The sequence below is a fragment of the Mucilaginibacter phenanthrenivorans genome (assembly GCF_024721155.1).
Lineage (GTDB): Bacteria > Bacteroidota > Bacteroidia > Sphingobacteriales > Sphingobacteriaceae > Mucilaginibacter > Mucilaginibacter phenanthrenivorans.
Genome location: NZ_JAHVAP010000023.1, coordinates 1 through 57,671, shown reverse-complemented (window position 1 = coordinate 57,671; position 57,671 = coordinate 1). Strand labels below are relative to the sequence as shown.

Sequence of the window (57,671 nt, the reverse complement as noted above, 5' to 3'; positions counted from 1 at the left end):
TATCATAATATATGTAATTATCGCCATTACCCTTTACTTTTGGGTAAAACGCACTGATGCGCTGAATGATGCAAAAAACTGACCTGTCATTATACAATAACGCACCGTTTCATCCCGGGGGCAATGCTTTTAAAAGGCTGCTTTGGTTTTATGTAAACGCTGTGTTTTTAAAGACAAGCTTAGTGCCATCCAGTACTTTCAAGGTGTTTTTGCTGCGTTTATTCGGGGCGAGGATCGGCAAAGCGGTTACCATAAAACCCGGGGTAAATGTTAAATATCCCTGGCATCTCACTGTTGGCAACCAAACCTGGATAGGCGAAAATGTTTGGATTGATTGCCTTGTTCCAATTAGCGTCGGCAGTAATGTCTGCCTGTCACAGGGGGCAGTTTTACTCACCGGCAGCCACGATTATAAAAAAACAACATTCAATATAACCGCCGGCGTGACACTGGAAGATGGTGTTTGGATCGGTGCGGGTGCAATGATCAACCTTGGTGTAACCGTGGCATCACACGCCGTGCTCACCAGTGGTTCGGTGGCTACTAAAAACCTTGATGCCTATTCTGTTTACCAGGGAAACCCAGCGGTGAAGATCCGCGACAGGGTCATCTCCTGATTCTTTTGAAAATACGTATTTTAACATCGTTTTGAACCTGTTTATCAATTATTAATGCCATTTACACAAACTAGATTCTATAAGATCATCCTTTGGGCCACAGGGATAACTGTGATAACTTTAGGGATTATCCTTTTCTTCATCCCACCGGCACTTTTCCCGGACGCAGCCAACGGTTTGCATGTACTGCGTTGTATGAATTTAGGCGGCCCGTTTAACGTTTTTACAGCTCCTGATCAAAGTGATATTACTCAAAACTACGATGAATATATGGTCTGGTGGTCGCCCGGTCAATATTTAGTGCCCTACTTTTTTAAGCTAAGTTCAAGTGTTAACACAGGGCAGGCACTTTCAATAACGGTTGCGCTCGCTCAAATCTGCGGGCTCGCAGGTTTTTATACGTTCTTTAAAAAGATCGGCTTTACGCCATTTGTTTCTGTGTTGAGTCTTTTATTTATCATTTGCCAGCTGGCCTTTGCCTTCTTTGTTCCTTATGTGTTTTACAGCGGCGGCGAGGTACTGATTTTTGCTTTTGAGGGCTGGTTCTTATATGGCTGCGTCGTACTGCGAAAAACAGACTGGAAGCTTTTACTTTTTGTTCTCCTATCGGGATGGATTGGTTTCTTCTGCAAATCGTCGTTCCTGTGGATGTATGCCGCAGGGCTTTGCTGTTTGTGGATCAGGCTATCATCAGGCGGCGCCGGTGTTATCGAATGGATAAAAAAAGGATTATGGATAGGTATTTCTGCCGCACTATCGGTGGGCAGCATTTATATATTTTTCCTCTCCAAAGGACAGAGCCCTGCCAGTGTTTCAAAAGGGATCAAGTTTGCTGCTGAAACCTTTACGTTCCCGCTTTCTACCCCATTGCTTTCCGGGTTTTCATTGGACGATTTTTTCCACGGTCTGCTTTTTAACTTTGGCAAGCCGATGGTAGCACATCAGTGGGCGGTATTGATAGTTGTGGCGCTTGCTATTTTAAGTGTATGGTTGGTTATTACTATCGTCCGCAAGGTTCCGAGCAGTAATTACAAATTATTTGTCCTTGTTTTTTATGGTGCGGCATTCCTCTTTTTCGGGGTAATTTATTTAAGGCAATTGAATATCTCCTACGAGGCAAGGCATTTCCGGATCATCGGCATTTTAGTGGTTCCGGGAATTATCTATTTAATAAGCATATCGAAGCGCATTTACCAGGTGGCATTTACTGTTTTATGCCTGGGAATAGCCGCTTATAGTTTTAACTATTTATTTAAAGGATTCAGCATCAATAAAAACCTTAGCGCCAAAGGAAATACAGGCATCTCACAAATCAATATCGATCAGCAGTCGCTTAACGCAGTAATGAAACTCGACCGGGAGAATAAGAATGCAGTATTTGTATTTATTTCAAACGACTTAGGACTCGAGATCATGCATAACAGGATTATCACGTTGTCGCCCATTGCCGATGATTTTAAAATAGATATGGACGAATACACGTATGATGGTTTTGCAGGTCCGCTGTTTATTGTATTGCCCGAAAGCTACAATGGACCAAAAGAAAAGCTGATAATGAAATCGTTCCCTGGCTATGCAGGATTTAACTTATCCATGCTAAGTGATAAATATGTGTTGTATGCCGCTAAGTTGAAAAGGTTGTAGTTGTTGTAAGAGTTGTAAATGTTTTTTCTACCCACTACAACATTTGCAACCCTTACAACCTCTCCCTAACTAAGAATTAATTTCCTTCCAAAGTAAATCCTTCAGCTGATCGATGTTTTTCTGGGCCACCGAGGAGATAAAAATAGAGGGAACATCCGCCGGAAGTTCCTTTTTCATTTCATCCATCAGCTCATCATCAAGCATGTCCGACTTTGTTACAGCCAGTACCCTTGGCTTGTGAAGCATCTCCGGGTTATATTCCTTTAATTCGTGCAGTAAGATCTGGTATTCTTCCTTGATGGTACGGTTAGTATCGGCCGGCACCATGAATAACAATACTGAGTTACGTTCGATATGTCTCAAAAACCGAAAGCCTAAACCCTTCCCTTGCGATGCCCCCTCTATTATCCCGGGTATATCAGCCATCACAAACGATTTTCCGCCCCTGTATGCAACTATTCCCAGGTTTGGCACTATAGTGGTAAACGCATAATCTGCAATCTCTGGCTTAGCCGCGGATACTACAGAAAGCAAGGTTGATTTACCTGCATTCGGGAAACCTACCAGGCCAACATCTGCCAATACCTTTAACTCTAAAATATTCCAGTCTTCCTGGCCTTCTTCGCCGGGTTGTGAATAGCGTGGGGTTTGTTGTGTAGATGTTTTAAAGTGCCAGTTCCCCTGCCCGCCCCTGCCGCCGGGCGTTAAGATCCTTGTTTCGCCGTCCTCTGTAATCTCGAATATAATTTCGCCGGTTTCCGCGTTTTTCACTGTGGTACCCAACGGCACTTCCAGGATCTCGTCCCTTCCCGTTTTACCGCTGCGTAGTGAACTTCCGCCCGCATCGCCGTCGCCTGCAATTACGTGCTTACGGTATTTAAGGTGCAGCATTGTCCATAGCTGGGCGTTACCTTTTACTATAACGTGCCCGCCACGACCACCGTCACCACCATCCGGACCGCCTTTTGAAGTTAATATATCGCGGTGCAAATGCGCAGAACCGGCCCCTCCGTGGCCAGAGCGGCAACAGATCTTCACATAATCAACAAAATTTGAACCTTGAGACATTTTTATTTGTTTTGAGTCGGGAAAGTCCGAAAGTCAGTAAAGTCCGAAAGATACTAAGCGAACTGCCTAATCTTCCGGACTTTACTAACGATCTATACCTTCAGGACTATATTCTTCCTTCTTTCGGACTTTACTGACTTTCCCGACTTTCGGACTTAATATGAACTTATAATCGCATTAATAGCATCAAAAATTTCGTTAACCGAACCGATGCCGTTTATGCTTTTATATTTATTTTGACCTTGATAAAAACCGGCAACAGGTGCCGTTTTATCGTTATATTCTTTTATTCTTTTACGGATAACTTCCGGGTTAGCATCATCAGGCCTGCCTGAATCTTTGCCTCTAAGCAGTAAACGCTGCTCCAGCTCATCGTCATTAACTTCAAGCGCTATCATGCCCGATATGGGTGCATTTTTACTTTCAAGCAATGTATCTAATGCTTCTGCCTGTGCAACAGTACGTGGAAAGCCATCAAAAATAAACCCTTTAGCATCCTTATTGGCATCCAGCTTGTGGCTGATCATGCCGATAACTACCGCATCCGGAACCAATTTGCCATCATCCATCAGTTTCTTTGCTTCTAAACCAAGCTCGGTTCCCTGTGAAATCTCACCGCGCAATATGTCGCCCGTTGATAAATGGATCAATCCGTATTTCTCTATAAGTTTTTGTGATTGTGTCCCTTTCCCAGCTCCGGGAGGACCAAACAATACCAGGTTCAGCATGCTTTTATCAAATTAAAAGCCTTTCGGTACTATACAGAAAGGCTTATTAGTCATGAGTCAGAAGTCGTGAGTAATTAGTCTCTAAGCAAAATCAGAGGTTTTGACTTTAGACTTCGGACTACTGACTTTGGACTTAAACAAGTGCACTTGAAGGGAGTCGAACCCCTAACCTCCTGATCCGTAGTCAGGTGCTCTATCCAATTGAGCTACAAGTGCTTTTTTTAACGGACTGCAAAAATAGGATTTCTTTTCATTCCGTTATAATTTTTTTCAAATTACTTTACCGCTTCGGCAATTGCAGCAAAATCAGGCAGGTCGCCGGCTGATTCTAAAACCTCTGCATAAACTATATTCTGCTCTTCGTCTATTACAAATGCAGCGCGTTTTGATACACCCTTCAAACCAAATGCAAACTGCTCATATATAGCGCCATACGCCGTTGAAACCTCTTTATTAAAGTCGGACAAAAGCTCAAACTGGTAGTTGTTCTCTTCCTTGAATTTTGCCAGGGTAAAAGGAGAATCAACAGAGATCCCTAATATGGTAGCGTTAAGGCCATCATAATAGCCAAAATTATCGCGCATGGTGCACAATTGAGTTGTACAAACACCTGTAAAAGCCATTGGGAAAAAGTGCAGCACTACTTTTTTACCTTTAAAATCGGCTAATGAAACTTCTTTTAATGCTGATGAAACTAAAGTGAATTGCGGAGCGGCTGAGCCTGGTTGTAATGACATAAGTAGTTTTTTTATGCAAAGGAATGATAATAAAATGAATGTTTGTTTTGATAATGTAAAAAGTTTCAAATATCTGTTTTTGTAACCGATAATATTACCAACCCCATTTTAATAAGAGCTATTTTAGAGCATTAATTTTCCAAATGAAAACCTTATTGAACCTGTTAAGTCTTTTTGTTTTATTTCCCCACATTCTTTGTGCGCAAAATAAGAAAACAGGTTATGTAAGGCTAACAGGAACCGTGACCGGGAGAACGGCAACGGTTATGTATCTGTCTTATTCGGATGAAAATAAAAAAAGGCATAACTATAAATCGAGGGTAAAAAACAAGGCGTTTTATTTTGAGCTTCAACTTAAAAGTCCCGTAGACGCCTGGCTAATGCGGGATGGGAAACCAAAGTCGGAAAATGAATCATATGCCAGCGAAATATTCCTGTCTCCTGGTACTATGACAGTGGATGTTGAAGGAAATCATTTTGACCGTGCTAAGATAACCGGCTCTGCCATGCAAAATGATTTGGACGGTTTACAAGAACTGATGAAGCCAACTAACAAGGTAAAGGATTCTTTGTACAATGAGCTGTTCAAAGTTGAAGCAGCCGGTAATACGCCAAAAAACCACACCGCTCATGTAAAAATAGCAAGCCAGATAGACAAGTACAATGAGCATGGAAAACATATCGATTACAACTTTATAAGTACTCATCCCTCCTCCTATTTAAGCGCCTATTTGCTGGATAACTATGTTGCTGGAAGAACACTTCCACTTGATTCCGCTTATGCATTTTATAATTCATTCGCATCGGCCGTGAAAAGTAGTATAGCAGGGTTATCTGTAAAAAATAATTTAGACCAGCGAAAAATTTCCGCCGTTGGAAGCATGGCTCCATTATTTTCCAAAACAGATGTAGCAGGGAGATCGCTTAATCTTAAATCATTTATAGGTAAGCATTATTTAATACTTGAGTTTTGGGGAAGCTATTGCGTTCCTCAACGTGAAGAAACCCGGCATCTAAAACAATTATATAATAAGTATCACAGCAAGGGTTTAGAAGTAATAGGCATATCCTTTGATTTTTCCAAAAAGGAATGGGAAACCGCCATAGCGAACGATAGTACAGCTATATGGCATCACGTACGGGCAAGGAATGCCGGCGACGATGGCTTGTGGGGGCTATACGATATTCAGGGACTGCCCCCCTCCTTGTTTATTTTAATTGATAACAATGGTAGAATAGCCGGGCGTTATCGGGGGAAGGCAAATTTCGACTTAAAAAAACATGGTGAAGGCAATATGGCAGATCTGGATAAAAAAGTGCATGAGATAATGGGCGCCGATGATAAAAAGTGAGCTTTACTTGCATAACTAAATATTTAGTTATAGCTTTATCGAAGCTTAATTCATCATTATGTTTAGAAACTACATCAAAACCGCATTTCGCAGCTTATTAAAAAACAAAGGATTCACATTCATCAACATCCTGGGGCTTGCATTAGGCCTGGCAACCTGCCTGCTTATTGTTTTTTATGTGATTGATGAGTTGAGTTACGACCGTTTTAATACCAAATACGACAGGATTTATCGCGTAAATACCGATCTTAAGGCCGGCAGCAATGAAACCTCCTTTGCCATAACAGCGCCGCCGGTTGGCGATGCCCTGCTAAAAGAATTTCCTGAGGTAGAAAGATCAATGCGGATAGGGCAGGGTGTAAATGTCCGCTTTAAAAAAGGCAATGAAGTTATAGATGAGAAAAAAGCATTTTATTGCTCCGGCGGCATATTTGACATATTTACCTTACCCATGCAGCACGGCGATCCAAAAACTGCGCTTGCCGAGCCTCATACAATTGTTATTACCCAAACCATCGCCCTGAAATATTTTAATACCACAGATGCGGTTGGTAAAACCCTGTTTTTGGTTACCGACAGTACCAGTTATAAAGTAACAGGGGTTATTGAAGATATGCCCGCCCAATCACATTTTAAGGCTGATCTTTTTATAGCCATGGGGCCTAATCATGATAACAGTTGGGCACACTTTAATACCAATACCTATATCCTTCTTAAACAGGGTGCTGATCGTAAAAAATTGGAATCAAAGTTTGCCGCCCTTATCCGCAGAAACGAAACCACTCCGGCTTTTGACTACAATAAATTTGAAGCAAAGGGCAATTATATCAGACTTAATTTAACGCCACTAAACGAGATCCACCTGCACTCAAACAGGCAAAGGGAACTTGGGATAAATGGATATGTGCAATACATCTACATATTTTCGGCTATCGCCATATTTATATTGATCCTGGCTTGTATTAACTTCATGAACCTTTCAACGGCACGTTCGGCAAACCGTGCCCGCGAGGTTGGCGTACGCAAGGTGTTAGGTTCATCGCGTAAATATTTGATAGCGCAATTTCTGTCGGAATCGATAATGGTTACACTAGCAGCTACCGTTATAGCTGTATTTGCGGCTTGGGCTATATTGCCTTTGTTTAATCAAATCGCCGGGAAATCATTAGCAATAACTGCCCACACATTTACATGGCTGTTACCAGCAATGCTGATTATTATAATTGTGGTTGGAGTGCTTGCCGGGTCGTACCCAGCATTCTTTCTTTCCGCTTTTCAACCCATCCAGGTTTTAAAAGGGAAATTAGCCACAGGTTTTAAAGGCAGCTTTCTGCGCAGCTTTTTGGTGGTATTTCAGTTTTCCGTATCCATATTCCTTATTATTGGTACACTTGTCATCTATAATCAGCTCACTTATATCCGGAATAAGGACCTTGGCTTTAACCGAAACCAGGTGTTGATAATAAAAAACGTTAGTTCCATTGATCCGAAAGTACTAAAGGAGCAGGTTAAACAATTACCGGGTGTCCTCAATGCCACCCTGACGCACTACCTGCCTACCTCAAATTTAAGCGCCCTGAATTATGTTGGTGCCGGCACAGTTAAAAATATTGAAACTCAGTTTTGGCAGGTAGACGCCGATTATATCAGTACCATGGGGATGAAGCTGGTACAAGGCCGTAATTTCAATGCGCAATTCCTTACAGATTCAAACTCGGTGATCATCAACGAAACAATGGCAAAAATGATCGGCTACAAAGGTGATCCCGCAGCGAAAATAAAAGATGGAAAAGACTACCAGATCATCGGCGTGGTAAAGGACTTTAATTTCAGTTCCCTGCGGGATAACATCGCCCCCGTAATGCTGGTAATGAATAATGATTGGATGGCATCACTAAGTGTAAGGCTCAACACCGCTAATTTGCCCTCGTTAATGCAAAATATCGAAAACAGGTGGAAGGCACTACAGCCTAACCTGCATTTCGAATATTCCTTTATGGACGATGATTTTAACGCACTGTATAATAACGAGCAGCGCATGGGCAGCATCTTTATTGTATTCACCACGCTGGCCATTATTATTGCGTGTCTTGGTTTATTCGGCCTTGCAGCCTACGCCGCCGAGCAGCGTAACCGCGAGATCAGCATCCGTAAGGTATTGGGCGCTGAAGTAGCCACAATTGTGGCCCTGCTATCTAAAGATTTTGTTAAGCTGGTATTGATCTCTATCATAATAGCTACCCCGCTGGCATGGCTCATTATGCAGAAATGGTTGCAGGGGTTTGCCTATCGTCAAAATATTCAATGGTGGGTTGTGGCAGTTACCGCTTTGGGGGCATTAGCAATAGCATTTATTACGGTTAGCTATCAAAGTATAAGGGCCGCATTAGTGAACCCGGTGGATAGTTTGAGGAGTGAATGAGCGGGAGTCTGAAGTTCTAAGTCTTGAGTCTGAAGTCAAAAGACTATCGACTTTAGACTCAGGACTATTGACTTTACTCCTATCTTTACCTAATGAAAGCCATCGTTATAACCCAGCCCGGAGGCCCGGAAGTTTTGCAGCTTGCTGAACGCCCCACCCCTGCCTGCGCCGATACCGAGGTGTTGGTAAAGGTACACGCCGCCGGTATTAACCGCCCCGATGTTTTCCAGCGTAAGGGCAACTACCCACCACCACAGGGAGCCCCGCAGGATATTCCCGGACTTGAAATTGCTGGTGTTATTGCCGAAGTTGGCGCCAAAGTTACCCACTGGAAGGTCGGCGATAAAGTTTGCGCCTTGGTAACAGGCGGTGGCTATGCCGAATATTGCAATGTACCCGAAGGACAATGTTTACCTATCCCCGGCAATCTATCCTTTGAGGAGGCGACATCCCTGCCCGAAACATTCTTTACCGTGTGGAGCAACGTGTTTGACCGGGGGCAATTGAAGGGTGATGAAACCCTGCTGGTTCACGGTGGGTCAAGCGGGATAGGCGTAACGGCTATCCAAATGGCAAAAGCTATGGGGCACACCGTATACGTAACCGCAGGCTCGGCTGAAAAATGCAGATTTTGCGAAGAACTCGGCGCTGCTAAGGCCATCAACTATAAAACGGAAATTTTTGCCGATGTTATTAAACAACTCACCTACGGCAAAGGTGTTGATGTTATCCTGGACATGATCGGCGGCGATTATACGCCCGATAACCTGAAGTCATTAGCCGACGAGGGGCGGCTGGTATTAATCAATGCCATGAACGGCAAGGATGTGCAGGTTGATCTGTCCGTTGTGATGCGGAAGCGTTTAAATATAACCGGCTCCATGCTGCGCTCAAGGGAGATTGCGTTTAAAGCCAAAATCGCTCAAAAACTTGAACAGGTTATCTGGCCACTGATTGCATCGGGCAAAATAAAGCCAATAATAAATAAGGTTTTCCCTGCTGATAAAGCTGCTCAAGCCCATAAGCTGATGGAAAGTGGTGAACATATCGGGAAAATTGTTATCAGTTGGCAGGTGTGAAAAAGTCGATAGCCCATGGTCGATAGTCAATAGCAATTCCGGGATTTAAACTATGGTCCATGGACGATCGACTATGGGCTAAAAAAAACTTGCAACTCCTATTTTAATATTTGTATATAAATCATAACTTTGCGCACCGAAATAGCAGGTGTATTTTTTATGCGTACTATTTCATAATAAATACTTTAAATTACCAGGTAATATATGCCAAACATTGGAAAAATATCACGGATCATCGGTCCGGTAGTTGACGTAAGCTTCGCTGATGACGCTCATCTTCCTAAAATTTATGATGCATTAGAGATCACAAAGGAAAATGGTCAGAAGGTTATTTTAGAGGTTCAACAGCATTTAGGTGAAGATCGCGTTCGCGCAATCGCCATGGATTCAACCGACGGTCTGCTACGCGGAATGAAGGTTACTGACTTGGAATCAGCTATAAAAATGCCTGTTGGCGAAGATATTAAAGGACGTGTATTTAACGTGGTTGGTGATGCCATTGATGGTATTGTTAATCTTGATAACACTAACGGCCGCCCTATCCACGCTGCTCCTCCAAGGTTTGAGGATCTTTCTACCGAAACTGAAGTATTATTTACCGGTATTAAGGTTATCGACTTATTAGAGCCTTATGTAAAAGGTGGTAAGATCGGTTTGTTTGGTGGTGCGGGTGTAGGTAAAACCGTATTGATCCAGGAATTGATCAACAACATTGCAAAAGCATACTCTGGTTTATCAGTATTCGCCGGTGTAGGTGAGCGTACCCGTGAAGGTAACGACTTACTGCGCGAAATGCTTGAATCAGGCATTATAAAATATGGTGATGCATTTATGCACTCCATGGAAGAAGGCGGATGGGACCTATCAAAGGTAGACCCTGAAGCATTAAAAGACTCAAAAGCAACCTTCGTTTTCGGACAAATGAACGAGCCTCCTGGTGCACGTGCACGTGTGGCCCTTTCAGGGTTAACCATTGCTGAATATTTCCGCGACGGTGATGCAGAAGGTAAAGGTCGTGATATCTTATTCTTTATCGATAACATCTTCCGCTTTACACAAGCAGGATCTGAAGTATCGGCGTTGCTTGGCCGTATGCCATCAGCGGTAGGTTACCAGCCAACTTTGGCAACAGAGATGGGTAACATGCAGGAACGTATCACATCAACAAAACGTGGTTCAATTACATCAGTACAGGCCGTTTACGTACCTGCGGATGATTTAACTGACCCTGCACCGGCAACAACATTTGCCCACTTAGATGCTACAACTGTACTTTCACGTAAAATTGCCGAGCTTGGTATTTATCCTGCGGTGGATCCTTTGGATTCAACCTCACGTATCCTTAGCGCAGCTATCTTAGGTGACGAGCACTATAACACTGCACAACGCGTTAAGGAAACCCTGCAACGCTACAAAGAGCTACAGGATATTATCGCCATCCTTGGTATGGATGAGTTGAGCGAAGAAGATAAATTGGTTGTATCACGCGCACGCCGTGTTCAGCGTTTCTTATCACAGCCGTTCCACGTTGCTGAGCAGTTTACGGGCTTAAAAGGTGTTTTGGTTGACATTAAGGAAACCATTAAAGGCTTTAACATGATTATGGATGGTGAAGTGGATGAATATCCTGAAGCAGCATTCAACCTTGTAGGCAGCATTGAAGAAGCTATCGAAAAAGGTAAAAAATTATTAGAAGAAGCGAATAATTAATGTGCGGATGCGGGGATGTGCAGATGTGCGAATTGAAAGCGCGATCTGCACGTTTGCAAATCAAACATTAAAATAATCCGCACATTTGCATATACGCACATTTGCACATCTAAAAAACATGACATTAGAAATTCTTACTCCCGACAAAACCATTTACGAAGGCGAGGCTACCTCGGTAACCCTTCCCGGTACTTTGGGATTTTTTGAGATCCTGAACCACCACGCCCCTATCATCTCTACCTTAGAGGATGGCAAGGTTACTATCCGTGGCGGCAGCGCAGGTAAGGAAGAAACATTGTTTATAAAAGGCGGCGTTGTTGAAGCATCGAACAACAAGGTTGTTATTTTAGCCGAAGGTATTCAGCAGAAATAGCATTAGCCCCTTTCCCTTAATTGATATTGAAGATCCCTGGTTAATAGCCGGGGATTTTCGTTTTATGAGGAATTTTGAAGCCGGATAGGTTATCATTCGCACATTTGCACATCCATAATTCGCACATTCTCACCTATACCAGGTATTCAAACAACGTCTGATCCTTATTCAGCTCTACAACCTCGAAGCGGTTTTCCTCCATGCGTTTTAACAATGCAGGATAATCTTCGGCTGATTTTAGTTCGATGCCCACCAATGCAGGGCCATTTTCCTTGGATGTTTTTTTTATGAACTCAAACCGGGTGATGTCATCACCCGGACCAAGCACGTTATTTACAAACAGCTTCAAAGCACCCGGACGCTGCGGGAATTTAATGATAAAGTAATGCTTGAGTCCCTCATACAGCAGTGATTTTTCCTTGATCTCCTGCATGCGCTCAATGTCGTTATTACCGCCGCTTACTACGCAGACTACCTTTTTACCTTTTATTTTATCCTTGCAGGCGTCAAGTACAGCCACCGATAGCGCGCCTGCAGGTTCAACAACAATGGCGTCTTCGTTATAGAGTTTTAAAATAGTGGTACATACTTTGCCTTCGGCTACGGTAAGCATTTCATCCAATACCTCTTTACAAAGCTCAAATGTTAGCTTGCCTACGGTTTTAACGGCTGCACCATCCACAAAACGGTTAATATCCGGCAGACTAACCGGGCCACCATGTTCAAATGCCTTAAGCATGCTGGGTGCGCCTTCGGGCTCAACGCCTATCAATATGATGTTTGGATTCTGTTGTTTCAGGTAGCTGCCTGTACCAGCTGCCAAGCCGCCGCCACCGATGGGCATTATTACAACTTCGGTGTCGGGCAGGTCCTCCATGATCTCCACGCCAACGGTGCCCTGACCCTCTATAATGCTGTAATTATCAAAAGGCGGGATAAAGGTCATTTGGTGGACCTGCGTGTATTTAAGCGCTTCTAAAAGGCAATCATCAAACGTATCGCCCACCAATACAATCTCCACATGCCCATTGCCGAACATTTCTGTTTGGGTGATCTTCTGCTTAGGGGTAATCTCCGGCATAAATATTACACCTTTAGTTCCCATTTTATTGCAAGAGAATGCTACCCCCTGCGCATGATTACCCGCACTGGCGCATACCACGCCACGGCTTAACTCATCGGCAGTAAGCTGGCTGATCATGTTATAAGCGCCGCGAAGTTTATAGGAGCGTACAATTTGCAGGTCCTCGCGTTTCAGGTATACCTCACAATCATAAGCTTTGGATAACCCGTTATGGTATTCAAGCGGCGTGTGCTTTACAACGCCCTTTAGCCGCTGCGAGGCGGCTTCGAAATCTAATTTAACATCAGACATGGTGAACTATTTAATTTTACCCTTTCAGGATAAAAAAGATAACATTGTCATTGCGAGCGAGGAACGAGCGCGGCAACCGCATACTTTACAGAGCGGCTCTGCTAAGTTCGCGGTTGCTTCGTTCCTACCCATGACAAGTTATACATCTTAGGGTGGGGTGTCACACTGAGGCACTCGAAGTGCGACGTGCGCAGAGGCCAATCCGCGTTTTAGGGTGGGGTGTCACACTGAGGCACTCGAAGTGCGACGTGCGCAGAGGCCAATCCGCGTGCTAAGCATGGTGCAGAGGCCTTTGTCCACATGCTTCGAGTGCCTCAGCATGACATCCCTTTCTTGTCATTTCACCTTCGCAATCCAGCGCATTTTTAAACTCGCAAGGACAAGGTTTATATTTGATTATTAATAAAACGGTTATACGTTCTTCGCCAGCCAGTCGCCTACTTCGCTTGTTTTGTAGGCTTTGTTTTTACCGGCAAGGTCTTCTGTTACAATTCCTTCTGCCAGGGATTTATTTACAACTGTTCTGATCGCTTCGGCTTCGTCCTTTAATTTAAAGGCATCTTCAAACATCATAGCTGCAGACAATACAGTTGCCAGCGGGTTTGCAATATCCTTGCCTGCTGCCTGTGGATAAGACCCGTGGATCGGCTCATATAATGAAGTATGCACACCAACCGAAGCAGATGGCATTAAGCCCATTGAACCTGAAATCACAGAAGCTTCGTCAGTTAAAATATCGCCAAAAAGATTTTCGGTGATCATCACATCGTATGTGTTTGGCCATTGAACCAAACGCATGGCAACGGCGTCAACAAACTCGTAGCTAACCTTTACTTCCGGATAATCCTTCTCCATGTCCTGAACGGTTTCGCGCCACAGCCGGGAAGTTTCCAGCACGTTGGCTTTATCTACACAGCAAAGTCTTTTACTGCGGGTCATCGCCATTTCAAAGCCTAATTTTGCAAGGCGCTGAATTTCGGCCCTTGTATAAGTACAGGTATCGAAAGCTGTATTGCCATCATCCAGCCTGCCTCTTTCGCCGAAGTAGATACCGCCGGTAAGCTCGCGCAGGATGATCATATCTGTACCTTCAATACGCTCTCTTTTTAATGGTGAGCTATCAATTAAAGATGGAAAGGTAAATGTAGGGCGAACGTTAGCAAACAGGCCAAGCTTCTTGCGCATTTTTAAAAGCCCCTGCTCCGGGCGAACTTTTGCCTTTGGGTCATTGTCATAACGCGGATGGCCAATAGCACCAAACAAAACGGCATCAGCTGCCATACAAACTTCGTGGGTCGAATCCGGGTAAGGTTCGCCTACTGCATCAATTGCTGCTGCACCGGTTAAAGCCGGGGTCCATGCAATCTCATGCCCAAATTTTTTTGCTATTGCGTCAGATACTTTAACTGCCTGGTCAATAACCTCAGGCCCGATGCCGTCTCCTGCTAAAAGTGCGATATTAAGTTTCATTTATTTTGTGTTTGTATTTAGTAAACTTTTCCTTGTAATTCCTCGCTTCGTTCAGAACCACAAAGTTGTTATTTTTTAGACGTATGACAATTTTAATTAATACATCTGTTTTAACTAACCTCTGATCACCAGCCGCTGATCTCTATATGATATTCAGCATCTTCTGTGTTGCCTTGATAGCGCAAACCGTTTGATCGGAATCCAATCCCCTGGTTATGAATTTTTTGGTATCGGTTTTCCAGGTGATGATGGTCTCGCAAAGCGCATCGGAGCTACTGCCTGGGGCTATCCGTACGGCGTAATCTATCAGCTTTGGTAAGCGTCTTTCCTTTTTATCATAAACCTTTGCCAGCGCCTTCATAAAAGCATCAAACTGGCCATCGCCCTGCGCATTTTCTTCAAACTTCTCCCCGTCTATCTTCACCGCAATAGTGGCAGATGGACGCAAGCCCATAGCATTTGTTAAAACGTACGATTCTACGACAACCTTTTCTTCATAAAGGCTGCTATCCAGCACATCCGAAATAATGTAGGGCAGGTCTTCTTTTGTTACGGTTTCCTTTTTATCTCCTAACTCTATAACACGCTGAGTAACCTTCTTTAGGTCGGCGTCATTTAGCTTTAGGCCAAGTTCCTGCAGGTTCTTTTCAATATTGGCTTTACCGGATGTTTTGCCCAAGGCATATTCCCGTTTCCTGCCGAAGCGTTCAGGGAGCAGGTCGTTAAAGTACAGGTTGTTTTTGTTGTCGCCATCCGCATGGATACCGGCTGTTTGGGTAAACACATTATCGCCAACAATTGGCTTGTTAGACGGGATTCTTACGCCCGAAAACGTTTCAACCAGCTTGCTTACTGTATAAATAGATGATTCCTTAACGCCTATTTCAACTTCAGGTGCAAAATCATTTATAACAGCAACGGCGCTGGCCATGGCGGCATTACCTGCACGCTCGCCCATACCGTTTACGGTTAGGTGTAGGCCACTAACGCCTGCCTTTACAGCTTCCAAAACGTTGGCTGTACCTAAGTCATAATCGTTATGCGCATGGAAATCAAAATGAACGCCCGGGTATTTACCGATCAAATCAGTTAAAAACTTAGCGGTTTCAGCGGGGGTTAACACGCCAAGCGTATCGGGCAATAAAATCCTTTTTACTGGTTGTTTGGTAATGAAATCCAGGTATTGGTACACGTACTCCGGTGAGTTGCGCATACCATTACTCCAATCCTCCAAATAAACATTGGTAGCTATGCCCTTGCTTTGCGCAAGTTCAATTACATGGGCAATTTCGGCAAAATGTTGTTCGGGAGTTTTTTTAAGCTGATGGATTAAATGGTTTAGCGAGCCCTTGGTTAACAGATTCTGAACCTTAACCCCAGAGTTCACCATCCAGTCGATGGAAACGCCGTTATCAACAAACGACAATACTTCGATGCGATCAGAATAGCCGTTTTCCTCGGCCCAGATCAAAATGCTTTTAACGGCATTGAATTCCCCGTCGGATACACGGGCAGAGGCGATCTCAACCCTGTCGACATTGAGCTCTTCCAGTAAGAGCTGAGTTATGGTTAATTTTTCTGAAATGGAAAAAGACACGCCCGAGGTTTGTTCTCCATCGCGAAGCGTAGTGTCCATTATTTCTAATTTCCTTTTTTCCATTGTAGTGGATGTATTAGGCTGGTTGTTGGGAGTCAAGACAGTAAGAGTCAAGAATCAAGAAAGCTCCCATTCTTTTATTAACTTCTTTCCTTACTCTTGATTCCTGACTCTTGAATTCTTGTATCTATTTTCTAAAGCGGCAGATTTGAAGCAAATTCTTCAATTTCTCCCTTTATGCTCTGCAGGTAATCAATATCGTCAAAGCCATTGATCATGTTATCTTTTTTGTACGGGCTAATCACGAAGGTTTCCTTTTCGCCGGTAGCTAAAAGCGTGATGGTTTGATCAGGCAGGTTCACTTCAAGTTCTGTTTTTGGATCGGCTATAATTGCCGAAAAAATTTTGTCAGCAAACTCCGGGCTAACCTGTACCGGCAACACGCCGATGTTTAAGCAGTTATTCCTGAAGATATCCGCAAAAAAGCTGGATACCACGCACCTGAAGCCATAATCGTAAATAGCCCATGCAGCGTGCTCCCTTGATGAGCCGGAACCAAAGTTTTTACCGCCAACCAATATTTTGCCGCTGTAGATCGGGTTGTTTAATACAAAATCTGTTTTCGGGGTATTGTCGGCATTGTATCTCCAGTCACGGAATAGGTTATCACCGAAACCAACGCGTTCCGTAGCCTTTAAAAAGCGGGCCGGGATGATCTGGTCGGTATCGATATTCTCTATCGGAAGCGGAACCGCAGTGCTTGTCAGTATATTAAATTTATCGTAAGCCATTCTATTATTTTTTTGATTTCACCGATGAGGATTGATTTCACCGATTACTATTTTTTTCTTAATCTCTGATCTCCAGCCTCTGATCTCTAACACTAAACCAGTTCTTCTATTAATGTTCTCGGGTCTGTAACCACGCCTGTAACAGCGGCAGCGGCAGCAACCAGCGGACTTGCCAGCATGGTGCGCGCACCGGGTCCCTGGCGGCCTTCAAAGTTCCTGTTCGAGGTACTTACAGCATATTTACCTGCCGGAACCTTATCATCATTCATAGCCAAACAAGCTGAACAGCCTGGCTGACGCAATGAGAAACCGGCTTCGGTTAAAATATCCAACAAACCTTCTTCCTTAATCTGCGATTCCACAATATGCGAGCCGGGTACCAGCCATGCAGTAACGTTATCCGCTTTGTGCCGGCCTTTTACAAGCGAGGTAAATGCGCGAAAATCCTCAATGCGGCCGTTGGTACAGCTACCCACAAACACAAAATCAACAGGTTTCCCTATCATTGAGTCTCCTTCGTGGAAACCCATATAGTTTAGCGATTTCTCGTAGGTTGCCGCACCGCCTTCAACGTGTGCTGCATCAGGAATATCGTGCGAGATGCCCATACCCATACCCGGGTTGGTTCCATAAGTTATCATCGGCTCAATTTCCGAACCTGCAAAAGTTAATTCCTTATCAAAAACAGCATCGGCATCAGTCTTCAGTGTTTTGTAGTAAGCTAATGCCCTGTCCCACGCTTCGCCCTTAGGGCTAAACTCGCGGCCTTTTACGTAGTCGATGGTGGTTTCGTCAGGGGCTATCATACCGCCACGGGCACCCATCTCAATACTCAAATTACATACCGTCATGCGGCCTTCCATGCTCATGTTTTCAAACACATCACCTGCGTACTCTACAAAATAACCTGTAGCACCTGAGGTGGTCAGTTTTGAAATGATGAACAAGGCAACATCCTTTGGCGTAACGCCAACACCTAATTTGCCATTAACATTAATGCGCATTTTTTTAGGCTTAGGCTGCATGATACATTGGGTAGCAAGAACCATCTCCACTTCGGATGTACCGATCCCAAAGGCAATAGCACCGAAGGCACCGTGCGTTGAAGTATGCGAATCGCCGCAAACAATGGTTGCACCGGGTTGGGTAATTCCGTACTCCGGCCCAACAACGTGAACAATACCATTCTTCTGGTGACCTAATCCCCAATAGCTGATACCATATTCCTTTGAATTTGATTCAAGCGCATCCAGCTGGTTGGCAGAAAGCGGGTCAGCCACCGGTAAATGCTGGTTTATAGTAGGCGTGTTATGATCTGCCGTAGCAAATGTACGGTCAGGGTATAAAACGCTGATGCCCCGGGTCTTTAATCCTAAAAAGGCCACCGGGCTTGTAACTTCATGGATAAGGTGGCGGTCGATGAATAATACATCGGGACCTCCTTCAATTTTGCGGATCACATGTGTGTCCCAAACCTTATCAAATAATGTCTTGCTCATTTTTTATAATTGCTTATTTGTAATTCACTTTTGTAAAATATTAGCCGACGTAGCCAGGACGATCAAATCCTCGTCGGTAATATCCAATTTACTATCGGCCAGGGTCAGAAAGTTCCTGTAGGCATCTGCCAATTCTTCCTTATCCAAATTATAGCCAAGGCGTTCCAGGTGATGCTTCAGCGCGTGTCGTCCGCTGCGGGCGGTAAGCACTATGGTAGCGCTTGGGAAGCCTACATCTTCCGGCCTGATGATCTCGTAATTTTCGCGGTTCTTTAAAAAACCGTCCTGGTGAATGCCGCTGCTATGCGCAAAGGCATTGCTGCCAACAATTGCTTTATTAGCCTGTACCGGCATCCGCATTTGTGTACGCACCAACTGACTGATCTCGTAAAAATTGCGGGCATTAATGTTGGTATGCAAACCAAGCTGGTGTGTCTTCAGGATCATGACGACTTCCTCAATGGATGTATTGCCTGCACGTTCGCCAATACCGTTTATGGTACCTTCAATCTGCCTTGCTCCGTTTTGCAGGCCGGCAATTGAGTTGGCTGTAGCCAAACCCAAATCATTATGGCAATGCACCGAGATGATGGCCCTATCAATATTTTTAACATTCTCCTTCAAGAAACGGATCTTATCGCCATACTGGTTTGGCAGGCAATAGCCATTGGTATCCGGGATGTTTACCACGGTGGCTCCGGCAGCAATAACCGCCTCAACCATTTGCGCCAGGTAATGAATGTCGGCACGACCGGCATCCTCCGCATAAAACTCAATATCCTCAACCGATTTCTTCGCGTACTTAACGGCTTCAACTGCACGAACAAGGATCTCCTCGCGGGTGCTGTTAAATTTGGTTTTGATGTGCATGTCAGACGAGCCTATCCCGGTATGGATCCGCGGTCTTTTAGCATACTGAAGCGATTCAACAGCCACATCGATATCGCCTTTATTTGCGCGGGTTAGGGCACAAACTATCGGCTGTGACACCGATTTGGAGATCTCTACAACACTCTGAAAATCCCCCGGACTCGAGATCGGGAAACCTGCTTCAATAATATCTACGCCCAATGCCTCCAGTTCCCTGGCTATCTCAATCTTTTCAGGGGTAGTCAGCTGGCAGCCCGGTACCTGCTCGCCGTCGCGAAGCGTGGTATCAAAAACATAAACGCGGTTCGGATCGTGTAACATATTCTTCTATTTTTTTGATGGCGGGTTCGGTTATCTTGCCCAACATCGGTTAATGCTTATCTATTTATTGTAAAGCCCTAAACCCGGATGTTTAAATCCAGGTTTTCGGCTCTTAGTTTTTTGCTTCTTTACTCTTTTATCGCCACAAACCTTAACCGTTTGTAGTCAGAAAACCATTGCCCGTCCCGGTTATAATGCGGTTCAAGCAGATCGGTTATTTCTGATAAGATCTCCTGCATCTCTCCTCCTTTGATACCTTCAAAATAAGTATCACCGAACATATTAAGCCACTTGGTTACACCCAGCCTGCCATCCTGTAACAGGGTTGGCCTGTCAAAGTGTATCGCATAAGTTACTCTGAAACCACGTGCCTCCAGCTTGCTGGTATATTCGCCTAACGAAGGAAAATACCAAAGCTTGCGTTCGCCAAGGTTTTTGTAACCATGTTTTGTAAGCACCTGCTTCGTTGCCGCTATCATGTACTCCATATTGCCCTTGCCTCCCATTTCGGCAACAAAACGGCCGCCAGGTTTAAGGTTTTCATAAACGCATTTTATTACATCGTCCGCCTTGTGCATCCAGTGCAGGGCCGCGTTCGAAAAAACAGCGTCGAATGCCTTGTTGATATGAAAGTTTGCCCCGTCAGCAACAGAAAAATTCACATCCGGGAATTCCTTTTCCGCCTTCTCTATCATTTCGGGCGATGCATCTATTGCGGTAACTTCAGCACCGTGTTTTTTAATTTCGTTAGCCAGATGTCCGGTACCACAACCCAGGTCGAGAATTTGCTCGCCCGGTTTTATATCCAACAGCTCAAGCACGCTCTCTCCGTATTGTGATACAAAGGAGTGCTTATCGTCATATAATTCTGCGTTCCACTTCATAATATTATGATTGCACCGATGATATTGATTTCACCGATTGGTCATTTGATGATCTCACAAACCGCCCGTGATTTCATCGTTTTTTCATTCCCCCTTTAGGGGGTTAGGGGGCATCATAATGCTCAACCGTTGGAAATGGGTTATAAAAATGATGTAACATCGCCTTCCATTCCTGGTATTCTTCTGATCTTCTGAAGCCCTCTGTGTGGTCGGTGAGCTTTTCCCATTCAACCAACAAAATAAAGCGGCTTGTATTCTCCATGCATCTTTTCAGCTGGTGAGAGATATAGCCTGCCATTTTTGATATGATCCCCTGCGCTACAGAAAACGCCTTTAAAAAAGCATCCTCCCTGCCGGGGATTATATTTAATATGGCTACTTCGAGTATCATTTTTTATATCTGATAGCGATGGGTATAAAACCCATCGCTATACTATCTTTTTAATTCCCCCTTCAGGGGGTTAGAGGGTTTACGCTTCTACCACCTGGTTTTCCGGACGTAGGCTGCGTACAGTTTTACCTGCCTGCCATAATTCGCTGTCGCGTAATTCTTTTAATTCAGCATCCAGTTTCTCACGGTAATCTTCCTTGCTATTTGAGTCAATTGATTTTTGTGATTCAACACCTGTTGCTACACTATTGTATAATTCTTCAAATACCGGTTTGGTAGCATCACGGAAACGCTTCCACCAATCCAATGCACCGCGTTGTGCTGTGGTTGAGCAATTGGCGTACATCCAGTCCATACCGTTTTCTGCAACCAATGGCATTAACGATTGGGTTAACTCTTCAACAGTTTCGTTAAATGATTCTGACGGAGAGTGACCATTTTTTCGCAATACTTCGTACTGAGCTGCAAAGATGCCCTGGATACAACCCATCAGCGTACCACGCTCGCCGGTTAAATCGCTGTATACTTCCTTTTTGAAGTTGGTTTCGAATAGGTAACCGCTGCCTACAGCAATTCCTAATGCAATAACACGGTTAAATGCGTTACCTGTAGCATCCTGGAAAATAGCGTAGCTTGAGTTTAAGCCGCGGCCCTGTAAAAACATGCGGCGTAATGATGTGCCCGATCCTTTAGGAGCAACCAAAAATACGTCAACATCAGCAGGAGGAATAATGCCTGTTTGCTCGTTAAACGTGATACCGAAACCGTGAGAGAAGTACAATGCCTTACCCGGGGTTAAGTGTTTTTTAACGGTTGGCCATAATGCAATCTGGGCGGCATCGCTAAGCAGGTAACAAATAACCGTTCCTTTTTCAAGGGCCTCTTCAATTTCAAAAAGGGTTTCTCCCGGTACAAAGCCGTCGCTTACTGCTTTATCCCATGTTTTTGTGCCTTTACGCTGACCAACTATTACGTTAATGCCATTGTCTTTTTGATTAAGCGCCTGACCAGGACCCTGAACGCCATAGCCAATTACTGCTACAACTTCATTTTTTAATACTTCCTGTGCCTTTGCTAAAGGGAACTCCTCGCGGGTTACTACATTTTCTTCAGTGCCGCCGAAATTTAATTTTGCCATCGTTTTTGATTTTTATTTATTGATTACACCGATTCTGTTTGATTACACCGATGTGAATTTATAAGTGGTTTTAATTTATTTTAATCCTTTGTTATTATCTATTATCCGGCGAAACCTTTCGCCTTTTACCTTTCAGCTTTCACCTATTTTTTTGTTATAATCACAATGCCGGTTGCCCAGCCCATTTTTGTTAGTATAATATCCTCACGGCTATCCAAATAGCTGATCAGGTCTGTTGCCTTTTCGGCGTGGCCGGTGGGCCAGTTTGCCTGCGGCAGCATATCGTCAATAATATAAATGCCGCCTTTTTCAAGCATGTTCAGCACTTCATCCAGCAACAAATATTTACCAGGCCACGCATCAGCAAAAACAAAGCTGAACTTTTGCGCGGCGTTTTGCTTTATCCAGTCGGCACCATCGGCACAGATTAGCTTTAAGCGTTTATCAACCCCAAGGTTTTCTTTGGCGATGCTTAGAACCGTTTCATCATTATCGATCGAGATCAATGTTGATGATTCATCCATTCCGTCTAAGATCCATGTTGTAGACAAACCTGTACCAGTTCCCAGCTCCAAAAACTTTCCACCCGGTTTTGATGCCGCCAGCGTTTTAAGTAATGAACAAGTCAATACTTCCGATGGCATGGTAAAACCACTCGCTTCCGTAGCAACTTTTATCGCGTTGTAGGCTGATGGATATTTTTGTCTTATTTCTTCAAGCATGTAGCCGAGCCCCCTAACCCCCTAAAGGGGGGATTTAAATTCGTTTTTTTGTTTTCTAACCCACTTTCGTTCCCCCTTTAGGGGGCTAGGGGGCTTACATGGTAAATACTTTCTCCCCTTTATTCAAATACTCATTCTCTATCACTTCCTCACCCGGTTCAAGCCTTTCAAAGTCGCGTAGCTTGCTGTTGAAGCCCTCACTGTCTTTTATAATTGCTACACGTGCACTGCGTACAAACTCTATCAATCCGTAAGGCTGCAAAATGCTGATCAGGTTGTCTGTTTCCTCGCGGTGACCTGTGGTTTCAAACACCGTGTAATCTTTCCTTAATGTTACCACACGTGCGCCATTCTCACGCAGCAAACGTTCAACGCTTACCCGCTCGGCAATTACATCGGTTGACACTTTGTACAGTGCCATTTCCTGCCAGATCACGTCGTCGTTGGTATGATAGTACACCTTTAATACCTCCACTTGTTTTTCAATCTGGCGGGTCAATTTGCGCACCACGTCTTCCGACTCTGTGATCACTATATTAAAACGATGAATGCTCTCAATTTCTGATGGAGAAGTATTCAAACTGTCGATATTTATTTTGCGGCGGGTAAATATTATAGCTATCCGGTTCAACAAACCAATCTGGTTTTCTGTATAAACCGTGATGTTAAATTCCTGCTTTTCTATTTGGTCTTCCATTTTTAATCTTCTTTTAAATCCCTTTTCTGAAAAAGACACAAAGTATTGCGTCTCTACAATTCTCCCCCTTTATGGGGCCGGGGGCTTTCTATTTAAGCCTGATCTCGGCAACACTGCATCCCTGCGGTACCATCGGGAACACGTTGTTCTCTTTGGTAACCATTACTTCCAACAGGAACGAGCCTTTGTTCTCCATCATTTCCTTTAAGGCTGATTGCAGGTCCTTGCGGTCGTCAATCATTTTGCCCTTTATGCCATAAGCAGCTGCCACGGCAACAAAATCAGGGCTCTGGATATCCACAAACGAATACCTGCGCTCATTAAACAGCTCCTGCCACTGGCGAACCATGCCCAGGAATTTATTATTCAGGATGATGATCTTTACATCAATGCCGGTTTGCATAATGGTGCCCAGTTCCTGTAAGGTCATCTGGAAACCACCATCGCCAATAATGGCAATTACATCACGCTCCTGCGCACCAAACTTGGCCCCTATGGCAGCAGGCAGGGCAAAGCCCATGGTACCTAAGCCGCCGCTGGTAACGTTGCTGCGGGTTTTGTTAAGATTGGCATAACGGCAGGCCACCATCTGGTGCTGGCCAACGTCGGTAACTATAACGGCATCACCTTTGGTAAGTTCGTTAAGCTGTTTGATCACTTCGCCCATCGTCATTTCTGGTGATGTTGGGTTAAGCTCAGCATGAATTACCGCATCGTATTCCTTTTGGGTGTACTCGTTGAACAATTTAACCCATTCAGTGTGCTCTTTTCCTTCCACCAAAGCGGTAAGCAATGGCAGGGTTTCCTTACAATCGCCCCAAACGGGTACAGTTGATTTTACGTTCTTATCTATCTCGGCAGGGTCGATATCCAAATGGACCACCTTTGCCTGTTTTGCGTATTTATCAAGGCGGCCGGTTACACGGTCGTCAAAGCGCATGCCTATGGCAATCAATACATCACACTCATTGGTTAGTACATTCGGGCCGTAGTTACCGTGCATGCCCAGCATTCCCACGTTTAGCGGGTGATCTGTAGGGATAGCGCCTGCGCCTAATATCGTCCATGCAGATGGGATGCCGCTTTTCTCAACAAAAGCCTTAAACTCCTGCTCTGCACTGCCCAATATTACACCCTGTCCCCAAATAATGAAGGGCTTTTTGGCTGAGTTGATCAGTTCGGCAGCCTCTTTAATATATTGCGGCCTAACAATTGGTTTTGGCCTGTAGCTGCGGATATGATCGCATTTGGTATAACCTTTATAATCGAACTTCTGGATCTGTGCATTTTTTGTAATGTCGATAAGCACCGGGCCCGGTCTGCCGCTTTTGGCGATGTAGAACGCCTTGGCAATAACCTCGGGGATCTCGGTAGCATCTGTTACCTGGTAATTCCATTTGGTAACCGGGGTAGTAATATTGATCACATCCGTTTCCTGGAAAGCATCGGTACCTAAAAGGTGTGCAAACACCTGGCCGGTGATACATACCAAAGGCGTGCTGTCTATCTGTGCATCAGCCAAACCTGTAACCAGGTTGGTAGCACCCGGACCGCTGGTAGCAAACACCACACCCACCTTGCCTGATGTGCGGGCATAACCCTGACCAGCGTGAATGCCGCCTTGCTCGTGGCGAACCAATATGTGATTTAATTTTTCCTTATAATCGTACAAAGCATCATAAATGGGCATAATTGCGCCACCCGGATAGCCAAAAATAGTATCCACACCCTCAATGATCAAAGCATCCAACAAGGCCTGCGATCCTGATAATTCAACTGCCTCCTTAGCAGCCGGTGCGGTTAATGTTTCCTGTGCAACTTCCATATTCTTTTATTTTTGATGACGATTTCACTGATTTTTTAGTGATTTCACCGATTGCATTCTGTTAATTTTTGTCTGAATCAGAATTTACTGAATTTTAAAATTTTCAGAATTCTGTTCATTCTTTAATTCTGAAAATTCTGATTCAGACTACATCTCATCCGTAACACAGCCATCTGCGGCGGTGCTAACGGTTTTTGCGTACCTATATAAAAGCCCTTTGCTAACCTTTAGCGCCGGTTGTACCCAGGCTGCCTTACGGGCTGCAAACTCTTCCTTGCTTATCATTACATTAATGGTGCGGTTTATGGCATCAATAAATATCCTGTCCTCATCCTTCACAAAGGCAATACCCCCGCCGTCATAAGCTTCCGGCGTGATGTGACCGACGACGAAGCCATGTGTTCCGCCCGAGAACCTGCCATCAGTAATTAATGCTACCGAACTTCCTAAGCCTGCGCCAAAGATGGCCGAAGTAGGCTTCAGCATTTCCGGCATGCCAGGTGCGCCTTTAGGCCCCACGTTACGGATCACCACCACATCTCCCTTTTTAACCAGACCAGTCTGGATCCCGTGGATCAGCTCAAACTCGCCGTCGAATACCCTTGCAGGGCCTTCAAAGCTGGTGCCTTCTTTACCTGTGATCTTGGCAACGCTGCCGCCTTCGGCAAGGTTTCCGTATAGGATCTGTAAGTGCCCGGTCGCTTTGATAGGGTTTTCAACCGGCAGTATAATTTTTTGTGTATCAAAGTTGATCTCCGGTACATCAGCCAAATTCTCGGCGATGGTTTTGCCGGTAACAGTAAGGCAATCGCCATGCAGCCAACCTTGTGCCAGGCAGTATTTCATTACAGCCGGAACGCCGCCAACCTTGTGCAGGTCTTCCATCATGTATTTACCGCTTGGCTTCATATCGGCCAAAACAGGAATGCGGTTACTCACCGCCTGGAAATCGTCTTGTGTTAATTTAACGCCAATAGCTTTTGCCATCGCAATTAAGTGCAACACCGCGTTGGTCGATCCGCCTAACACCATGATAACCACTATCGCATTTTCAAATGCTTCGGCGGTCATGATGTCACTTGGTTTAATATCTTTTTCTAACAGGATCTTAATGGCTTTACCGGCCGCTAAGCACTCTGCTTTCTTTTCATCGCTTAATGCAGGGTTTGATGACGAGTAAGGCAAGCTCATGCCCAAAGCCTCGATAGCCGCTGCCATGGTGTTTGCTGTGTAGATGCCGCCGCAAGCGCCCGCACTTGGACAGGCATTTTTTATCACGCCCATAAAATCGATATCGTCAATCTGGCCGGCTATCTTTTTACCCAAAGCCTCAAATGCCGATACAATGTTCAGGTCCTCGCCCTTCCAATGGCCGGGTTTAATGGTACCTCCGTAAACCATTATCGACGGGCGGTTTAAACGCGCCATCGCCATAACAGAACCTGGCATGTTTTTATCACAGCCCGGCAGGGTAATAACCCCATCATAATATTGTGCACCAACAACCGCCTCAATAGAGTCGGCAATAATGTCACGACTAACCAGCGAATAACGCATCCCTTCGGTACCGTTGCTCATGCCATCGCTCACGCCAATTGTATGGAATATCAGGCCCACCATATCCTCGCTCCAGATGCCTTGTTTAACCAGCTTGGCTAAATCGTTAAGGTGCATGTTGCAGGTGTTGCCGTCATAACCCATACTTGCCACGCCGACCTGCGGTTTTTGCATGTCGTCGTCAGTAAGGCCTATGCCGTAAAGCATGGCTTTTGCCGCAGGCTGGGTTTCATCCTGGGTAAAGGTTTTGCTGTATTTATTTAGCTCGGTCGTTTCAGTTTTTGTGCTCATCCGTTATTCCCGTTGCCGGTTTTTGGTACTAAAATTTTTATTACTGTTAAGGTTTGCCCTGGTATTGCAATTTGATATTTGTAAGGTAGATATAGCCCCAAGGAATAGCAAGCGATTCAGTAAAAACTTTCAATTAGTATTTAATTTGGCTTTATACGATTATATCAATACAAAAGATTGCTTAATAAACATGTAAAGATATAAAATATTTAACAAAATAGACCAAAGTTCAAAACGGTATTCGGTACGTTTTTTATGCATGCATAGCAAGAGGGCTGATTTCTGCCTGAAATTGGGGTTTTGATGTGCGAATGTGCGAATTTTTGATGTGTTGTTAATTGTTAATGCGCTCAAGAAACTTCGTGTTTTTGATGTGCGAATGAGCCTCTCTTCGCGCGTCATTGCGAGGAACGAAGCAACCTCTACAAAGGACAATCAATGAAACTTTATGCTGATGGGAAACTTACAGCCGCCTTACCGGTTACCACATCACTTTTTGCATCCGTGCATGGATGGCGTAGAGATTGCTTCGAAGCAGGTTTCAAGCAACCAGCCTCGCAATGACGCGGTGGTGAGGGGTTGGGTTTAGCTGCATCTTGTCCCGCTTTTATTTTGCCCGGATACAAACTTTCTGCATCTTTACCTGCGTAACAATATAACACGTGAAAAAAACCCTTACCTTATTACTCCTTTTATTGAGTATTACCGGCTTTGCTCAAAAAGTTAATTTAGCGCTGAATCTTAAAACCGATAGTACCTATTATTTAATTACTGAAGCTACCCTTTCAGTTATCCAGGACATCCCGGGCCAAAAGCAAACCATAGATATGATTGTTTCCTGCAAAGTAGCCCACAAAGTTACTGCCGTTAAAGACTCGCTTTACGAATTGCAGGTGTCTTACACCGATATGAGTATCCATATGAGTGTTGGAGGCAGAACTATCGACATGAGTTCCAACGGCAAAACGGGCGACAATGTACCGTCGAAATTATTGGCTAATATTTTAAACAGACCGTTTTCAATGGTAATAAGTAAACATGGTAAAGTAATTTCCCTCAGTGGCTTTGAAAATGTATATGCGCACATGGCAGATAATATGCCGCAGATTACTGAAGCACAGTTAGCGCAATTTAAGACACAGATGCAGCAGTCGTTCAGCGAAAAATCAATAAAAGGTAATTTCCAGGATGCATTTGCCATGTTCCCTTATAAAGCCGCTGGTGTTGGTGACCAATGGACTGCCTACAGCTCAATTGAATCAGTAATGTCTGCTACTACGAAAACTACTTATACCCTTAAATCTATCGCAAATAACGTTTACATTATTCATGGCGACGCCACCGTTATTTCAGAAAGCAATACGGACTATAAGCCTATAAACGGATTGATGATGCGTTATACTAACATAACAGGTGGAGTTGTAGCTGATATTAAAATTGACAAAAACACTTGCTGGATCAACGAAGCCAAAACAAGCAAAACCATTAAAGGCACTGCCGATATTAAAGACTCAGAAAAGACACCCGGCGGCCTGGTGTTCCCTATGTCAATAATAGGAGATTTCACGGTGACAGGCAAGTGAGTTGTTTATTCCCCTACAAATACTTTTCCCACCAACCCGAAACAAAAGGCTTTACTTCTGTTGGTTTACCGGGCTCGGGTACAAAAAGGTCGATCTTCTTTTCTTTGGCATATTTTAACAGCTTGGTGATCGGCTCGTACCAGGCATGTGGTGCAAGGTTAAAGGTTCCCCAATGGATGGGCATCATCAGTTTTCCGTTTAGGGCGATGTGCGCATTGGACGCATTGTCAGGCCCCATGTGGATGTCGGCCCAATACTGGCCGTATGCGCCAATTTCAAGCATGGTTAAATCAAACGGACCAAAGGTATCACCGATCTCCTTAAAGCCGGGAAACCAGCCTGAATCAGCCCCGAAAAATATATTATGCTGCGGCCCCTTTATCACAAACGACGACCAAAGGGTTTCGTTACGACCGGTAAGCCCGCGTCCGCTAAAATGGCGCGATGGCGTGGCGGTAATATTAATATCGTGGCCTATCATGATGCTGTCGCCCCAGTCGAGCTCGTTGATATAATTTCTTTCGATGCCCCAGTCCTCAATGTGCTGCCCAACACCAAGCGAACACACAAACTGGATCTGCTTATCCACAAAAAATTTAATGGTCTTTTTATCCAGGTGATCGTAATGATCATGCGAGAGGATGATGGCATCCAGCGGCGGCAGGTCCTCCAGCGCTATTGGCGGTTCAAAAAAGCGCTTCGGGCCCATAAATGAGCTAAATGATACCCGTTCGCTCCACACCGGGTCGGTAAGGATGCGCTTGCCGTCAATCTCAATTAACAAACTTGAATGCCCTATCAGCGTGATCCTTAAACCGGTTTCAGGCGGGGCATCAAAAACTGAAACGTCGGTTATAAACGGACCTAATTGCTGTTTGGGGGTGTTTTCGGCCTTATTATTATAATATTCCTTTAGTATGGGGATCATTTTACCAAATCCAGCCTCGTCGGTAGGTATTGGGTTTAAAAACTTCCTCCCCTTTTTCTTCGCCCCTGATAAACTCATAAATAACTATCAAATTACAGCACTAATATACTATATGCCTTTTTAGTGAGATATTGTTGATGCTGAATTGTTACATTCAGCTTAGCTGCATAACAAATACAACCCGTTTAAGTTTAACAAACGAAGCCAAGTTTAAAGCGGATTCCGGATTTTTGTGTTATTTCTTTAAAAAGGTTACACTCTGCTCACAAAACCGGAGCAAGGCCGCAGGCAGGGCCGGTTCAACAAAGGGGTGTGTCGCACCTAAAACATGGTCGCCGCCCTTTATTACTGAGAATGTGGCATGGGGCTGTGCCGCTTTCAGTTCTTCGGCATGTGCCAATGGAACGGAGGTGTCCTCGTCGCCATGCACAATTAGCCAGGGCTGTTTTACGTTGGCGGCGTGTGCCAGTATATCAAGGCGGGCGGGATTTTTGTCAAGATCATCAAGCAGGGCAACCTTTAAGGGCATCATTTGCCCGGTTCGTTTATTTGGCATGTAAGTGATACCCGTTAAACGCCATTGCTCCTCAATATCCTTTGGCCACAAGTTCCGGAAACCGGATATAGACGACATGGTGATCAGCTTTTTAACACGGCCGTCTTCAACGGCTTTTATAATGCTGATGCCGCCACCCATGCTGTGCCCCATTAAATAAACACCGCTTGCCGCCGCAATTCCCGATCCGCCGCAGGCGAAATCAATAACCGCCTTCAGATCCTCTAACTCGATAGAAAAAGTGTTATCGGCAAAAGCAATCAGGTCTGCAAAGTCAGTAGGGTGATCAGCCGTTGTGCCGTTATGCGAAAAGTTGAACTTTAAAAAACGGAAGCCATGCTCGGCGAAGTAATTGGCAACCAGGTTATGCGCACCCCAGTCCTTAAATCCCTTAAAGCCATGGGCGAAAATAACCAGCGGCGCATTTTTAAGGGATGTTCTATAGGTTAGGTCCATCAGCATACCACGGCCCTTAGCGCCGGGAATGTTGAAGTTTTGTTTTTTGATCATAATTTTTTTCCAAGTTTGATAGCAACTGCCCAGTTCACTCTTACGATTCGCCCCCCCTGAATGCCGGGCTTCCATTTTTTACTGCCTTTTATGATATCAACTATTTGAGCTTTAATACCGTCGTCACCACCGCGCACCAACCTAATATCAGCTAAAGAACCGTCTTTTTCAACAACAAATGACACCACAACCAGTTCCGGTTCACCCTGGCTTACGGTAATGCATTTAAATTGAGCTTTAAATTGTTCAATCCCGTCAGGAAATTCCGGTGGTGTTTCAACAGAGGTATAAATTTTCATCTCGTCAGCCTTTTTTCTTTTTTCCACATCGTAATAGGGCGGTACTAATGAGGTTAACGCAATACGTACCGGCCGATATATACCCATGAAATTAATTGGGTCGACTTTGTCTTCGTCAGGCATCAATGAAACATGTCGTTCGTCTATAAATTGGATTTTTTGTTTTGGAGTTAACCCTGACAGTGTAAAGTATAAAGTTGTTTCTCCCTCATCTCCGTATGTATAATGGTACCATTTGCCAATTTTCACATGGTGCATTGCCTCGAACGTTTTTATAAAATCTGTTATTGGAATTTTATGGTAATGCCTATTATCTATATAGCAGCAAGGAGAGCCGGAGAATTCAAAATAGTAAATCAACTCAGATTTTTCATTTATTTCGGGGCGTGTTTTCGGAAAGGGTTTATAAGTTAACAAGCTATCGTCAATCCCACTTAATGAATCAATCCCGCTGAACATATTGGCATTGATATATATTTTATACTCGTCAAAATTATAACTATGAGCCGATTTTCTCCTTGTAAACGGGCGGTATCCCGACGCCGGTTTCGATATAAATATTCTATCTAATTTATATGGGTATTCCTGATGCCACGGATGATGGTAAGCGTCTGCAGGAATTAATCCTTCCTGGTCATTTATATACAATCTTTCTACATGCGGATTATCAGGTATATTTATAAGGTAAGAATGTTTGTAATGAACGACATTGGACCTATTTAACGAAATAGTGTATTGCGCAATTAAAAATTGCGGGGCAAATGTTATTGAAATAAATAGAATCAATCCAGCTTTTATCATATTCCCGGTAATTAAAGAGGAATCTTCCCTTAATGGCCTGTTACAAATGCTTTCACAATTATAGCTTAAAAACTCCGGTAAACTTTAACGGTCACTTGTTAAATACCCGCCGTTGCCTTGTTCGCATACCACCACGCCCACAATATCAGCAAAGGCTGCAAAACCACCAGCCTGATCCATGCAATTAGCGGTGTTACATACAAACTTCCCAGCTGAAACGGCGCGTGCAAAACCATATCGATATGTACCGGAACAAAGGCAATCAGCATTAAAATAATACCCCAGGCGGCCCAAAATCTGGTTGTTTTAAATATCATCATCAAACCAAATAATATTTCAAAAAAACCAGCTAATAAATTCATAAGTTTTGGCAGCGGAATATATGCCGGAATGATGCGGAAGTAACTCTCCGGTGCACGGAAATGGTTGGCGCCCGCTATCAAATAGCCAATAACTAAAATGACGAGGCTCACTTTTTTTAATAATTTCATGATTTATGTACGTTTTTATAGGTAAAATCGATTTAATTGTTAAAAATACACCCGTTATTTATAAACATTCTAAATACACCTGTATGACAAAGGGTTGACACTGCATCTTATTAATCCTGTTATTTTTGTCGGGTCAAATTTTAAAATAGCTTTGAAGTATCTAAAGGTAATCGCTTTTACGCATAAACAGATTGAGCTGAAGGAGTTGGGAAAATTGGTGATTTGCCAGGAGAATCTAACAGATAAGCTGCATAGGGTAAAAACACAATTCGGCATTAACGAGATCTTTTACCTTGCCACCTGTAACCGGGTTGAGTTTGTTATGCTTACATCCCATGCTGTTGATAAGGCATTCGCCACCCAGTTTATGGATGCCATTGATATGGGCCTTTGTCCTGTGTCCACCGGTACCTTTTTAGATTCAGCTTTAATTTATGAAGACCGCGAAGCACTGGAGCATTTGCTGCGGACCTCCTGCTCATTAGAAAGTTTGATAGTTGGCGAAAAGGAGATCCTTTCGCAATTACGCAAAGCTTACGAAAACTGCAGGGAAGCAGGCCTTACCGGCGACGGACTGCGCATGTTCATGAACTGCATAGTTAAAACCGCCAAGGAGGTTTACACCAATACCAATATTTCAAAAAATCCTATTTCGGTTGTGTCATTAGCTTACCGCAAGCTACGCGACTTAAAGCTTTGCACCAACGCCCGTATCCTGATCATCGGCGCCGGCGAAACCAACCGCAATATTTCAAAATATCTTCAAAAACATAAGTTCTCCAACTTTGCCGTTTTTAACCGCACTGTTGCAAACGCAACCCAGCTGGCTGCCGATCTTGGCGGCGAAGCATTTAACCTGGAAGCATTAAAAACTTATAATAAGGGCTTTGATGCCATTATTACCTGTACATCGGCAACGGAGCCAATTATTACCCCTGAGATCTACGCAGGTTTATTAAATGGCGACACCACCCGAAAAACCATTGTCGACCTGGCTGTTCCTAATGATACACATCCGGATGTGCTTACCCAATACCCGGTAAATTTTATCGAGGTGCATTCATTGAATGAAGTCGCCAAAAAAAACCTGCAGGAACGCTACGAAGAGCTTACCCAGGCCGAGGCGATTATTAATCAAAACATTGAGGAGTTTATGGTTGAGCTTAAACAACGCCGTATAGAGCTTGCCATGCGCCAGGTTCCTGAAAAAATAAAGGAGATCCGCAATATGGCCATTAACACCGTTTTTGCCGACGAAGTACAAGGCATGGACCAGCAAAGCCGCGAAATACTTGAAAAGGTGATCAATTATATGGAGAAGAAATATATCAGCGTACCCATGATCATGGCGAAGGATATATTGATCAATAATAATTAAGAGCTGAATTTACTCCTTTTCTAATATCCGTCAATTACAAATTATGGCGTTGCCTGCGGCCCGGGCTGTCCGTTCATACGCCTGCAGGCCTTAATCACGGGCCGGTATCCACTTCCATCCTTAACGCGTTTTTGAACCATGATTTGTAGGATTTAAGGATAATCATGATTGAAGCAGGAATCAACCTAACCTGATAAGCATCCCCAAATCCCTTAATCCCTTAATCAAGTGAATCAAGGTTCAGACAATTTATGTTCTTTTATAAATTTTAATAAATTAGCTGATATCTTATCACAAAATGTACGAAACAGTAACAGTAGACGAAGCGCTTGCCAGGGGCAAAAAAACAATAAACTATCCCATTGCTGCTATACAATTGCTTACAGTTATCGCCAGCTTTTTTTTAATGGTATATCTGGAGTTGCCAGGATGGACTATTGCTGTAGGCTTTTTAACCGGCTTTATAATTACATGGGTTTACTGGAGTTTTATGATCACCAGATGGCGGATCTGGGCGTTTGAGAACGTTAGGAACGTACATGAATTGAAACAACGGGCTATTAAAGAAAAACTGATTTGGAAGGATGGAAGCATCTTTGAAAAAACAGAGATAAGAACAACTGCCGATAAAGAAAAACTGAATCTGATCCAACTTAAATTCAACGTTAAGGATGTTTTTGCTGATGATTATTCAATACCCGTAGAAACAAGAGTTTATTATTCTAAAAAGAAAAGTCTTCCGGAGATGATCCTGTTATCTGGCTGTCTTGGATTGGGAATCTATTTTATCATTGCTACGGAGACTAAAATAGGAGGTGCTGTACTTTGCCTGGCAGCTTTGACTTTTTTATATATTGACTATAGGATATACACCAACAAAAAGCCGCAAATAATGTTAAACGATAAAGGGATCCAAACCAGTTCCACCTCGTTTTATTCCTGGAATCGGCTAGCTAATGAGGAAGTAAAGTGGGAAAGCACTGGTAAGAATTCAAATTATTATCTCACCTATGATTATCCCGGAGGCAGCGAAAGGTTATTGATTGATAATCTGGACACCAATAAGAATGATTTGGAAAAGCTAATGCGGGTATATCGGGGACGGTGGGAATCAAAACACAATTTGAATTAACCATCCCACCGTCACCTCATTTTCATACTATTAATTATTCCTTCAAACATCCCTTTAAAAAGTTAAATTTGCCATTGCTAATAATTGAGCCCTTTGGACAGAAAACTAATTATAGGAACCCGCGGCAGTGAACTGGCGCTTTGGCAGGCACACTTTGTAAAAGATAGCCTTGCTGCACTTAACATTGATGTTGAATTAAAGATCATCAAAACGCAGGGCGACCGCATCCTGAACCTCAGCTTTGATAAGCTGGAAGGCAAAGGCTTTTTCACCAAAGAGCTGGAAGAGGAGTTATTGGCAGGCACTATAGATCTTGCTGTGCATTCGCACAAGGATCTTCCTACAGAAAATCCACCGGGACTAATTATAGCAGCAGTTTCCGAACGGGAAGACCCTTCGGAACTGCTGTTGATATTGAAAGACTGTGTTGATGTTCACCAAAAGCTGTCGGTTAAATATGGCGGTATTGTTGGCACTTCATCCAATCGGCGCAAGGCACAGTTACTGGCCTACCGCCCCGACCTGGAGATCCAGGATCTGAGAGGCAATGTCCCCACCCGTGTAGGCAAATTACGCAGTGAAAACTATGATGCCATTATGCTGGCAAAGGCCGGAGTTACCCGCCTTGGTTTGGATCTGAGCGAATTTCACGTAGAAGAATTAACCCCAACCGAACTGGTGCCTGCACCCGCGCAGGGCGCTCTGGCTATCCAGATAAGGGAAAATGATAAGGAACTGTTTGACGCCTTACAGGCACTACACCATCCAAACGTTGCGGAGGAACTGTCTGTTGAACGTACCCTGTTGAAATTATTTGGCGGAGGCTGCCATTTGCCCCTGGGCTGTTATTGCCGCAAGGAAGATGGCGTTTACCAGGTATTCACTTCCAAAGCCGATGAGGGCGACGAATTCCCCGACCGCTTATTTTTAACAGCACCAACTACCGAGGGCCTTGCTCAAAAAGTGGCCTTGTTTTTTAGCCCCGACCGTAAGTTCCCAATGAAGGTATTTATCTCAAGGGAGCTATCGGCAAATAGCTATTTCCGCAAGGCTTTGGAGAAACACGATATTGAGGTGGAGGCGCGTTCGCTTATCCGCACGGTAGCTGTAATAACCAAGCTCGATAATTACATCTTGAAAAATGTAGACTGGATCTTCTTCAGCAGTAAAAATGCAGTTGAATATTTCTTCCAGCTTGATCCCTTGTTGCCTAAAAAAGTAAAGTTTGGCGTAATGGGAAGCGGATCGGAAGATATGCTGCGCCGTAAAGGCTTCTTTGTTGACTACACCGGCGATGGTATCGATTCGGCCGAAGTGGCAGCGGAGTTTGCAGAACTGGCAAAAGGCCAAACCGTAGTGTTCCCCTCTGCCGAAAATTCAATGCGCAGCATTCAGCAGGCCTTATCGCCGGATACAAAGATCATCGACCTTACAGTTTATGAAACCATACTGGAAGACGATGTACAGCAAACAGGTGCGGAGATCATAGTGTTTACCAGTCCATCGAACGTAGAGGCTTATTTTGTAGATAACCTGCTCGACCCTGATCAAAAGGTTATAGCAATAGGCCTGTCAACCGGCAGGAAGCTGGATGAAATGGGCGTAAAATATACCCTGCCCTACTCGCCCGACGAAACCGGGCTGGCAGAAGCAGTGTTTGGTACAATTTGTTTAAGCCACCGATGTTGAGGGGGAGTTCATAGTTGATGGTTCATAGTTCATAGAAAAAGAACTACCTGCTACCAACATTCGGCTATGAACCATGAACTATTAACCATGAACTAAAAGATGTTACAAAGACCGAGAAGAAACAGAAAGAGCGAAGTTATCCGCCAGATGGTGCAGGAAACGCATGTAAGTGCCGCTAACCTAATATTCCCGCTGTTTATAATAGAGGGTAATGCCCAAAAGAGCGAAGTAGCTTCCATGCCGGGCATCTTTCGTTATTCCATCGATAATTTGCTGCGGGAGATTGAAAGCTGTTTAAAGCTCGGCTTAAATTCCTTTGATCTTTTCCCAAATATCGACGAATCGCTTAAAGATAAATACGCAACTGAAAGTCACCGTGAGCAGAGCTTATACCTGCGGTCTATCCGCGAGGTAAAAAAGAATTTTCCGGAAGCTTGCGTAATTACTGACGTTGCAATGGACCCATACAGCAGTGATGGCCACGACGGCATTGTTGAAAACGGCGAGATCCTGAATGACGAAACGCTGGAGGTGCTTGGTAAAATGGCGCTCGCACATGCACAATGCGGAGCAGACATTATTGCCCCAAGTGATATGATGGACGGTCGTGTGGGTTACATTCGCAAGGTGTTGGATGATAACAAATTCACCAATGTGTCTATCATGTCGTACTCTGCAAAATATGCGAGTGCGTTTTACGGACCTTTCAGGGATGCATTGAACTCGGCGCCTAAATTTGGTGATAAGAAGACATACCAGATGAACCCTGCCAATCAGCGGGAAGCTTTAATAGAAGCTAACCTGGATGAACTGGAGGGAGCAGACTTTTTAATGGTGAAACCTGCCCTGCCCTATCTGGATATAATTAAATTAATAAAGGACAATACTGAACTGCCCGTTGCAGCGTATAATGTGAGCGGCGAATATGCCATGATAAAGGCAGCTATACAAAAAGGCTGGCTGAATGAGCAGCGTGCCATTACCGAGGTGCTCACCAGCATCAGGCGTGCAGGTGCAAGCGCGATATTAACGTATCATGCTAAAGAGGTTTTGGAGAATAAGTGGTTGTAGTTGCCCCTAGCCCCTAAAGGGGGACAGGAATGCAATGTGAAATAAAATAATTAAAAGCGTGTAAGTTACGCGAAAAACAAAAAGTCTCCTCCCTTTAGGGGGAGATTTAGAGGGGGCTATATGTTTGATTCAATAAAAAAGAAATTTACGTCAGAAGGAAATGAGACGGCGGGCACTACAAGTAAGCCTGACATCAGCCGTGAAAAATCTGCGGAGTTATTTGCGAAGGCGAAGACATATTTCCCGGGTGGGGTTAACTCGCCGGTAAGGGCGTTTAAATCGGTTTATGGCACGCCGCTGTTTATAAAAAAGGGGGATGGCTGTTACCTGTGGGACGCTGACGATAATCAGTTTATTGATTTTTGCTGTTCATGGGGACCTTTGATCCTCGGTCATAATAATGCAAAGGTTAGGGAAAAGGTGATAGAGGTGATGCAGAACGGCATGTCGTTCGGTGCGCCTACCGCTTTGGAAAATGAGTTGGCAGAGCTGATCGTAAAGAACAATAAATTTATTGAAAAGCTGCGTTTTGTAAGTTCGGGCACCGAGGCCGTAATGTCGGCTATCCGTTTGGCCCGTGGTTATACCAAACGTGATAAGATCCTGAAGTTTGAGGGCTGCTACCATGGTCATACTGATTCATTACTGGTTAAGGCAGGTTCGGGCCTGGTAACTTTTGGTGAGACCTCATCTGCCGGTGTACCAAAAGCCTTTGCCGACGAAACCATTGTAGTTGCGTTGAACGATAAGCCCGCTATTGAAAAGGCTTTTGAAGAATTTAAGGACCAGATAGCTGCTATCATCATAGAGCCTGTTCCCGCTAACAACGGACTGCTTTTACAGGAAAAGGAATTTTTACAATACCTGCGCGAAGTTTGTACCAAAAATGGAGCTTTATTAATATTCGACGAGGTGATCTCCGGGTTCAGGCTAGGTTTTGAGGGAGCTGCTGGATATTATCAAATAAAACCAGATATCCTTACTTACGGCAAGATCATTGGCGGTGGTTTGCCTGTAGGCTGCTACGGGGCATCGGCAGAGATCATGAGCAATGTATCTCCCGATGGTGGTGTTTACCAGGCAGGCACATTATCAGGCAACCCGGTTGCCATGGCTGCAGGAATTGCCCAGTTAAGCGAATTACTGCGCATGGGCTTTTATCGCGACCTGAACAATAAAACAGAGGAGTTTACCGAAGCCATTCAGCGCTTTGCTACTGCGCGTAACTACAAGTTCAAGGTATTTACCATTGGCTCTATATTTTGGTTTGCCTTTACCGACCAGGCGGCTATCCGCCGGGCAGATGAAATTGATGCTGCAAGCATGAACAAATTCAAAAAGCTGCACCGCGAACTGCTTAACCGGGGCGTTTATTTGGGCCCAAGCGGATATGAGGTTGGATTTATATCATCGGCCCATACAAAAATAGACCTGGAGAAGGCAAAACGTGCTATATTTGATAGTCTTGAAGTAGTATTTCGTGAAAAATAAGTTGGCGGTTTACAGTAGGCAGTTTGCAATTGCAAATTGTTTAAGAAGTACTGCCAACTGCAAACTAATAACTGCAAACTGATATGAGAAGATCATTCGTAATTTTTTATGCCCTGATCATTTATGCACTTGCTGAATTGGTCTGGTGGGGCTATTTGCTGGCAAAGCTCATGCCGAGCGATATCGGTATGATAATGGGCGAGGGTTCTGTTTTTATCGTAGTATTCTTTACCGGTGCTTATTCGCTGCACAGGACAATTAAACGTGAACGTAAACTGCAGGAACAAAAAAAGAACTTTTTGCTTTCTGTAACACACGAGTTAAAATCACCGCTGGCATCTATCAAGATCCTGCTTCAAACCATACAGAAAAGAGACCTTAGCAGGGAACAGATCCTGAACTTTATCGGCAAATCTCTTAATGATATCGACAGGCTGGACGATATGGTGGAAAACATGCTGCTGGCTTCGAAGATAGATAACCACTCATACACCTTTCCTAAGGATAAGTTCAGTTTATCTGTTTTGGTGGATAGCATTGTAAACCGCCTGCAGATCACCAAATGCGAGGGAACGCAGCAGATTATCGACGCAGAAATAGAGCCCAAAATTGAAATAACAGGCGATAAATTTGCATTAACGTCGGTAGTTACCAACCTGATAGAGAACGCCATAAAATATTCAGGCCCTTGCGAAACTGTCGCCGTAAAGCTATTCTCAAAGCAGGACAAGATCTTCCTTGAGGTTGCCGATCATGGCATTGGAATAGCGGATCATGAAAAAAATCGTATTTTCGACAGGTTCTATCGTGTTGGCAGTGAAGAGACACGAAACACCAAGGGAACAGGTTTGGGTCTTTTTATTGTAAAAGAAGTGCTGGATAAGCACCAGGCAAGTATAAAAGTGAGAGATAACCGACCGGTTGGTAGTATATTTGAGGTAGTATTTGAATAGATTGACACGAATACATTAGTGTATTAATAACTTAAAATCACATGCCAAATAAAAAAAGAATTCTGTTAGCCGAGGACGAAGAGCACTTGCTTGAGGCCATTAAGCTTAACCTTGAGCTTGAGGGCTATAAGGTATCTACGGCTACTAACGGTAAAAAGGCTTTACAAATATTTAAGGAGGAGCGTTTTAACCTGGTTATACTGGATGTTATGATGCCCGAAATTGATGGTTTTGTAGTTGCTGAAACTATCAGGCTTGAAAACTCAGAGGTGCCTATCATGTTTCTTACTGCCAAAAATACAAATGAAGACAAAATTGCAGGTTTAAAGAAAGGTGCGGATGACTATCTGACAAAACCCTTTAACCTGGAGGAACTTATCCTGCGCGTAAATAACCTGGTAAAGCGCGGCCTAAAAGGCGACGACCTTAAAGAGTTTAACAGCTACAAAATAGGCGACAAAACTATTCACTTCAACTCGTTTGAACTGGTTAATGGTGATGATTCTATTACCCCGTTAACTAAAAAAGAAACCATGCTGCTTAAATTGCTGATTGAGCGTCGTAATGACGCTGTATCGCGTGAGCAGATCCTTGAAACCGTATGGAACTATGACGTTTACCCGTCAACCCGTACCATCGATAACTTTATCCTAACCTTTCGTAAGTATTTTGAACCAGATCCTAAAAACCCGGTTTATTTTCACTCTATCCGCGGGGTAGGTTATAAGTTTACCGATAATCACCATTAATGTTTACAAACAGGACACGTTTATTCATAGGTACCATATTTTTTTTGTCGATGCTGTTACTGGCATACCGGCATCTTTATGAACTGGCCTGGGTTCCGTTTACTTTGCTTGTTTTGCTTGCGTTTGACTACGTAAGGCAGGGCACATTAGTTGTTGCGGCGAGATATTTTCACCACAAGGACTACGACAAGGCTGAGCGAACTTTACTGGAGATTTTAAACCCGGGATGGCTCAGCAAAAACAGGCGCGGTTATTACGAGTTTTTGATGGGCGGTGTTTGCCTGCAAAAGCAGGACTATGCCGATGCCGAGGCACATTATGAAGTAGCGGCACAATACCCCTTACGCTCGGTTAATGACCATGTTGCAGCCCTGGTTCACGTGGCCAACATCAGCATAAGACTCGGAAACTTTGAAAAAGCTGAGGCTTATTTACAGCTTACCGAAAAACAGGAAGATAAAATAAATGCCAAGATGAAGGACGTGATTGCACGCCTTAGGCAGGAATTAGAAAAACACAAGAAATAGAATCAAGATGCAAGAGCCAGGAATCAAGATGGTAGCTGCATCCCAAAGTATTATAATAAATTACGTTAAACAGAGCGGGAAGTATGGTTTCGGATCAGGAAAATTAAATCTTGATTCTTGACTCTTGATTCCTGGCTCTCTTCACATTATGAGAGATTCGTTATTAATAAAAGCAGCATTTTCTGAAAAAACTGAACGCCCGCCCGTATGGATGATGCGCCAGGCTGGTCGTTTTATGAAGGAATACTGGGACATCAAAAACAAGTATTCGTTTTTAGAGATGTGCAAAACCCCTGAACTGGCCGCCGACGTTACCATGCTGCCGGTTGATCTGCTGGGGATTGATGCTGCCATTTTATTTTCAGATATTTTAGTTACCGGCGAAGCCATGGGCGGCGACCTGAGCTTTACCCAAAACATCGGCCCTAAGTTTGCCAACCCTGTTCGCACCAAAGCGGATATTGACAACTTACGCACCGACGTTGGCGACAGGCTGCAATATGTTGCCGATGCCATAAAGGTTATTCAACAGCGTTTAAATGGCAGCATCCCGTTGATAGGATTTGCAGGTGCACCATTCACCGTAATGAGCTACCTGGTTGAGGGCGGATCGTCAAAGGATTTTAAGCTAACCAAGCTGATGCTGCACAACGAGCCCGAGCTTGCACACCGGCTTTTATCAAAAATAGCAACTGTAACCGCCGATTATTTAAACCTGCAGATAGCAGCTGGTGTAAACGCAGTGCAGATCTTCGACAGTTGGGCGCAGGCGCTTGCATGGGATGATTACAAGGAGTTTTCGCATCGTTACATAGCCGAGATCATCAGCAAATTAAACCGCAAGGATATCCCCGTTATTTCGTTTTGCAAGGGCAGCTCGGTTTTTGCACCGCTGATGGCAGAGGCAAAGCCCGATGTGATCTCTATCGACTGGAACGTTGACTTGCTTGACATGAAAAAACGCCTGCCTGCAGGTATTGCCGTACAGGGTAACCTTGATCCGCATATTTTGTATGCTGATAAAAAGGTAATCAAGGAGCGTATTTATCGTTTATTCGACAGGATGAAGAATGAGCAAGGTTTTATCTTTAACCTTGGCCATGGCATTATGCCTGATATTCCGTTTGATAATGTGAAGTACGCGGTTGAGGTGATAAAAGAATATGCCCCCTGACCCCCTAAAGGGGGAATAAAACGGTGTGGCGTTCTGCAATATATAAATAAAAGCTTCTGTCCCCTTAGGGACAGCGGCTTATAATTCCCCCTTTAGGGGGTTAGGGGGCTCGGCATTATGTATTATTATCCATACATCCTTTCTATACATATCATCTTTGTAGTCTGCTGGATGGCGGGGCTGTTTTATATCGTACGTCTTTTTATTTACCACACCGAAGCGCAGGAAAAACCCGAGCCTGATCGCACCATCCTTTCCAAACAGTTTGAAATAATGGAGCGCAAGCTTTGGTATATCATCACGGTGCCATCTATGTTCCTGGTTTTAGCAGCCGGGATAACCATGCTTTTCATATTACCGGCATGGCTGCAGCAACCCTGGCTGCACATTAAGCTGGCCTTTGTAGGCGGTTTAATCGTTTACCACTACATCTGCCAGAACATGATAAAACAGATGGCGAAGGGTATTTTTAAATGGACATCAACCCAACTCCGCATCTGGAACGAGGTTGCCACCTTGTTTCTTTTTGCAATAGTGTTCCTGGCCGTTTTAAAGGATGGCGTTAACTGGATCTACGGGTCTGTTGGCCTGGTGTTATTGGCCGTTATCCTGATGATAGCGGTGAAGATTTATAAGCGCTTCAGGATGAAGAAATGATATTATTCAGGCTCGTATATCTTTAGTGGTGAATACTTGGCAATAAACCGAAAGTCCCGGTCATCATTTAACAGCATCACATCATTTTTTATAGCAAACATAGCAATTAAACAATCGTTGGGCTTGCGAATGGTGATTCCATTTATCCGCAATTGCCGATATAAATTGGCCGCTTCATAGGCAAGTTCATACCCGTTTCCTGTAAACTTCGTCAAAGTATTTAGGTAAGAATTAACCTTTTCAAATTCCTTGTCTGAATTAATCCCTTGCAGTACCTCCTGCACAATAACCGGGCACGTTGCTATTATAATATTGGCCAGGTTATATTTTAAAAACAAACTCGCTTCAGTTTCCTTTGCTTTAAAAAAGTTGACCCATACAGAAGTATCAACCAAAATAATATCCATTATTCGTAAGCTTTATCGTCAACTTCGATCTTTCCCCAAAGCTCCCGCAGTTTTTTTTGATTTTCGATGGTTACGTACAATTGCAAAGCTTCTTCCACGATTGCTTTTTTGGTTTTGATATTGCTGAGCATTTGAGCTTTCGCCATTAATTCATCATCTATCTCAATGTTCGTCCTCATACACATAAATTTTAATAAAGGTACACATTATTAAATAAAAACAAAATAAATTTCATACCTTTTGGGTATCGTTAATCTCTTACCAATTACCGTTTGCTACTAATTTAGAGCTTACTGCCCAACATACACCAACCCATCCTTAATCACCAGCTTCACCTGCTTCACTGCCTTAATATCTTCTGCAGGATTACCCTCAACTGCAACAAGATCTGCCAGGTAACCGGCTTTGATATTCCCCAGGTCCTTTAGCTGGAAAACAGATGCGTTTACTGACGTTGCCGACCGTAAAACATCAATCGGCTTCATGCCATAATCAACCATTAACAGCATTTCGCGGGCATTATCGCCATGGGCAAATACGCCTACGTCGCCGCCCATGCAAATGGTAACGCCTGCCTGCAATGCAGCGCTGAACGAACTGTGTTTTTGCTTTACGCCTGCAGCATCAGCATCAACACCCTTTTTCCATCCGCTGTAAGTTGCAATAGCCTCGGTAGCTGCAAGTGTAGGGCAAAGGGCGATACCTTTTTCCTTCATCAGCTTAAATAATTCCAATGTGCCATTATCGCCATGTTCAATGGTGGTTACGCCTGCGGCAATAGCTCTTCGCACCCCTTCTTCTGTACCTGAATGTACGGCCACTATCCGGCCGCTGCTTTTGGCAACTTCCACCGCTGTTTTTAATTCGGCTTCGGTAAAGGTTGGGGCGGCTGCGCCGTTTTCACCCCAGCGGTAATCTACATAAATCTTTACTACATCTGCGCCATAGCCAATTTGTGAACGCACCGCATGGGTTATACCGTCGATCCCGTCGGCTTCTTCAGCCCCTTTGATGATACTGGCTTCGGCAACGTTACTTTTAGGGCCATAGCTCCCGGTAGCAACAATAGCCCGGGTGGCAACCAGCATCCTTGGACCGGGAACAACACCTTTTATAATAGCCATCTTTAAGCCTACGTCATCGTATCCTGCTCCCTCCGTACCCAGATCCCTAACGGTGGTAAAGCCAGCCATCAGCGTTGCCTTTGCATGGTTTACGGCACGGGCAGTACGCTCGGCGCGGCTCTCATTTAGTACCTGGTTGTTCCAGCTGTTTTCGTTATAAGGGTGCAGGAACAAATGCGAATGCCCCTCAATCATGCCCGGCATCAGGGTTTGTCCTTTCAGGTCGATGACCGTTGCAGATGATGGTGCGGTAATGGATGATGGCTCGCCTGCCGCTTCAATATGGTTCCCATTTACCAGCACCCACCAGCCGGGATGCATTTGCTGCCCGTCAAACACACGGTCGGGTTTTAATAACAGGTATCCGTAGTTTATTTTTTGCTGCGCGATGGAAATGCTGAATATCGACAGCACGAAAGCTAAGGTCAGGCTAAATATTTTCATTGGGCTTTAGATAGATGTAGAGCAAGTTATCAAATTTATTTTTATTCCGATGCAACCATTTCCCTTACCTTTTCATCTTACCTTTAAATGATGTTTTTGGAGCCTAAATATACTATCGACGAATTGATTAAAAGATGTAAAGCTAATGAGCGTAAAGCCCAGGAGCTGCTCTATAAACAATTTGCTTCAAAAATGATGGGGGTGTGCTTAAGGTATGCTACAGACCGGATGGAAGCCGAAGACATGTTGCAAAATGGCTTTATAAAGGTTTTTCAAAGGATGGAGGATTACCGGGGCGATGGCTCGTTTGAGGGATGGATCCGCCGGATAATGGTTCACAGCTCAATTGAGTACTACCGCAAATATCATAAAATGGTGCAGCTGGTTGATATTGAGGATGCATCCGGGCATACCGCAGTTGACGCATTGGCAACATCAAAACTGGCAGCTGTCGACCTGATGGCTTTGGTGCAGCAGCTGGCACCGGGCTACCGGATCGTATTCAACTTATACGCCATTGAAGGCTATTCGCACCGGGAGATAGCCGGGATGATAGGTATAAGTGAGGGCGCTTCGAAATCGCAGCTGTCAAGGGCCCGTACGGTATTAAAGGAACAGGTAATAAAAATGGAAGGTAAAAAATATGGACATGCAGGATAAGGAATTTGATCAGCTATTCCGCTCAAAGCTCGACGATTTTGAGACGGAACCAACCAGCCAGGTTTGGGATGGCATTGTTGAGGGGCTTGATGGCAAACGCCGCTACAGGGCGCCGCTGCCATGGCTAAGCATTGCTGCCAGCATCGTCCTGTTGGCATTTGCGGGCATCCTGTTCATCCCGCAAAAACATCCTGATGCAACAAAACCGCCTGTAAAACCTTTGGCAGCCAAAACAAATCCGCAGCCTGTTGTTACTACAGCTGACCCGGTAAAAACACAGCCGCAAAACGTTGTTAAGCCGGCGCCGGTGGTTAATAATATTGCAGCCGTTAAACATGTAAAAGCTGTTAACCCGGTTCAGGCAAATCCTGTAGCTTCGCCAACTGTGGTAACCAGCCCTGCCAGGCCTGATGATCAGCAGGTAATAGCAGCCGCACAGCCTAAACGGGACATTATTACTTCCGTAGTGCCCGATATGGCATTGAGCACCAAAACTGTTGTTGGCGACATAACCGCAACTGTTATACCATCAAGGGCTGCATTAACGGCAAGCACGTTGCCTGTTGCTGATAACAGACCTGCCGAAACAGATGTGTTAAAACCTAAACGCAGTGCACACGGCATAGGTGGTTTTTTAAACGCTGTGATAGCTAAGGTTGATAAAAGAAAAACAAAACTGATCGAATTTACCGACGCAGACGATGATGAAACAAACGTAATGTCGATTAACCTGGGGGCATTAAAATCGAAAAGGGAAGAAACTAAATAGGATTAGAACCAAGAGTCAAGAACCAAGAGCCAAGAGAAAAGAATCGCGAAAATGATTCCTTTGGCAAAATTTTAAATCTTGATTCCTGGCTCTTGAATCTTGACTCTCAAAAAAAGAAACACAACATGAAAAAATTAATACTAACCGCAATAATAAGCATCTCATTATACAGTGCTTTTGCACAGACTTTAAAGGACAGCACCAAAGCTGCTTCCGATTCCACAAAAAGCAGGGGCTTTAAAATGTCCGTTGGCTATGGCGACGAGGGCGATAAAAAATGGCCCAAAGATACCGTACACCACGAAAGCGCCTATCCGCGCATCTCGTTCGGGCTTACCTTTTCACGGTTCGACCTTGGATTGGCTACTTTGGTTGATAACGGCAGCTTTACCCTGTCGCCGCAAAACAACTTCCTGCGCTACCGCTCATGGAAAACCAGCAACGTGGGTTTCGACCTGGTGCAGCTTGGTGTAAGATTTAATCCTAATTTCAAGATCTACCTGTCGGGCGGGTTCGACTGGACGCTGATCCGTTTGCGGGACAATATCACCATCCTGCCAAATCAGCCGGTATTAACCTATCGCCAGGATAACATCAACTACAGCAAAAACCGCTTTTCATCAAGCTATATCCGCATCCCCTTATCGTTCGATTTCCGCACCAATGAAAATTCAGAGGGCAAACGGGCGCACTTCGTGATCGGTCCGGATGGCGGCTTCCTGTTGGGTGGCAGGGTGAAGCAGATCAGCAAAGAAAACGGCAAGCAGAAGATCGACGACGATTACCACTTCACCCACTTCCGTTACGGCGGCTTTGTACGCATGGGCTACGGCGACTGGGGCATCTTCGCCAAATACTACGTTAACGACATGTTCGAGAACAGCCCCGCACAAAAAGGGTTAAAGAACTTCTCGTTCGGGTTTACGCTAGGATTCTAAATTTCCCAAACTCCCCGCGCGTCATCACGAGGAACGAAGCAACCTCTACGCAGGACAATCAGGAATCTTTATGCCGCTGGGACCTTTCAGCCGCTGACAGGTTACCACAATTTTAATACTCCCTTATCTGCATAGCTTATAGATTGCTTCGTTCCTCGCAAGGACGTGGCGGTGAGGATTGGTTTCGGCAAAAGGAAAACTTGTCATTTCAACACTAATAATTGCGGCATTTTATTTAGTTTCGGATTATTATAAACCATAACTATTTACGTTCATGAAAATTAAGGTATTACTGTTGCTGTGCTTCATGTTTTCGCTGTGTGCAACGGCACAAACGGGCAAAACTTACCAGGTAAAATCGCCCGATGGCAAAATCAGCGTTAGCATTGTTGCGGGTGCGGCTGTCAGCTGGTCGGTTAAGCACGAGGATACCGAAGTGATCATGCCCTCTGAAATCTCCATGACGCTTGACAATGGCGAGATATTGGGTAAAAACGCCGTGGTAAAAAAGGCGAGCCCGACTTCAAGCAATACCACCATTATAACGCCGATCTACAAAAAAAGCCAGGTAAAGGATAATTTCAACCAGCTAACCCTAAGCTTTAAAGGCGATTATTCGCTTGTGTTCCGGGTGTACGATGATGGGGCTGCTTATCGTTTCATCACACAAAAAAAGGGAGATATTACCATTGTTAACGAGGAAGCCAATTTCAAATTCAAGGATGATGACAAGGCGTTTTTGCCTTTTGTAAGCGATTACCGTAACAAGGATAAATTCACCACATCGTTCGAGGGGCATTATGACAACATCAGCTTATCAGCCATAAAAAAAGATACGCTGGCATTTCTGCCCGTTTTGATTGATGTGGGCAGCCCTAAAAAAGCGGTGATACTGGAAGCCGATCTGCAGGATTACCCGGGCATGTACCTTACCCAAGGCGAGAGTAACAGCCTGCATGGTGTGTTCGCAAAATATCCAACGGAGGAAGCTATTTTAAGGATCAACTACGTGGTGAAGCAGCGTGCCGGTTACATCGCCAAAACCGCAGGTACCCGCAGCTTTCCTTGGCGGGTGGTGGTCATCAGCACCGAAGATAAGCAGCTGGCCGATAATGATATGATGCAGAAGCTGGCGGAGCCCTCACAGATCACGGATTACTCATGGATAAAACCCGGCAAGGTTGCCTGGGACTGGTGGAACGACTGGAACGTTACCCATGTTGATTTTAAAGCCGGCATAAACGTGCCAACCTATAAATACTACACCGATTTCGCGGCAGCAAACAAGCTGGAATATATTATTATTGACGAGGGCTGGAGTGACGATTATGATCTGAACAAAACCAAGCTCGACGTGCAGCAGATAGTAGATTACGCCAAACAAAAAAATGTAGGAGTGATCTTGTGGGCCACCTGGTATTCCTTTCAACGGGATACCGAGGGGATTTTGGCGAAATATGAAAAGATGGGCGTAAAAGGCTTCAAGGTTGATTTTATCGACCGCGACGATCAGAAGATGGTAAGCTCGTTATACGCCATTGCTAAAACAGCAGCCGCTCACCACATGCTGATAGACTACCATGGCATGTATAAGCCAAGCGGGATGCAGCGCACCTGGCCCAACATCATCAACTGCGAGGGTGTAAAAGGATTGGAGAATATGAAGTGGGGAACGGATAACCAGCCGGGCTATGATGTGAGTATTCCGTATATCCGCATGACGTCAGGATCGATGGATTATACGCCGGGTGGGATGCGTAATGCCACAAAGGAGGCGTTCAGGCCGGTAAACTCAAACCCAATGACACAGGGCACCCGCTGCCACCAACTGGCTATGTACACCGTATTTGAGGCCCCGCTGCAAATGCTGAGCGACAACCCGTCCATCTACCAGCGCGAGCAGGAAAGCACCAATTTCATCGCCGCAGTGCCTACCACTTTCGATGCCACCGTATCGCTCGACGGCAAGGTTGGCGACTTTGTAAGCATCGCCCGCAAAAAAGGCAGCACCTGGTACGCCGGCGTAATGACCAACTGGAACCCAAGAAACCTAACTGTTGATCTTTCATTTTTGGGCGATGGCAGTTATAAGGCGATCATATTTGAAGATGGCATAAACGCCAACAAGGACGCAACGGATTACACCACAAAAACCATAACCGTAACTGCAAAGGATAAGTTGAACATCAAAATCGCATCCGGCGGCGGCTGGGCTGCACGGTTCGAAAAGCTGTAAACCACTCGCAGGGGCGTAAAGCTTACGCCCTCTGCCATAAAAGCCGGCCTAAATTATTAAACAAGCTTTTTCAAAGCCTATCAAAATGATAATCGACTTATCATTTTGATAGGCCTTGGTGTTTTTTGTACAATATGTTAATTTACTGTAATTCAATTAATTGAGTGGATAAATGGCATTTTAAGGCCTCATGGTACGGCTATTGACTGTCCCATTTCAAATTAATTGATACTATCAAAATGATAATTCCCCTTCCGGCTTGTTTAATTGCTTCATTTCGGCCAGAATATCTTCAAGTTTTTCATCAATCCCCTGTTCATATTATTTACTAGTTCATGCATTCACACTTAACAAAACTTTCATTTGCCGGTGCGCTGGTCACCCTTGGAATAATTTTTGGCGATATAGGTACCTCGCCGCTGTATGTTTTTCAAACCTTGCTGGTTGAGGGCGGTAAAATCAACACCCTTTTGGTATTAGGCTCCATCTCCTGTATCTTCTGGACGCTCACCCTGCAGACCACCTTTAAATACATTGTTATTACCCTGCAGGCCGACAACCACGGTGAAGGCGGCATCTTCTCGCTATACGCCCTTGTAAGGCGCTACGGAAAATGGCTGGCTATCCCTGCAATAATTGGCGCAGGTACACTGCTTGCCGACGGGATCATCACCCCTCCTATCTCGGTAACATCAGCTATTGAAGGCTTAAGTAACGTGCCATCGCTGGCGGCAGTATTTGTACCGGGCAACAAGCTTATTTTAGGTATTGTGATCGGGATAATGCTGTTGCTGTTTTTCTTTCAGCAATTTGGCACCAAGGTAGTAGGCTCGGCATTCGGACCGGTAATGCTGATGTGGTTTTTGATGATCGGCGTTTTAGGCGGCATCCAGTTTGCGCACAACCCGGCAATTATTAAAGCATTAAACCCCTATTACGGTATCGAACTATTAACGACGCATCCAAGGGCTATTTACCTGTTAGGTGCAGTGTTCCTGTGTACAACAGGTGCCGAGGCCCTTTATTCCGATCTTGGGCATTGTGGTCGTAAAAACATCCAGGTGAGCTGGATCTTTGTAAAAATATCGCTTATTTTAAGTTACCTGGGCCAGGGTGCATGGGTATTAATGCAGCCTGCGGGCAAGAACTTTACCGGTGTAAATCCATTTTACCAGATAGTTCCCGATCCGCATGTATTCATGATCCCGTGTGTAGCATTGGCAACCATGGCAACTATCATCGCCAGCCAGGCATTGATCAGCGGATCATTCACGCTCATCAGCGAAGCGGTAAGTATGAACTTCTGGCCACGCATCACCATAAAATACCCGTCGAACATTCGCGGTCAGATCTATATCCCCAGCATCAACTGGATCCTATGCTTTGGCTGCGTGGCAGTATCCCTGTACTTCCAAACCTCAGAAGCAATGACGGCTGCCTACGGGTTCTCCATCACCATAGCCATGCTGATGACCACCATACTGATGTATTACTTTATGCGGTATGTTAAGCACTGGCCGGTCTGGCTGGTTACCATTATTCTTTGTGTGTTCTTAACGGTCGAGTTCTCGTTCTTTGTGGCAAATGCCATCAAGCTGCTTAAACGGCTCTTCTTCCTGGTGTTTGAATTTGGGTTGATCTTTACCATGTATATTTGGTTTAAGGCCCGCAAGATCAATAACCGCTTCCTGCATTTTGTTGATTTAAAGGATCAAATCCCATTGTTAAACGCTTTAAGCGCCGATACGTCTGTAAGTAAATATTCAACCCATCTTATCTATCTTACCAAAGCTAACAACTCCAAACAGATAGAAGAGAAAATCCTGTACTCCATCATGAGCAGGAAGCCAAAGCGGGCGGATACCTATTGGTTTATCCATATTGAAACCACCAACGAGCCCTATACCATGGAGTACAGCGTTGACCAGCTGGAGCCCGGAAAGATCATCAGGGTTGAATTCAGGCTTGGTTTCAGGATCCAGCCGAGGGTAAATGTGCTGTTCCGCAAGGTTATTGAAGATATGGTTGCCCGTAAGGAGGTTGACATCACCAGTCGTTACGAATCATTAAACAAGTTTAAGATAAGCGCCGACTTCAGGTTTGTGATCATGGAGAAATTTCTTTCGTACAACAACTCGTTCAGCGTTAAGGAGGGCTTCATATTGAACAGTTATTTCGCCATCAAGAAGCTGGCTCAGTCGGAAGCAAAAGCCTTTGGTTTGGATACCAGCGAAACCTATGTAGAAAAGATCCCGCTGGTGGTGAAGCCTGTAGGCAACATCTCACTGAAAAGGATCCCTGCGGTATAAATATCATCCGCAATAAAAAAGCGTCACGGACTAAAAATCAAGTGACGCTTTTTGCATTATATATGTTGATTACCCCTCTGGGGGGCATTGAATAGGGCTGATTAATTAACGTAAATATCGCCGCTCCCGGTTTTTGATTTGGATACATTTTTAGGATTGCCTGAGCAATGGATATCACCTGAGCCATGTACGGCAGCATCTATCTTTTCGCTTGCGTTAACATAAGCATCACCCGAGCCGGTAAGACGGATTGCAGTGCTTACGGTTTCAAGGTTGCGTGCGGTATAATCTCCTGAACCTACCAGGCTAACAGTTGAGCTTTCGGCACGGCCTGTAAGCTTCATATCGCCTGAACCAGAAATGCTGCTTTCCAGTGTTTTGGCCTGTACTTTTCCTGACATATCACCTGAGCCGCTGATCTTTAATCTTAGCGTGTTTGCTGTAAGGCCGTCTTTAAAAGAAACATCACCCGATCCGGTTATGCTGATTGAATTCAGTTCTTTAGCGGTTACATAAATGGCTATCTTTTTATGATTGCCCCACCAGTTGCCCCAGTTAAAGTTGTCGTGTTTGCTGTATATTTTTAATACGCCGCCGTTTACTTCGGTCAGGATCTTGTCGATCACATCAGACGGCGCTTCCACCTTAACAGATTCGTTCGATCCCTGGGTAATAAACACATCGAATGATCCGGCAACGTTAATCCCGTTAAAGCCTGATAGATGACGATCCTGGGTTTCAGCGGGGCTTACCACTACGGTTGCGGCAGGCTTTGCGTAAGTATATCCGGTGCTTGTTAACAGCGCAGCGGCCAGTAAAAATTTGCTTATCAATTTCATAGTACTATTAGTTTTGTTTAATGAGACGTTGTTTTAACCATTAGGTTGCATCGAAATTAAAGAAAAAAATAAAGTAAATAATAACCCGGGTAACTTAATAGTACAAGTTTTATGAGATGCTTATTTTTAAATCAGAATAGTTAAATTTGTGTATCAATAATCAAAACATGTCGGTAGCTGAAATAAAGAAGACGAAATCTAACCTGATAGAATGGATAGAACAACTATCAGACACTAATATGCTTTTTCTTTTAGAGCGATTAAGGACCTCCGAAACAGAGAATGATTGGTGGAATGATCTCTCTGAATCTCAAAGGCAACATATCAATGAGGGTCTGGCCGATGCCGAAAATGGTCGTACTGTGTCAGCAGAAATATTTTGGAGTAAGCTGAAAAATGGTTGATAACTGCATCTATAATATACATTATACCGACCGTTCTCTTGCTGATGCCCTTACTATAAAGGGATACTTACTTTACAAGTTCACACAAAAGGAAGTTGATAAGTTTTATAAAATGCTGGGTGTTTTTGAAAGCCTGGTTTGTTCCTTTCCTAAACTCTACCCTAAGAGTTCAAAAAGTAAAAACGTCAGGCGGGCTGTATTGAGTAAGCAGCTTTCTGTTTTTTACACCGAATCAAAAAATACAATTATCGTAATAGCTATCCTCGATAATCGGATGGATACAGTGAAATGGCCTTAAGCAAAATGCCGGATCTTGAATTTCAAAACCCGGCATTTTTATTCTTTGCTCCCCTTTAGGGGCTGGGGGCAGCTAATCCACCATCACCCCGATATAATAATTAAAGGTATCTACCTCGATGTTATCTTTTGTTGCACCACTGATCTCAACCGGTTTAAAACGGGTTGATGGTGTGATAAACTGGTATTCGCCGCCTTTAAGTTTTACCCTTACCGGCATATCAAATCCCTTTACATCCGAGATCCAGCGAACAAATAACTTGCCGCCTGTTTGCATAAAGTTCAGGATCGGGATGCTCCTGTATTTAAGGTATTGTGAAAACACCGGCGACAAATCCTTACCTGATTGTGTGTTGATGTAATTTACCACATCATCATAAGTTACGGTTTGGTGATAAAAGGTTTTGTTTAACCCGCGAAGGATATCGCGCCATTTGGCATCGTCGTTAATGATGGTGCGGATCATGTTCAGCATGTTACCGCCTTTGTAGTACATATCGCCCGAACCTTCTTTGTTTACGTTATAAACGCCAAGGATAGGTGCGTCGTTCTGAATAGCGAAGCGGGTGCCATGCACATATTCCTGCCCGGCTTGTTTGCCGTAGCGCTGCTCAACAAATAACGATTCAGAGTAATTGGTAAAGCTCTCGTGGATCCACATATCGGCCAGGTCCTTCGAGGTGATGTTATTACCGAACCACTCGTGACCGCTTTCGTGTACTACAATAAAATCCCATTTAAGTCCCCAGCCGGTACCTGAAAGGTCACGACCAAGATAGCCGTTGCCGTAATGGTTGCCGTAAGCAGTTCCGCTCTGGTGCTCCATACCTAAGTGCGGCGCTTCTATCAACTTATAGCCATCCTCGTAAAAAGGATACGGACCAAACCAATACTCAAAGGCTTTGATCATATCCTTAACGTTTTCGCCAAACTGCTTTTTGGCTTTCGCAACGTTGTATGATAATACCCAATAATCTAAAGTCAGCTTGCCTTTTTCACCATCGTAAGTATCGCTGATGTGTGAGTATTTACCGATGTTGGCTTCGATATCATAATTGTTGATGGGGTTAGCCACAAACCAGTCGAAACGGGTATAATCATTCTTCAGATCAGTTACTTTGCGTAAGCGACCGTTTGACGCGTCAGTTAGACCTTTAGGCACGCTGATGCTGATCAAAGCGCTGTCAACTTCATCAGCCTGCTGATCTTTGTTCGGCCACCAGATGCTGGCGCCAATGCCCTGGCAGGCAGTTGCTACCCACGGGTTGCCCAGCGAATCCTTGGAAAACACAATCCCGCCATCCCAAGGGGCGCGCTTGGCTATGGTTGGGTTACCCGAGTAAAATACGGTAAACTCATCCTTGCTGCCTTTTGCTATAGTAGCTGGGAAGGTAACGAAGACTGCATTGAATTCCCTTATGAAAGGTAGCTCACGGCCTTTGTAAACCACCTTTTCAACCTTTAAGTTGGCAAAAAGATCGAATTGCAGCTTGGTAAAATCCTGCGTAGCTGTAAACTTAAACAGGTTGCTGCCGCTAATAAATTTATTGTCGATATCAAACTTAACATCCAAATGGTAATAGTTGATATCGTAGCAGGTGCGCAAGGGCGAAAGGTATCCGCGCAATGAATCTGCACGTGTAAACACTTCCTTTTTTGCACCCAGTTGAGCGTTAGCGCCAAAGGCAACTAATGCCAGGGCGCAGGTAATTATTGATCTGTATAGTTTCATTTATGTTTATTAATCAGTGTAATCTTTTTTAAATCGGTGCAATCATCTAATCCAAAACAGTAATCTTAACGCTTGATTTATTTTGTGCGTCATGATAGATCCTGATAGTTGATTTCTGAAAATCAGAATCCTTAGCCTGGTTGATGTCCACAAATTTTTGCGGATTCCGGTCAGCCAGCGGGAACCATGAGCTTTGTACCTGGATCATGATGCGGTGACCTTTCCTGAAGGTATGGCCAACATCCGGCAGGTTGTATTTAACCTCGGTTACTTTACCCGGTACGAATGGCTCAGGTTTTTCGAACGAGTTGCGGAACTTGCCCCTCATGATCTCGCCCCTAACCAGCATCTGGTAGCCGGGCATGATGATGTTTTTAGGGTTCGGTGTTGGGTTTGGATAATTGTCCGGGAAAACATCGATCAGCTTAACCACGTAATCGACGTCGGTAGTACTGATAGACGAGAACAGGTCGGCAACCACCGGACCGGTTAGGGTCATATCACTGGTAAGTGTGTCCGTTTGGTAAACCTTTACATCAGGCCTGCGTGAAGCAAAACGTTGGTCGTCCAGCATATATTCGCGGGTACGGCGGGCTTGCACGCCATCCTGGTAAGGAACCGGTGATGATGGATCACTTACATATTCGTCAAAGCTATCGCCGCCGGTTGGTGCCTCAAAAGACAGCTTACCGTTTGAATGGAAGTATAAAGTTTTTTCGGTTGAGTTTGCAGGCGGCCATTTGCTGAATTTCTTCCACTCGTTGCTGCCCGAAATAAAGATGGCTGCTTTAGGCAGATCCATTTCGCCCTCACCCTTAAGGTAAAATTTAAAGAACGGAAGCTCCAAATTCTCGCGGAACCATTTGCTGGTGTTCGAGCCAAAATCCTGGTCTCCGAAATGCTGGATGTCGGCGGCTTCCCAGCCACCGTGGTACCATGGGCCCATAACCAGCATGTTTTTATGATCGGCAGGATTTTGCTTCTCTATAGCGTCAAATACGTGCAGGGCTCCAAAGCAATCCTCGGCATCAAAGAAACCGCCAACAACCATTGTAGCTGGCGTAAGATTCTTAAGGTGCGGACGGATGTTCATATCCTGCCAGAATTTATCATAATTTGGATGCGCCATCATATCGTTCCAAAACTTCACCGAATCGCCAAAATAGTATTTCTTGTAATTTGGCAATGCACCTAATTTAAGGTAGAAACTATAATTATCAGGCGCTTTAAATTTGATGCCGTTTTTAAATTGAGCCGGCGTAATTGGTACCGGCCTTGGAACGCCAAAGCTGGTAATAAACGAAAATGCATCCATCACGAACAGCGCACCATTATGATGGAAGTCATCGCCGATAAACCAATCCGTCACGGGAGCCTGCGGCGATACAGCTTTTAAAGCCGGGTGCGCATTTGGCAATGATGCAGTTGAATAAAAGCCGGGATAAGAAATTCCCTCGATCCCTACTTTGCCATTGTTATTTGGCAAGTTTTTTATCAGCCAGTCGATAGTATCATACGTATCAGAGCTTTCGTCAACCTGCGTTTTCCCCTTTTTGTTTTCTATATCGGGGCGCACATCAATGAAATCGCCCTCACTCATCCATTTGCCGCGTACATCCTGGTAAACAAAAATAAAGCCCTCCATTAAAAGCAGGCTGTTTTGTCCCAGCGACTTACGGTAAGCATTTTCGCCGTATGGTGATACGGTGTAAGGTGTACGTGTCATCAGGATCGGGTATTTTTTTGATTGATCCTTAGGCAGATAAATGGAGGTGAACAGTTTTTTACCATCGCGCATGGTAATATATTTTTCCATTTTGGTGTAGTGCTCGCGGACATAGCCGGTATCTACAGGCGCCTGGGCATAGGTAAAAGTGCAGAGCAGCACAAACCCGATTAAGAGTAGTTGTTTCTTCATGTTAGTTCGGTCAGTTTATGAAGCTAATTTAATAAGATATTCAGTAATATGCTATTAGTGTTAACACTGTTACAGAAACAGGATAAAGTTCTATTATAAAAAGATAATATCTGGGTACAATAATAGGGGTGTAATTACTTATTAAAAAAATTTAAAAAGTATTGCATTTGTAAAAATATTTTTATTAAGTTTGTTTTAAATAATGCATTGCACGCTAATGATAGGTGAACTTTACATCAACCTTATGTCGGTAAGGGGAATTATAGTTAAATTGGTTTGAATAAAATCCTCGCCCAGGCGGGGATTTTCTTTGTAATGCTTTTTTGAGAATTCTTTAATATCTAAATACAATTCAACCTAAAAAATGGCCCGATTAAATTTATTAGAAGAGACGCGATACGAGAAATTGCCGGTAACGGTATACGCAGATCAAAAGACAGCGTCAGT

At 44.3% G+C, this 57,671-nt stretch carries 51 protein-coding genes, 1 tRNA gene and 1 pseudogene (1 of these 53 running past the window's edge); 26 read left to right on the top strand and 27 right to left on the bottom strand.

Translation table 11 applies throughout. From position 1 onward, the window contains the following. From KXD93_RS29960 to KXD93_RS29945, 3 genes and pseudogenes are all read left to right on the top strand, one after another. Nucleotides 1–82, top strand: a pseudogene (locus tag KXD93_RS29960) (glycosyltransferase); it begins 1,399 nt to the left of the window's first position. Then, nucleotides 66–617, top strand: a complete 552-nt coding sequence (locus tag KXD93_RS29950) for a WcaF family extracellular polysaccharide biosynthesis acetyltransferase (protein WP_258141240.1) — start codon at nt 66–68, stop codon at nt 615–617. Before KXD93_RS29960 ends, KXD93_RS29950 begins: the two are co-directional and overlap by 17 nt. A gap of 54 nt (nt 618–671) precedes the next feature. Continuing rightward, nucleotides 672–2,261 carry a hypothetical protein gene (locus tag KXD93_RS29945; RefSeq protein WP_258141239.1) on the top strand — a complete coding sequence of 530 codons (1,590 nt, stop codon included), beginning with the start codon at nt 672–674 and terminating at the stop codon, nt 2,259–2,261. A gap of 69 nt (nt 2,262–2,330) precedes the next feature. Here KXD93_RS29945 and obgE read toward each other — a convergent pair whose 3' ends face one another. The 4 genes from obgE to KXD93_RS29925 all read right to left on the bottom strand — a co-directional run bounded on the left by obgE (nt 2,331) and on the right by KXD93_RS29925 (nt 4,794). Next, the gene (gene obgE, locus KXD93_RS29940; protein ID WP_258141238.1) at nt 2,331–3,329 is read right to left on the bottom strand and encodes a GTPase ObgE; all 999 of its coding nucleotides are present in this window, start codon (nt 3,327–3,329) and stop codon (nt 2,331–2,333) included. 155 nt (nt 3,330–3,484) lie between these two features. Beyond that, nucleotides 3,485–4,057 carry an adenylate kinase gene (locus KXD93_RS29935; protein WP_258141237.1) on the bottom strand — a complete coding sequence of 191 codons (573 nt, stop codon included), beginning with the start codon at nt 4,055–4,057 and terminating at the stop codon, nt 3,485–3,487. Nucleotides 4,058–4,199: 142 nt separating this feature from the next. Then, a tRNA-Arg gene (locus tag KXD93_RS29930) sits at nt 4,200–4,273 on the bottom strand. A 59-nt stretch (nt 4,274–4,332) separates the two neighbouring features. After that, a complete protein-coding gene (locus tag KXD93_RS29925; protein ID WP_258141236.1) occupies nt 4,333–4,794 on the bottom strand; it encodes a redoxin domain-containing protein in 462 nt (153 codons plus the stop codon). A 143-nt stretch (nt 4,795–4,937) separates the two neighbouring features. On the opposite strand from KXD93_RS29925, the gene KXD93_RS29920 reads away from it, so the two are divergent. From KXD93_RS29920 to atpC, 5 genes are all read left to right on the top strand, one after another. Continuing rightward, on the top strand, nt 4,938–6,146 hold the full coding sequence (locus KXD93_RS29920; protein WP_258141235.1) for a TlpA disulfide reductase family protein: 1,209 nt from the start codon (nt 4,938–4,940) through the stop codon (nt 6,144–6,146). A gap of 58 nt (nt 6,147–6,204) precedes the next feature. Then, complete coding sequence (locus KXD93_RS29915; RefSeq protein ID WP_258141234.1) at nt 6,205–8,568, top strand: ABC transporter permease; 2,364 nt, start codon at nt 6,205–6,207, stop codon at nt 8,566–8,568. Between the two features lie 92 nt (nt 8,569–8,660). Beyond that, nucleotides 8,661–9,647 (top strand): NAD(P)H-quinone oxidoreductase, encoded by a 987-nt coding sequence (locus tag KXD93_RS29910; protein ID WP_258141233.1) that lies wholly within the window; start codon nt 8,661–8,663, stop codon nt 9,645–9,647. A 204-nt stretch (nt 9,648–9,851) separates the two neighbouring features. Continuing rightward, entirely contained in the window at nt 9,852–11,357 is a 1,506-nt protein-coding gene (gene atpD / locus KXD93_RS29905; RefSeq protein ID WP_258141232.1) for a F0F1 ATP synthase subunit beta, read from the top strand. A 118-nt stretch (nt 11,358–11,475) separates the two neighbouring features. Next, the gene (gene atpC / locus KXD93_RS29900) at nt 11,476–11,730 is read left to right on the top strand and encodes an ATP synthase F1 subunit epsilon (protein ID WP_258141231.1); all 255 of its coding nucleotides are present in this window, start codon (nt 11,476–11,478) and stop codon (nt 11,728–11,730) included. Between the two features lie 133 nt (nt 11,731–11,863). Here the strand turns inward: atpC and ilvA are convergent, their stop codons facing one another. The 13 genes from ilvA to ilvD form a co-directional block, all read right to left on the bottom strand. Next, a complete protein-coding gene (gene ilvA, locus KXD93_RS29895) occupies nt 11,864–13,105 on the bottom strand; it encodes a threonine ammonia-lyase IlvA (RefSeq protein ID WP_258141230.1) in 1,242 nt (413 codons plus the stop codon). Nucleotides 13,106–13,516: 411 nt separating this feature from the next. Further along, nucleotides 13,517–14,575 (bottom strand): 3-isopropylmalate dehydrogenase, encoded by a 1,059-nt coding sequence (leuB, locus tag KXD93_RS29890; RefSeq protein WP_258141229.1) that lies wholly within the window; start codon nt 14,573–14,575, stop codon nt 13,517–13,519. Between the two features lie 142 nt (nt 14,576–14,717). Then, nucleotides 14,718–16,235, bottom strand: coding sequence for a hydroxymethylglutaryl-CoA lyase-like TIM-barrel protein (locus tag KXD93_RS29885; RefSeq protein ID WP_258141228.1), 1,518 nt, complete (start codon nt 16,233–16,235; stop codon nt 14,718–14,720). A 131-nt stretch (nt 16,236–16,366) separates the two neighbouring features. Further along, a complete protein-coding gene (gene leuD, locus KXD93_RS29880; RefSeq protein ID WP_258141227.1) occupies nt 16,367–16,963 on the bottom strand; it encodes a 3-isopropylmalate dehydratase small subunit in 597 nt (198 codons plus the stop codon). Nucleotides 16,964–17,055: 92 nt separating this feature from the next. After that, the gene (gene leuC, locus KXD93_RS29875; protein ID WP_258141226.1) at nt 17,056–18,462 is read right to left on the bottom strand and encodes a 3-isopropylmalate dehydratase large subunit; all 1,407 of its coding nucleotides are present in this window, start codon (nt 18,460–18,462) and stop codon (nt 17,056–17,058) included. Between the two features lie 24 nt (nt 18,463–18,486). Then, the gene (locus tag KXD93_RS29870; protein WP_258141225.1) at nt 18,487–19,653 is read right to left on the bottom strand and encodes a 2-isopropylmalate synthase; all 1,167 of its coding nucleotides are present in this window, start codon (nt 19,651–19,653) and stop codon (nt 18,487–18,489) included. Nucleotides 19,654–19,781: 128 nt separating this feature from the next. Next, the gene (locus tag KXD93_RS29865) at nt 19,782–20,537 is read right to left on the bottom strand and encodes a class I SAM-dependent methyltransferase (protein ID WP_258141224.1); all 756 of its coding nucleotides are present in this window, start codon (nt 20,535–20,537) and stop codon (nt 19,782–19,784) included. Nucleotides 20,538–20,640: 103 nt separating this feature from the next. Beyond that, nucleotides 20,641–20,928, bottom strand: coding sequence for an antibiotic biosynthesis monooxygenase family protein (locus KXD93_RS29860; RefSeq protein ID WP_258141223.1), 288 nt, complete (start codon nt 20,926–20,928; stop codon nt 20,641–20,643). Between the two features lie 79 nt (nt 20,929–21,007). Then, nucleotides 21,008–22,066 carry a ketol-acid reductoisomerase gene (gene ilvC, locus KXD93_RS29855; protein WP_258141222.1) on the bottom strand — a complete coding sequence of 353 codons (1,059 nt, stop codon included), beginning with the start codon at nt 22,064–22,066 and terminating at the stop codon, nt 21,008–21,010. Between the two features lie 143 nt (nt 22,067–22,209). Continuing rightward, nucleotides 22,210–22,788: an O-methyltransferase gene (locus KXD93_RS29850; protein ID WP_258141221.1), complete on the bottom strand. Its 579-nt coding sequence runs from the start codon at nt 22,786–22,788 to the stop codon at nt 22,210–22,212. Between the two features lie 94 nt (nt 22,789–22,882). Then, nucleotides 22,883–23,485, bottom strand: coding sequence for an acetolactate synthase small subunit (ilvN, locus tag KXD93_RS29845; RefSeq protein ID WP_258141220.1), 603 nt, complete (start codon nt 23,483–23,485; stop codon nt 22,883–22,885). 88 nt (nt 23,486–23,573) lie between these two features. Next, on the bottom strand, nt 23,574–25,310 hold the full coding sequence (gene ilvB / locus KXD93_RS29840) for a biosynthetic-type acetolactate synthase large subunit (RefSeq protein ID WP_258141219.1): 1,737 nt from the start codon (nt 25,308–25,310) through the stop codon (nt 23,574–23,576). Between the two features lie 147 nt (nt 25,311–25,457). Next, nucleotides 25,458–27,158, bottom strand: coding sequence for a dihydroxy-acid dehydratase (ilvD, locus tag KXD93_RS29835; RefSeq protein WP_258141218.1), 1,701 nt, complete (start codon nt 27,156–27,158; stop codon nt 25,458–25,460). 662 nt (nt 27,159–27,820) lie between these two features. Between ilvD and KXD93_RS29830 the strand changes: the two genes are divergently transcribed. Further along, on the top strand, nt 27,821–28,741 hold the full coding sequence (locus KXD93_RS29830) for a DUF6263 family protein (RefSeq protein ID WP_258141217.1): 921 nt from the start codon (nt 27,821–27,823) through the stop codon (nt 28,739–28,741). Between the two features lie 13 nt (nt 28,742–28,754). Here the strand turns inward: KXD93_RS29830 and KXD93_RS29825 are convergent, their stop codons facing one another. From KXD93_RS29825 to KXD93_RS29810, 4 genes are all read right to left on the bottom strand, one after another. Continuing rightward, a complete protein-coding gene (locus KXD93_RS29825; RefSeq protein WP_258141216.1) occupies nt 28,755–29,747 on the bottom strand; it encodes an MBL fold metallo-hydrolase in 993 nt (330 codons plus the stop codon). Nucleotides 29,748–29,904: 157 nt separating this feature from the next. Then, nucleotides 29,905–30,735, bottom strand: a complete 831-nt coding sequence (locus KXD93_RS29820; protein ID WP_258141215.1) for an alpha/beta hydrolase family protein — start codon at nt 30,733–30,735, stop codon at nt 29,905–29,907. After that, nucleotides 30,732–31,835, bottom strand: a complete 1,104-nt coding sequence (locus KXD93_RS29815; protein WP_258141214.1) for an energy transducer TonB — start codon at nt 31,833–31,835, stop codon at nt 30,732–30,734. Before KXD93_RS29815 ends, KXD93_RS29820 begins: the two co-directional genes overlap by 4 nt. Nucleotides 31,836–31,933: 98 nt before the next feature. After that, on the bottom strand, nt 31,934–32,326 hold the full coding sequence (locus KXD93_RS29810) for a DoxX family protein (RefSeq protein ID WP_258141213.1): 393 nt from the start codon (nt 32,324–32,326) through the stop codon (nt 31,934–31,936). Between the two features lie 151 nt (nt 32,327–32,477). Between KXD93_RS29810 and hemA the strand changes: the two genes are divergently transcribed. The 10 genes from hemA (at nt 32,478) to hemJ (ending at nt 43,147) form a co-directional block, all read left to right on the top strand. Further along, entirely contained in the window at nt 32,478–33,704 is a 1,227-nt protein-coding gene (gene hemA / locus KXD93_RS29805) for a glutamyl-tRNA reductase (protein ID WP_258141212.1), read from the top strand. Between the two features lie 298 nt (nt 33,705–34,002). Then, a complete protein-coding gene (locus tag KXD93_RS29800; protein ID WP_258141211.1) occupies nt 34,003–34,836 on the top strand; it encodes a hypothetical protein in 834 nt (277 codons plus the stop codon). A gap of 93 nt (nt 34,837–34,929) precedes the next feature. Further along, nucleotides 34,930–36,525 (top strand): hydroxymethylbilane synthase, encoded by a 1,596-nt coding sequence (hemC, locus tag KXD93_RS29795; protein ID WP_258141210.1) that lies wholly within the window; start codon nt 34,930–34,932, stop codon nt 36,523–36,525. A 99-nt stretch (nt 36,526–36,624) separates the two neighbouring features. Beyond that, the gene (gene hemB / locus KXD93_RS29790) at nt 36,625–37,596 is read left to right on the top strand and encodes a porphobilinogen synthase (RefSeq protein WP_258141209.1); all 972 of its coding nucleotides are present in this window, start codon (nt 36,625–36,627) and stop codon (nt 37,594–37,596) included. A 120-nt stretch (nt 37,597–37,716) separates the two neighbouring features. Continuing rightward, nucleotides 37,717–39,087, top strand: coding sequence for a glutamate-1-semialdehyde 2,1-aminomutase (gene hemL / locus KXD93_RS29785; RefSeq protein WP_258141208.1), 1,371 nt, complete (start codon nt 37,717–37,719; stop codon nt 39,085–39,087). Nucleotides 39,088–39,170: 83 nt separating this feature from the next. Then, nucleotides 39,171–40,040, top strand: a complete 870-nt coding sequence (locus tag KXD93_RS29780) for a sensor histidine kinase (RefSeq protein WP_258141207.1) — start codon at nt 39,171–39,173, stop codon at nt 40,038–40,040. Between the two features lie 41 nt (nt 40,041–40,081). Then, entirely contained in the window at nt 40,082–40,789 is a 708-nt protein-coding gene (locus KXD93_RS29775; RefSeq protein ID WP_258141206.1) for a response regulator transcription factor, read from the top strand. After that, nucleotides 40,789–41,316: a tetratricopeptide repeat protein gene (locus KXD93_RS29770; RefSeq protein WP_258141205.1), complete on the top strand. Its 528-nt coding sequence runs from the start codon at nt 40,789–40,791 to the stop codon at nt 41,314–41,316. The genes KXD93_RS29775 and KXD93_RS29770 overlap by 1 nt, the downstream gene beginning before the upstream one ends. 148 nt (nt 41,317–41,464) lie before the next feature. Beyond that, nucleotides 41,465–42,490: a uroporphyrinogen decarboxylase gene (gene hemE / locus KXD93_RS29765; RefSeq protein ID WP_258141204.1), complete on the top strand. Its 1,026-nt coding sequence runs from the start codon at nt 41,465–41,467 to the stop codon at nt 42,488–42,490. 117 nt (nt 42,491–42,607) lie between these two features. Further along, nucleotides 42,608–43,147, top strand: a complete 540-nt coding sequence (hemJ, locus tag KXD93_RS29760) for a protoporphyrinogen oxidase HemJ (RefSeq protein WP_258141203.1) — start codon at nt 42,608–42,610, stop codon at nt 43,145–43,147. Nucleotides 43,148–43,149: 2 nt separating this feature from the next. On the opposite strand, the gene vapC is transcribed toward hemJ, so the two are convergent. The 3 genes from vapC to KXD93_RS29745 form a co-directional block, all read right to left on the bottom strand. After that, nucleotides 43,150–43,554: a type II toxin-antitoxin system VapC family toxin gene (vapC, locus tag KXD93_RS29755; RefSeq protein WP_258141202.1), complete on the bottom strand. Its 405-nt coding sequence runs from the start codon at nt 43,552–43,554 to the stop codon at nt 43,150–43,152. Then, on the bottom strand, nt 43,554–43,733 hold the full coding sequence (locus tag KXD93_RS29750; RefSeq protein WP_258141201.1) for a type II toxin-antitoxin system VapB family antitoxin: 180 nt from the start codon (nt 43,731–43,733) through the stop codon (nt 43,554–43,556). The genes vapC and KXD93_RS29750 overlap by 1 nt, the downstream gene beginning before the upstream one ends. A gap of 111 nt (nt 43,734–43,844) precedes the next feature. Further along, nucleotides 43,845–45,122 carry a metal-dependent hydrolase family protein gene (locus tag KXD93_RS29745; protein WP_258141200.1) on the bottom strand — a complete coding sequence of 426 codons (1,278 nt, stop codon included), beginning with the start codon at nt 45,120–45,122 and terminating at the stop codon, nt 43,845–43,847. Between the two features lie 90 nt (nt 45,123–45,212). On the opposite strand from KXD93_RS29745, the gene KXD93_RS29740 reads away from it, so the two are divergent. The 5 genes from KXD93_RS29740 (at nt 45,213) to KXD93_RS29720 (ending at nt 52,034) form a co-directional block, all read left to right on the top strand. Then, nucleotides 45,213–45,782, top strand: coding sequence for an RNA polymerase sigma factor (locus KXD93_RS29740; protein WP_258141267.1), 570 nt, complete (start codon nt 45,213–45,215; stop codon nt 45,780–45,782). Further along, nucleotides 45,766–46,551, top strand: a complete 786-nt coding sequence (locus KXD93_RS29735; RefSeq protein ID WP_258141199.1) for a hypothetical protein — start codon at nt 45,766–45,768, stop codon at nt 46,549–46,551. The genes KXD93_RS29740 and KXD93_RS29735 overlap by 17 nt, the downstream gene beginning before the upstream one ends. 125 nt (nt 46,552–46,676) lie before the next feature. Further along, complete coding sequence (locus KXD93_RS29730; RefSeq protein WP_258141198.1) at nt 46,677–47,489, top strand: outer membrane beta-barrel protein; 813 nt, start codon at nt 46,677–46,679, stop codon at nt 47,487–47,489. A 274-nt stretch (nt 47,490–47,763) separates the two neighbouring features. Further along, nucleotides 47,764–49,725: a retaining alpha-galactosidase gene (locus KXD93_RS29725; protein ID WP_258141197.1), complete on the top strand. Its 1,962-nt coding sequence runs from the start codon at nt 47,764–47,766 to the stop codon at nt 49,723–49,725. A gap of 335 nt (nt 49,726–50,060) precedes the next feature. After that, nucleotides 50,061–52,034 carry a KUP/HAK/KT family potassium transporter gene (locus KXD93_RS29720; protein WP_258141196.1) on the top strand — a complete coding sequence of 658 codons (1,974 nt, stop codon included), beginning with the start codon at nt 50,061–50,063 and terminating at the stop codon, nt 52,032–52,034. 101 nt (nt 52,035–52,135) lie between these two features. Here KXD93_RS29720 and KXD93_RS29715 read toward each other — a convergent pair whose 3' ends face one another. Beyond that, entirely contained in the window at nt 52,136–52,873 is a 738-nt protein-coding gene (locus tag KXD93_RS29715) for a head GIN domain-containing protein (RefSeq protein ID WP_258141195.1), read from the bottom strand. A gap of 167 nt (nt 52,874–53,040) precedes the next feature. Between KXD93_RS29715 and KXD93_RS29710 the strand changes: the two genes are divergently transcribed. Further along, nucleotides 53,041–53,277 carry a hypothetical protein gene (locus KXD93_RS29710; RefSeq protein ID WP_258141194.1) on the top strand — a complete coding sequence of 79 codons (237 nt, stop codon included), beginning with the start codon at nt 53,041–53,043 and terminating at the stop codon, nt 53,275–53,277. Beyond that, entirely contained in the window at nt 53,270–53,575 is a 306-nt protein-coding gene (locus KXD93_RS29705) for a type II toxin-antitoxin system RelE/ParE family toxin (protein WP_258141193.1), read from the top strand. Before KXD93_RS29710 ends, KXD93_RS29705 begins: the two co-directional genes overlap by 8 nt. Nucleotides 53,576–53,647: 72 nt before the next feature. Here the strand turns inward: KXD93_RS29705 and KXD93_RS29700 are convergent, their stop codons facing one another. Together KXD93_RS29700 and KXD93_RS29695 are read right to left on the bottom strand one after the other, a co-directional pair. After that, entirely contained in the window at nt 53,648–55,306 is a 1,659-nt protein-coding gene (locus KXD93_RS29700; protein WP_258141192.1) for a M1 family metallopeptidase, read from the bottom strand. A 46-nt stretch (nt 55,307–55,352) separates the two neighbouring features. Next, complete coding sequence (locus KXD93_RS29695; RefSeq protein WP_373417384.1) at nt 55,353–57,224, bottom strand: CocE/NonD family hydrolase; 1,872 nt, start codon at nt 57,222–57,224, stop codon at nt 55,353–55,355. Nucleotides 57,225–57,671: the final 447 nt, after the last annotated feature.

Coding starts and splice junctions, on each gene's coding strand:
- KXD93_RS29730 (WP_258141198.1), top strand. CDS start 46,677: ATGAAAAAATTAATACTAACCGCAATAATAAGCATCTCATTATACAGT.
- KXD93_RS29915 (WP_258141234.1), top strand. CDS start 6,205: ATGTTTAGAAACTACATCAAAACCGCATTTCGCAGCTTATTAAAAAAC.
- ilvD (WP_258141218.1), bottom strand. CDS start 27,158: ATGAGCACAAAAACTGAAACGACCGAGCTAAATAAATACAGCAAAACC.
- leuD (WP_258141227.1), bottom strand. CDS start 16,963: ATGGCTTACGATAAATTTAATATACTGACAAGCACTGCGGTTCCGCTT.
- KXD93_RS29780 (WP_258141207.1), top strand. CDS start 39,171: ATGAGAAGATCATTCGTAATTTTTTATGCCCTGATCATTTATGCACTT.
- hemJ (WP_258141203.1), top strand. CDS start 42,608: ATGTATTATTATCCATACATCCTTTCTATACATATCATCTTTGTAGTC.
- leuB (WP_258141229.1), bottom strand. CDS start 14,575: ATGAAACTTAATATCGCACTTTTAGCAGGAGACGGCATCGGGCCTGAG.
- KXD93_RS29710 (WP_258141194.1), top strand. CDS start 53,041: ATGTCGGTAGCTGAAATAAAGAAGACGAAATCTAACCTGATAGAATGG.
- KXD93_RS29850 (WP_258141221.1), bottom strand. CDS start 22,788: ATGCTTGAAGAAATAAGACAAAAATATCCATCAGCCTACAACGCGATA.
- KXD93_RS29925 (WP_258141236.1), bottom strand. CDS start 4,794: ATGTCATTACAACCAGGCTCAGCCGCTCCGCAATTCACTTTAGTTTCA.
- KXD93_RS29935 (WP_258141237.1), bottom strand. CDS start 4,057: ATGCTGAACCTGGTATTGTTTGGTCCTCCCGGAGCTGGGAAAGGGACA.
- KXD93_RS29735 (WP_258141199.1), top strand. CDS start 45,766: ATGGACATGCAGGATAAGGAATTTGATCAGCTATTCCGCTCAAAGCTC.
- obgE (WP_258141238.1), bottom strand. CDS start 3,329: ATGTCTCAAGGTTCAAATTTTGTTGATTATGTGAAGATCTGTTGCCGC.
- KXD93_RS29750 (WP_258141201.1), bottom strand. CDS start 43,733: ATGAGGACGAACATTGAGATAGATGATGAATTAATGGCGAAAGCTCAA.
- KXD93_RS29920 (WP_258141235.1), top strand. CDS start 4,938: ATGAAAACCTTATTGAACCTGTTAAGTCTTTTTGTTTTATTTCCCCAC.
- KXD93_RS29945 (WP_258141239.1), top strand. CDS start 672: ATGCCATTTACACAAACTAGATTCTATAAGATCATCCTTTGGGCCACA.
- vapC (WP_258141202.1), bottom strand. CDS start 43,554: ATGGATATTATTTTGGTTGATACTTCTGTATGGGTCAACTTTTTTAAA.
- KXD93_RS29700 (WP_258141192.1), bottom strand. CDS start 55,306: ATGAAACTATACAGATCAATAATTACCTGCGCCCTGGCATTAGTTGCC.
- KXD93_RS29870 (WP_258141225.1), bottom strand. CDS start 19,653: ATGTTACACGATCCGAACCGCGTTTATGTTTTTGATACCACGCTTCGC.
- KXD93_RS29770 (WP_258141205.1), top strand. CDS start 40,789: ATGTTTACAAACAGGACACGTTTATTCATAGGTACCATATTTTTTTTG.
- KXD93_RS29950 (WP_258141240.1), top strand. CDS start 66: ATGATGCAAAAAACTGACCTGTCATTATACAATAACGCACCGTTTCAT.
- atpC (WP_258141231.1), top strand. CDS start 11,476: ATGACATTAGAAATTCTTACTCCCGACAAAACCATTTACGAAGGCGAG.
- leuC (WP_258141226.1), bottom strand. CDS start 18,462: ATGAGCAAGACATTATTTGATAAGGTTTGGGACACACATGTGATCCGC.
- KXD93_RS29740 (WP_258141267.1), top strand. CDS start 45,213: ATGTTTTTGGAGCCTAAATATACTATCGACGAATTGATTAAAAGATGT.
- KXD93_RS29810 (WP_258141213.1), bottom strand. CDS start 32,326: ATGAAATTATTAAAAAAAGTGAGCCTCGTCATTTTAGTTATTGGCTAT.
- KXD93_RS29800 (WP_258141211.1), top strand. CDS start 34,003: ATGTACGAAACAGTAACAGTAGACGAAGCGCTTGCCAGGGGCAAAAAA.
- atpD (WP_258141232.1), top strand. CDS start 9,852: ATGCCAAACATTGGAAAAATATCACGGATCATCGGTCCGGTAGTTGAC.
- ilvN (WP_258141220.1), bottom strand. CDS start 23,485: ATGGAAGACCAAATAGAAAAGCAGGAATTTAACATCACGGTTTATACA.
- KXD93_RS29775 (WP_258141206.1), top strand. CDS start 40,082: ATGCCAAATAAAAAAAGAATTCTGTTAGCCGAGGACGAAGAGCACTTG.
- KXD93_RS29715 (WP_258141195.1), bottom strand. CDS start 52,873: ATGAAATTGATAAGCAAATTTTTACTGGCCGCTGCGCTGTTAACAAGC.
- KXD93_RS29885 (WP_258141228.1), bottom strand. CDS start 16,235: ATGGAAAAAAGGAAATTAGAAATAATGGACACTACGCTTCGCGATGGA.
- ilvC (WP_258141222.1), bottom strand. CDS start 22,066: ATGGCAAAATTAAATTTCGGCGGCACTGAAGAAAATGTAGTAACCCGC.
- KXD93_RS29705 (WP_258141193.1), top strand. CDS start 53,270: ATGGTTGATAACTGCATCTATAATATACATTATACCGACCGTTCTCTT.
- KXD93_RS29745 (WP_258141200.1), bottom strand. CDS start 45,122: ATGAAAATATTTAGCCTGACCTTAGCTTTCGTGCTGTCGATATTCAGC.
- KXD93_RS29815 (WP_258141214.1), bottom strand. CDS start 31,835: ATGATAAAAGCTGGATTGATTCTATTTATTTCAATAACATTTGCCCCG.
- KXD93_RS29695 (WP_373417384.1), bottom strand. CDS start 57,224: ATGAAGAAACAACTACTCTTAATCGGGTTTGTGCTGCTCTGCACTTTT.
- KXD93_RS29865 (WP_258141224.1), bottom strand. CDS start 20,537: ATGAAGTGGAACGCAGAATTATATGACGATAAGCACTCCTTTGTATCA.
- KXD93_RS29720 (WP_258141196.1), top strand. CDS start 50,061: ATGCATTCACACTTAACAAAACTTTCATTTGCCGGTGCGCTGGTCACC.
- KXD93_RS29910 (WP_258141233.1), top strand. CDS start 8,661: ATGAAAGCCATCGTTATAACCCAGCCCGGAGGCCCGGAAGTTTTGCAG.
- KXD93_RS29825 (WP_258141216.1), bottom strand. CDS start 29,747: ATGAGTTTATCAGGGGCGAAGAAAAAGGGGAGGAAGTTTTTAAACCCA.
- KXD93_RS29820 (WP_258141215.1), bottom strand. CDS start 30,735: ATGATCAAAAAACAAAACTTCAACATTCCCGGCGCTAAGGGCCGTGGT.
- hemE (WP_258141204.1), top strand. CDS start 41,465: ATGAGAGATTCGTTATTAATAAAAGCAGCATTTTCTGAAAAAACTGAA.
- ilvA (WP_258141230.1), bottom strand. CDS start 13,105: ATGTCTGATGTTAAATTAGATTTCGAAGCCGCCTCGCAGCGGCTAAAG.
- KXD93_RS29860 (WP_258141223.1), bottom strand. CDS start 20,928: ATGATACTCGAAGTAGCCATATTAAATATAATCCCCGGCAGGGAGGAT.
- hemL (WP_258141208.1), top strand. CDS start 37,717: ATGTTTGATTCAATAAAAAAGAAATTTACGTCAGAAGGAAATGAGACG.
- hemB (WP_258141209.1), top strand. CDS start 36,625: ATGTTACAAAGACCGAGAAGAAACAGAAAGAGCGAAGTTATCCGCCAG.
- ilvB (WP_258141219.1), bottom strand. CDS start 25,310: ATGGAAGTTGCACAGGAAACATTAACCGCACCGGCTGCTAAGGAGGCA.
- KXD93_RS29725 (WP_258141197.1), top strand. CDS start 47,764: ATGAAAATTAAGGTATTACTGTTGCTGTGCTTCATGTTTTCGCTGTGT.